Genomic DNA, 40393 nt, shown 5'->3' on the forward strand with positions numbered 1-40393 from the left:
TTGCATCGGGCAAAACGCAAATTCACTATTACGACGAGCGCCTGCGTCCTATTTTGGAAGAAACATATGGCACCATGGTCTATCAAGAGCAGATCATGCAGATTTCTATGGCGATGAGTGGCTTTTCAGCTGGAAAGGCTGACAAGTTGCGCAAGGCTATGGGCAAGAAAAAGCTCGACGTTATGAAAGAGCTTCAGGAAGACTGGAATAATGGCGCGGTAGAAAACGGTTTTCCGCTTGAAATTGCCAAGCAAATTTGGAACGATGCCGAGAAATTCGCTAAGTACGCTTTTAATAAATCGCACTCAGCGGCATATGCGATTCTTGTTATGCGCACAGCGTTTTTGAAAGCGCATTACCCTAACGATTACATGGCGGCTGTTCTTTCTAGCTACATGGGCAAAACCGATAGGCTGATACGCTATATTGCCAGCTGCAAGCATAGTGGCATAGCGGTTTTGCCGCCTGATGTAAATTCATCGAATGCTGAATTTACGCCGGTTGAGGGTGGTATTCGTTTTGGTTTGGTCGGCGTGCGCGGTGTTGGACGCAATGTAGCGGAAGAAATTATTGCCGAGCGCGAGCGCAATGGAGCATTTAGCAGTTTGCACGATTTTGTGAATCGCGTTGACTATAAGTGCTGGAATCGCAAAACGCTTGAAGCTTTAATAATGGGTGGTGCGTTCGACTCTACGGGTTATACGCGCAAACAGTTGATACATTTCGTAGACGAAACTTCGCTGCTTGATGATGTTGCGCGCCGTCAGCGCGATAACGATCGCGGACAAGTTTCCATGTTCGACATGTTTGGCGACATAGAAGACTCGGGCTTCAAAGAAGAAGTACCCGCACCCGATGGCGTGGAGTGGCCGCTGCGCTTGAAGCTAAAGAACGAGAAAGACACCATGGGCATTTACGTGTCGGGGCATCCTCTTGATCCGTATGAAGATGCTATAGCTCTCATGTCGCGCTGCAGTTTGGGCGATTTAGCCGAGACGAAGCATGATGTAAAAATATCGAACTATGTGGGGCTTATCTCCGGTGTTAATGTGCGTCTAACGAAGCGCGGTACGAAGATGGCAACATTTACGCTAGAGGATACGACTGGTTGGGTAGAGTGCATCACCTTCGATTTTGAGAAATTCCAAGATGCCGTAGTGGAAGATTCAATAGTGCGCGTGCGTGGCAAGTTTGAAGCAAACGATCGCGGCAACCAAATTTTGGCGAACGAAATAGAGGCTATACAACTAGAAGGCAAGGAAGGCAGTCGCGCCCCCGAGCATTTAGAGCTGCGTTTGCGTGCTGGTGAATTTGACGCTAATCGCTCACAAAGATTGAACCGTATTCTGCGGCAATTCCCCGGGCGCGATGGCGTGTGCATTCTTATAACGCAATCCGATGGGCATAATTTCCGCGCGGAATTGCCTATAACGGTAGATGCTCGTTCTCCAATAATGCGCAACGAGCTAAATCAACTATTCGGCAGGGCTGTTTAGGGTAAAACCGGAAAGGCTGCGCTAAGAAGCTGCGCAGCCTTCACTTCACCTTTCCGACTTTATGCGCCGAATGCATTTCTTAATCGCATAAAATGTAGTCATGGATGATATGACTACATATTCGGTGCTGGTGGCTTATAACGGGGCGGCGTTTAGCGGGTTTGCGCGCCAGCCCGGGCAGCTTACTGTGCAGGGCGAACTGGAACATGCGCTCCAGCTAATTTTTCGCCGGCAAGTTGAAACCGTGTGTGCAGGTCGTACCGATGCGGGCGTTCATGCGCTTGGGCAGGTGGTCAGTTTTCAGGCTGCGGAAAACGAAATGCAGCAGCGCGGCAGCAGAGCGTTTTTGCGATCGATGAACGCGCTTTCACACGACGATATATCGGTGCGAGATGTGCAGCTGCGCCCACGTGGGTTTTCAGCGCGCTTCGATGCGAAATATCGCGAATATCGCTATTACATATGCCAGCAGGATACGCCGCCTGTTTTTGCAGCCAATTTCAGCTGGCATGTTTCGCAGGCGCTGAACGTGCAAGCAATGCAACAGGCTGCACAATATTTAATTGGAGAGCACGATTTCAAAAGTTTCTGTATGGCTGCATCTGCTGAAGGCAAGCCTACGCATCGCAACGTGCATGAAATTTCGTTTTCGCAAGATTTTATATTGGGCGAAAACATGCTTGTGGTGAAGGTTGTAGGCAATGCTTTTCTGCATTCTATGGTGCGGGCTATTGTTGGGTCGCTTGTGCTTGTGGGGCGCGGCAAGCGTGAACCTAATTGGATGACAGATGTGCTTGCTGCGCGAAATCGCCAAGCTGCTGGTGAAAATGCCCCCGGTAAGGGTCTTTTTCTGTGGCATGTCGAATATTGAAATCATGAGCAAAACGAAGCGCAAATACATTAAATATGCCGATGTGGCTAGCGCCGTTAATGGCGATGCGGAAAAGCCCGAAAGAGTACCGCCCGCGCATGTGCCATCGCGTTTTTCTTGTCTATATGAAGGCGATGGGCGGCTGTGCTTGTTTGAAACGCATGATGGGCATCTTGTTTCCGTGGATGCTTCACGTCTTGTTTAATTTAACGTAGTAATTACCTCTACTCATACTGTATGACACATTTAATGCTTTGGATTCGGTTTCAGTTGTTCGAGCGGATATAATCGTGCGAAACAGAATCGGAGGATAGAACAATGGGTCAGACAACAAATGCGCCCGTGAAATCCAACGGTCATGATGGAGCAGCGTCTAGTGGCAGGTCATCGTGGTCTGGAAAATGGGGCTTTATTTTGGCGGCTGCAGCATCTGCAGTTGGCTTGGGAAACTTGTGGCGATTTCCGTATCTTGCTGCTAAGTATGGCGGCGGTGCGTTTCTGCTTGTATACATACTGCTAGTTATTACGTTTGGTTTCGCCCTAATGATGGCGGAGTCTGCGCTCGGCAGAAAAACCGGTCAATCAGCCATAGGTGCTTTCCGCGCATTCGGCAAGAAATACATGATAATTGGGATACTGGCTAGTGCGGTGCCGTTCATAATTACCCCGTACTATGCGCTTATCGGCGGCTGGGTTACGAAATACATGTTTTCTTACCTGTTCACGCCTTCCTCTGTTATAGCCGATGATGGATACTTTACGGGCTTCATTCTTCAAAACCCTGAAACTTACGCTTGGATGATTGCATTTATCCTAATGGTGGTTGCGGTTGCGGCATTGGGCGTGAAGCGCGGCATCGAGCGTGTGAGTAAAGTGCTTATGGTGGCGCTTATCATCATGGCGATAGCAATTTCTGCTTTCTCGCTTACATTGCCGGGCGCGCTTGATGGTCTTGCGTATTATCTAATTCCCGACTTTTCAAAATTTAGCGTGGAACTTGTGGTGGCGGCTATGGGGCAGATGTTTTTTAGTTTGTCGCTAGCTATGGGAATTATGATTACCTACGGTTCCTACTTTTCAAAAAAAGAAGACTTGGAGCATTCGGTGCGCCGTATTGAGATTTTTGATACCGGCATAGCTATTCTTGCTGGCATGATGATAATTCCGGCAGCTGTAGCGGTTCAAGGCGGCGCTGATGCGGTTGCGGCAAAAGCGGGTCCGGGGCTAATGTTTGGCGTGCTTCCGCAGGTGTTTAACGGGTTTAATTTTGCAGGCGACATAATGGGAAACATTGTAGGTTTCGCCTTTTTTGCACTTGTGTTTTTTGCGGCGCTGACCAGCTGCATCTCGCTTTTCGAAACGCTTGTTTCTATTGTGGACGATGCGACAGGTCGTGGTCGCGCATTTTCAATTGCTGTTTGCGCAGCGTTTGTTACCGTGGTAGGCGTAATTGTGAATATGGGCTACGACAATATGCTGTCGGTCGATTTGATGTATACATTATTCGGCATAGGTGAATACCAAGATTCGCAATTGCTCGATTTCTTCGATTTCCTGTCGAACACTATTATGATGCCTATTGTGGCGCTGCTTACTTGCATTTTTATCGGCTGGATAATAAAGCCGAAAGTCATAGTTGACGAAGTGAAGCAGTCGAGTAAATTTAACGGCGAGAAGTTGTTTGTGGTTATGATTAAATATATTGCGCCAATTTTCGTTGTAGTAATTTTGGTTGCTTACATATTGAATACTATGCATGTTATTACGCTTTAGTTAGGAGTTTCATGTCTCTCTCAATTGGTATAGTTGGTCTGCCAAATGTAGGGAAATCTACGTTGTTTACGGCGCTTACAAATAAAGGTGGGCTGGCTGCGAATTATCCGTTTGCAACAATAGAGCCTAATGTTGGTGTGGTGCCGGTGCCCGATGCGCGTCTTGATGCGCTGGCTAAAATTGACAACCCTGCAAAAATTGTGCCCGCTACGGTGGAGTTTGTAGACATTGCGGGTCTTGTGGCTGGTGCTAGCCAAGGGGAAGGGCTTGGCAATCAGTTTTTGGCAAATATTCGCGAAACCGATGCAATTTGTGAGGTTGTGCGCTTCTTCACCGATCCGGATGTAGTGCATGTGGCTGGGCGTGTGGATGCGCTTTCCGATGTGGAGACGATTAAAACCGAGCTGATTTTGGCTGACATAGCTACTGTGGAAAAGGCGCTTCCGCGTTTAGAGAAAGAAGCTAAGAGGGATAAGGCTGCCGTTGCGCAGTTTGAGGTAGCAAAGAAAGTGCTTGCTGGGTTAAACGATGGACACAGAGCCCGCACGCTTGACCTAACTGAAGACGAACAGGCAGCACTTTATGGGCTTCATTTACTAACCATGAAACCAATGTTATACATTGCAAATGTTGATGAAGATCAGTTAGATGCCGATCTGCCCGAGATAGATGGACTAGATCCTGTGCCTATCAGCGCGAAGGTCGAGGCTGATTTGGCAGAGCTTGATCCGGCTGAAGCTGCTGAATATTTGGAAGCTATGGGGCTTTCCGAAAGCGGTTTGGCGCGGCTTGTTCGTGAAGCGTATGCGCTGCTTGGGTTGCAATCGTTCTTTACTAGCGGCGAAACCGAGAGTAGGGCTTGGACTGTGCCGGTAGGGGCAAAGGCTCCGCAAGCTGCAGGCGTTATTCATAGCGATTTTGAACGCGGATTCATCAAAGCCGAAACAGCTAGCTTTGAAGATTATGTTGCCAATGGTGGCGAAAAAGGATGCCGCGAAGCCGGCAAGTTGCGACAAGAGGGCAAAGACTACATAGTCCAAGATGGCGATGTGATGCATTTCAAGTTTAATGTTTAGTTGCATTTTGGTTATTTTATCGATTTTACTAGGCTGAGGATTATTTCAAGTTCATTAATCGGGGTGCCAATGGCATGCTTTTAGAGTGCTTTGCGTTATTATGGTTCGAGTTGTTTTTCGACCAGTTCACGTGCTGGAAGGCGAGATTCTATGACGCAACATCTTACTGAAGCCGATGTACGCGGCATTGCTGAGTACGCGCGCATAGGCATGACGGAGGACGAAGTGGTGCAGATGACGGTAGATTTGAACTCCATCATCGACGGCTTGGCTCCAATAACTGAATACGATTTAACCGGTGTGCCGCCAACATTTCACCCCATAGGGGCGCTTGCAAATGTGATGCGTGAAGACACCGAGCGATCAAGCTTTACGCAGGAAGAATCATTGCAGAATGCGCCTAAGCAACAAGACGGATGCTTTCTTATTCCGTCGGTTCTAGGGGACGGAGGCGATCGCTAATGGCTGCAAAAACCGCTTTTGGAGCTATGGGTGTTCGCGATTTACAGGCTGGGCTTGCTGCTAAGGAATTTACAGCTGCTGAAATTGCCAGCGCAACCATAGACCGCATACAGCAATCAGACAAGCAAATGCACGCTTTCTTAGAACTTACAGCCGACATGGCAGCAAGCGCCGCTAAAAAAGTTGACAGCGCCATAGCCAGCGGAAAGTTTGATGAAGTCGGCGCGCTTGCAGGCATTCCGGTGGGCTTTAAAGACAACATGAATTTGCTGGGGACGCATACAACATGCTCTTCAAACATGTTGGCAAACTATGTATCGCCATATACAGCTACTTGTGTTGAATATACTCTAAACGCTGGTGCCCTACCTGTCGGTAAACTGAATATGGACGAGTTTGCTTTCGGCAGTTCAACCGAGACAAGCGCATTTGGTCCCACGCTAAATCCTTGGGATTTCCAGCGCGTTCCGGGTGGCAGCTCGGGCGGAAGTGCTGCTGCTGTAGCGGCGGGGCTTGTGCCTGTGGCGCTTGGATCAGACACGGGTGGTTCAATCCGCCAGCCTGCAAGTTTTTGCGGAATTGTGGGCGTAAAACCAACATATGGCGTTGTTTCGCGCTATGGCGTGGTGGCTTTTGGTAGCAGCCTAGATCAGGTTGGTCCATTTGCTCGCAGCGTGGAAGATGCCGCTTTGGCGCTGAACGCCATATCCGGTTTCGATGAACACGATTGCACCAGTCAATGTGTCGATGTAGATTTCACGGCAAATCTTGCCGAGGGTATAAAGGGCATGCGCATCGGTATAGTGCCCGAATTTATGGAAGCTGAAGGGCTTACAGATGAAGTGCGCAGCCGCATAACAGAGGCTGCACAAAAACTAGCTGGCTTAGGTGCCGAGCTGGTAGAAATAGAGCTCGAACACGCAAAAGCGGCAATGAGCGCTTACTATGTGCTGGGTCCTTGCGAAGCGTTTAGCAATCTGGCGCGTTTCGATTCGGTGCGCTACGGTTACTGCGATCCGGGTCATACTGACTTAGATACACAATACGAAACTAGTCGCTCTAAAGGCTTTGGTCCCGAGGCGCGCCGTCGCATAATGCTTGGCAGTTACCTGCTATCTTCTGGTGTGTATGACACTTATTATTATCCGGCGCAGCAAGTGCGCACCCTTATCACGCAAGACTACGAGCACGCTTTCCAAAAAGTCGATTGCATTCTTAGTCCGGTTAGCCCGCGCACGGCGTTCAAATTTGGCGAAATAGGCGATCCGGCGCAAATGTATTTATCAGATATGTTTACCATTTCTATAAACATAGCGGGCAACGGTGGAATGTCGGTGCCTGTGGGGTTGGGGTCGCAAACGAACCTACCCATAGGTGCGCAACTTATATCCCCTGCGTTCAAAGACGTGAACATGTTCCGTGTAGCTGCAGCGCTAGAGTCGATTTACGGCAAAGCGACCATTGCTCCTGCGTTCGCTGAAAAGGCGGGTGAATAAGATGCGGAAATTGGAAGACATTCTAAAAACATGGGAACCCGTTATAGGTCTTGAAATTCACGCCGAGCTTACCACGCTGAATACTAAGATGTTCTGCGGGTGCAAACTTGAATTTGGTGCGCCGCCTAATACGCATACATGTCCGGTATGCTTGGGTTTGCCGGGTGCGTTGCCTGTGCCAAACAAGGCGGCTATAGAAAGCATTGTGCTGGCGGGTCTTGCAACTAATTGCGATATAGAAAAGCATTCTATGTTCTATCGCAAAAATTACATGTACCCTGACATGGCGAAAAACTTTCAGACCACGCAAGGTCCGGTGGCGTTTTGTATGCGCGGGCATTTAGATTTAGATGTAGATGGCGTAAATGCAAACGAGCGCTATGGTATTTCAGATATGAAGCCGGGCGATGTGCGGGGCAACATAACTCGCACAGAAGATGGATATGTGGCGCATGTGGGCATAACGCGCATACATATGGAAGAAGATGCGGGCAAGATGGTTCATATCGGTGGTGGTGAAGGTCGTATAGCGGGTGCCACTCATTCACTGGTTGACTACAACCGTGCCGGCACTCCGCTAATCGAGCTAGTTACCGAGCCCGATCTTCGAACGCCTGAAGAAGCGCGCCTTTTTATGCAAAAGCTGCGCCAAATTTATCTGGCTATTGGTATATCTGACTGCAGTATGGAAGAGGGCAGTTTGCGCTGCGACGGCAATGTAAGTCTGCGTCGCCGCGGAACTAAAGAGCTAGGCACAAAAACCGAGCTTAAAAATATGAATTCCTTTAAGAATCTGCACGATGGACTTATGTATGAAATATGTCGTCAGGCTGAGGTGTTAGAGGAAGGCGGCGTAATATATCAAGAAACGCGCCATTGGGATCCTACTGCCAAGCGCACCATTGTTATGCGTGTGAAAGAATCGGCTGACGATTATCGTCTGTTCCCCGAACCCGATTTAGCACCATACGATTTATCGGATGAATTTATAGAATGCGTTCGCGCAAAACTTCCCGAACTACCCGACGATAAGGCGAAGCGCTTTGAGGAATCGTTCGGGCTTTCCGCATACGATGCTAGGCATTTGGTAGAGCACCGTTCTATATCGCAATTCTTCGAGAAATGTATGGCTGAGGTAGAGCAGGCAGGTGGCAAGAATGCTGAAAAGCTTGCGAAGCCACTAGCGAATTTGGCGATTAACGATGTGGCGGCATGGCTAAATGCCAATACGGGTGCCTCGTTGGATGCCTCTGCGCTAACGCCTAAGCGTGCTGTGCAGCTGGTGCATCTTATTGCGGATGGCACTATATCGTCTAAGCAGGGAAAGGAGGTATTTGCGGCGGTTATCGATGAAGATGCCGACCCGAAAGATATAGTCGAGGCGCGCGGTATGCAGCAAGTAAGCGATGCTGGCGCTATAGAAGCCGTAATAGATGCGGTTTTGGGTGAAAACCCCGACAAAGTAGAGCAATACAAAGGTGGCAAAACAGGTTTGATAGGTTTTTTTGTAGGTCAGTGCATGAAGCGTATGCAGGGTAAGGGAAATCCGCAAATGATAAACGAGCTTCTGACACAAAAGCTTGATGCGTAAGACTTACAGCGCAGTGTCAAAGGAGCACGGATGCATTCGGATGAAGTTTTTTTTCAGCCAGTTATTCTAGGTGCCGATAGAGGGGCTTACAGTTTGGCTAGAGCGTTTCATGAAGCGTATGGAATCAAGTCTATAGGGATTAGTCAGCAGCATAGCCGCATGTGCGACAGTTCCAGCACAATGGAAATGCGCATGATTCCCGGAATGGACTACGAAGAGGTATTTCTTAGCAAGTTAAGTGATATTGCTGATGAGCGTCCAGATAAGCAGCTTATTTTGTTCGGCTGTGGCGACTGGTATGTCGATTTAATAACTAGGAATCGTGCGGAATTAGAAAAGCACTTCATAATTCCGTATGTGTCTGAGCAGCTGCGCGATAGTCTTGTGCTTAAAGACCGCTTCTTCCATATATGCGACGAACTTGGCGTGCCGGTTCCCGAAACTGTTGTGTACGATGTGGCGCAGGGCAGTTTAGAAGAAATCGCATCGCTTCCATTTGAATTTCCAATATATGTTAAACCTGCGTCTTCTGCCGATTATCACTATGTAGATTTCCCGGGGAAACGCAAAGTATGTTTCGTGCATAGTCGTGAAGAACTGGAAGAACTTATATCTAATATGCGCGATGCGGGGTATGTGGGTAAGCTGGTGTTGCAAAAGCCTGTATTGGGTGACGATTCTCATATGCGCATACTTACTACCTACAGTGACAGGAATGGTAAAGTGCGCATGGCATCGTTTGGGCAAGTGCTGCTAGAGGATAAAAGACCGCTGGCGCTTGGAAACCCGGTGGCTATAATCAGCCGCTCAAACGACAGTGTAGTGGCAGATGCTGTTCGTTTGCTAGAACACGTCGGTTACACCGGTTTTGCCAACTTCGATATTAAAGTTGACGAACGCGACGGGCAATATAGATTCTTCGAGCTGAATTCTAGGCTGGGGCGCAGCAATTACTACGTAACCATGGGTGGTCAGAACGTGGCGAAGTGGGTTGTGGAAGACCTAATAGAAAACAAGCAATTCAGCGATGATATTCAAAAGCAGGTGGATGGCAGGCTGTATTCGGCTGTTCCGAAGAAAACAATAATGTCGTGTCTTAGCGACCCCAACCTAAAAGCCGAGGTGGAAAGCATTTATTCACAAGGAAATGTGTTTGACCCTATGGCTTACAGTGGCGAAGCAAGCTTTATGCGTCGCGTTGTGTATCCGCGTGTACACATGCGCAATTATGGGAAAGTAATGGATGAAGTTATTGCATCGGATAGGCGCAAGGCTGCCGAGGGTGCACCGGTTTCTATATCATACAGTACAGAGAGTGTTGCGAAGTGAACAAGAGCGATGTGCTTGTAGGGGTTCTTGGCGGAATGGGACCTGCGGCTACTGTTTGCTTTTCGGAGCAATTGGTTGAGCGCACGAGGGCTGCATGCGATCAGGACCATATATGTACGCTGGTGCTAAACGATGCCAGCATCCCCGATCGTACTCAGTTTTTGTTGGGAAACAGCGAAGATTCGCCGTTGCCTAAATTGATTAGCGGTGCTCGTCTTTTGCAGAGTGCAGGATGTTCGTTTATTGCCATGCCGTGCAATACGGCACATTCACTGTTTGACGAGTTGACAAGTTCTGTCGATATACCGGTGCTTAACATGGTGGCTGATACTGCGCGCGAATGTGGGCGCCGAGGGATTAAGCGTGTAGGTGTGCTGGCTACCGAAGGCACGGTCAAGGTAGACGTATACGGTAAGGCACTTCGCAATTTTGGGCTGGAATGTATATATCCAAATGCGGAAATACAGCATAAGACAAATGAAATTATTAACGATTGGGTGAAAAGCGGAGTAAGTGTGCCGCAGGGTGCGCTTGCAGATGCATGCGGTGCAATGGCAGCTATGGGATGTGATGGTGTGGTATTGGGCTGCACCGAACTTTCTGTTGCGTATGAGGCAGATTCGGCGTGTATGCCCATTGCTGTAGTAGACTCGTTGCGAGTTTTAGTTGATAGCACAATTGCTGCTGCGGGTGCGCAGCTAGAGGAATAGGCGGCAAGCATGTGTGGATTTGTTGGGTTTGTGTCAACCGATCGTAGCTACGACCGCAGATCTGTTTTGCGCAATATGGCTGATAGCATCATACATCGCGGTCCAGATTCCGATGGCTATTTCGATGATGAAGTGGTAGCGCTTGGCTTTCGTCGGCTTGCCTTGGTTGGCATTGAGGGCGGCGATCAACCCATGCAGACTGAAGATGGAAACTATGTCATATGCTTTAATGGCGAAATTTACAACCATGCGCAATTGCGTGAACAGCTGCGAGGTTTAGGTTATACGTTTCGCACAAAATGCGATACCGAAGTTTTGCTAAAAGGGTATCAAGAATGGGGCAGTTCTGTGCTGGACCGTCTGCGCGGTATGTTTGCGTTTGTTGTTTACGACCGCAAACAGCATACACTGTTTTTTGCGCGCGACCCGTTTGGCATTAAGCCGCTGTATTTCTATAAAGTTCGCGATGGTATTCTTTTTGCTTCTGAGGCTAAAGCGTTTTTACATCATCCAGAATTTGAAAAGCGCCTAAACGAAAACTTGCTGCCTTTATATATGTGTTTCGAGTACATTCCCACCGAGCAAACACTTTTTGTTGGTGTGGAAAAGCTACAAGCGGGGCATTGTGCCACTTGGGCGCACGGCAAGCTAGAGGTGCGGCGCTATTGCGAATTTCGCTACAACATTGACGATTCACTTAGTATGGACGATTGGGCTAGTCGCATAGCGGCTTGCATGGCTGAATCTAGCGAGGCGCATGCAGCAGCCGATGTGGAGGTAGGTTGCTTTTTGTCGGCTGGTGTCGATTCTAGTCTTGTGGCGGCACATGCAAAAGACTTAATGGATGTGCGCACGTTTTCTATTGGCTACGCTGAAGAAGAATTTTCCGAGTTAGGTGCTGCGCGTGAATTGGCTGAGCGCATAGGCGTGCGCAATATTGCGGGCACTATATCGGCAGCTGATTTTTTCAATTCTGCGGGTGCTGTTCAGTACCATATGGATGAACCGCTGCCAAATCCGTCGGCTGTGCCGCTTTACCATTTAGCTCGTTTAGCGGCGCGTGAAGTTAAAGGTGTTATGTCCGGTGAAGGTGCTGACGAGCTATTTGGAGGGTACCCCTACTATCAGGAATGTTTATCTTACGAGCCTTATATGCGCGTGCCTAGGGCGTTGCGTATGTTGGCGGGTAATGTGGCGGCAAAGATGCCGCAATTTCACGGTCGCCGATTCCTGATGCGGGGAAGATATTCATTGCCGCAGCGCTATATTCGCAGCAATTATGTCTTCAACTTTAGCGACTGTGGACAGTATTTGCGTGACATGCCTGACTGTCCAACGCCCGACAGCATAACTGCGCCCGTATTTGCGCAGGTTGCGCACGAAGATGAGGTAACGCAGATGCAATTTGCCGATTTGGCTTTTTGGCTACAATACGACATCTTGCAAAAAGCCGACCGCATGTCTATGGCATCATCGCTTGAATTGCGCGTGCCGTTTTTGGATAAGCATGTGCTAGATTTGGCGTTGCAAATACCTTCACGCTATCGCGTTACGCATGAACAAACAAAGCCGGCGCTACGTAAAGCTGCAGAGGCAACACTTCCAAAAAAGACTGCTGATATGCCAAAGATTGGATTTATTACGCCTTTGGCTGTGTGGTTGCGCCGTCCTGAATTTGCAGATCGTGTACGTGATGCATTTAACAGCCGAGTTGCAGCAGAGCTGTTCAACACAAAAGCACTTAATGGTTTGCTAGATGCGCATCTGGAAGGCAAGGGTTCGAATATGAAAAAGATATGGTCGATATATTCTTTCCTTGCGTGGCATGATGAGTTTTTCCAGAAGCGTTAGTTATCTGAAAAATTGAACTACACTTTATTACTCTACTGTGCTAAAGTGTTACTCTGCTTGACCCCTGAGGGTATGAACTGAAGGCGCATGCCTTGAATGGGCATATCCGACGGTGTAAAACTGCCAAAAGAAGATGAAAGGTTCAAGCAAGATGAATTTAGTAACTCCGCTTGGATTTCGAGACGTGTTAACTAGCGAAGCTGCCGAACGAGAGCATATAACGCGCAGCGTCCAAGATCTTTTTGCGACGCGCGGCTATTTGCCTATTGAAACGCCCACATTAGAGGTTATGGATGTTATGGCGCGTGCTGGGCGGCTTCCGGCTTCGTCGTTCAAATTCTTCGATTCGCAAGGCGATCTTTTGGCTATGCGTCCCGATGTAACTTTGCAAATTGCCCGTATGTGTGCAACGCGCATGCCTGATGCTAACGGAGTTTTGAAATTCCGCTATACACAGCGCGTGTTTCGCGAAATGGACGGGCAAGCTCAAGCGCTAGCTCGTGAACTAACACAAATTGGCATAGAAAACATTGGTTGCGATAGCCTTACAAATTGCGTCGAAGCCGATACTGAAGTAGTCGGCTTATGTGTGCAAGCGCTTAGCGTTGCTGGTGTATCCAATGTGGTGCTTGCTATTGCTACGGTTGCACCGCTTCGTTCGCTGCTAGAGCGCTCTGGTGCGCCAGATGCTTGGAAGAGCGCCGTTCTTAATGCTTATCATGCATCAGATTTTGTGGAAGTTGACAGGCTTACCGATCTTGCGAATTTAGATGCATCTACAGCGCCGGCTTATGCTCAGGCTATACGCAAGCTGCCACGCATTCGAGGCGGCATAAATGCGATAGACGAGGCGCGCAGCCTTGTTGCGCCGCTGGGATGTACCGATGGGCTTGACCAGTTACAATCTCTTTGCGAAAACTTGCAAAGCGCCAATTTGCAGGCAGAAATTCTCGTAGATTTTTCGGTTATTAGTTCATTTGATTATTACACGGGCATAGTGTTCGAGGCGTATTCGCCGTATTTAGGGTCGCCTTTAGGGTCTGGCGGGCGCTACGACAACATGATAGGCGTGTATGGCAATGCGCGCCCAGCTGCCGGTTTTGCATTCTTTTTAGAGCGCGCCATGGAGGCTGCTGCTGCGGAAGCCGAAATTGCGCAGACTGCTAAAGCGGCAGCGTCAACTGCCGAAACTACAAGCAATTTGCCGGCTTGCCGCCCACTTCGCATAGCTGTTCCTAAAGGGGCACTTAACGAGCAGGCGATTAACTGCCTAGAGGCGTGCGGTCTTAATGTGGATGAATTGCGCAATCCGGGTCGCCAGTTGGTAATAAAAGCTTCGGGCGTAGAATACATAATAGTGCGTCCGTCCGATGCGCCTGCTTTCGTAGCATCCGGTGCAGCTGATTGCGGAATTTGCGGACGCGATTCTATAGATGAAGCAGCGCTTTCCGTAGTAGAACTTAGCGATTTGCGCTTTGGAGGCTGCCGGTTTGTTGTGGCGCGTCCGGAAGGATCAGCTAAAGCTATAGCTGAGCGCTATCGCCGTTTAGGCTCTATCAGGGTGGCTACGAAGTATCCCCGTATAACACTAGGTCATTATGCAAAAACAGGCATGCAGGTAGAAATTGTAAAGTTGAATGGAAATATAGAGCTTGCGCCGCTTACTGGCATAGCAGAATGTATAGTTGATATAACTGCGACGGGCACCACACTTCGCCAAAATAAACTAGAAATTGTAGAAGATGTGCTAGATTCTACCGCGCGTTTTTTCGCGAATCCATGTGCATTGCGCACCGATTCCAGAATAGTAGAATTAGCCAGAAAGCTAGCGGATAGCGCAAAGACTGCCGAATATGATCCTATCGCCGGCGGAACAAAGTAAGTTGAGGGAGCAAAACATGATGCGACGCATCCAGCTTAAACCATGTGAGCCTTTTCAGGATTCACTTATAAACAGAACGGGCGCTTTTAATGTGAAAGCATTGCAGGCGGCAACCGAGATTGTGGAAGATGTGCGCCAGCGCGGCGATGAGGCGCTGTTTGATCTAACAGAGCGTTTCGACGGCGTTAAGCTGACCAGATTGCGCGTTTCAAAAGAAGAGTTGGATTCGGCGCATGAACGTGTTGACAGCCAAACGATGGAAGCCCTTCGTCATGCAGCCCGCCAGATACGCGAATTTCACGAGCGACAAATACAGCAGAGTTGGTTATTCGCACGGGAGGATGGCGCAATTGTAGGCGCAAAGGTAAGTGCGCTTAATTCTGTGGGTATATATGTGCCGGGTGGCAGAGCGCTTTATCCTTCCACTGTTTTAATGAATGCCCTTCCAGCAAGTGTGGCTGGCGTAAAACGAATAGCATGCGCAACGCCTCCCACAAAAGATGGACATGTTGATGCAGCAATATTGGCTGCAGCGAAATTGGCTGGTGTTACCGAGGTATACACAGTGGGTGGCGCACAGGCTGTAGCGGCGCTTGCTTACGGCACGCAAACTATTAGTCCTGTGTGTAAGATAACTGGACCGGGCAATGCGTATGTTGCCGCTGCTAAAAAGATTGTATCGGGCGATGTCGGAATAGACATGATAGCTGGTCCCTCTGAGGTATGCGTTGTAGCCGATGGCACAGCAGAACCTGCTTTGGTAGCTATAGATTTAATGGCGCAAGCAGAACACGATCCTTTAGCTGCGTGCTATTTAATATGTGAAGATGCGGAATATGCTGATGCGGTAGAAGCTGCAATAAAAGAGCATCTGCAGCATTCCACGCGCGCAGATATAACTCGTCAGTCGCTTGTCAGCCAGGGGCTTATAGTAATAGTGAACGATATGGATCAGGCGATACAAACTGTGAACGTTATAGCGCCCGAGCATTTGGAAATGCACGTGCGCAATGCTATGGATTATCTCGGACAAATAGAAAATGCTGGCGCTATTTTCTTAGGAGACTGGACACCTGAAGCTGTGGGCGATTATGTGGCTGGTCCAAATCATACACTTCCCACCGGGGGCACGGCGCGTTATGCTAGTCCGCTTTCTGTAGATGAATTTGTGAAAAAGAGCTCAATAATTCAGTATTCGCAAGATGCGCTTCAAAATGATGCGAAGCACATAATGCAAATTGCCATGCACGAAGGGCTTTGGGCGCATGCCCAGTCGGTGGCGCTGCGCATGGGCAAGGCAAATATTACAAGCGCATCATCTGATACGAAGGCGGGTTCGCGCTGCACTTGTGAAGACTCAACAGAGGGAAGTGCGCGATGAATCGGGTGCGTGAATCGGCGCCTCAGCTATCCGGAATCATACCTTACGATCCGAAGTATCTGTCGGCGCAAATGTACATGTCGGCTAATGAAAACCCGCGCGATGTAGACCCTGATATACGATCTCAAATAGACGAAGCTGTGCGCAAAGTGTCTTTGAATCGCTATCCCGACCCGCTAGCCAACGATTTGCGTGATGAAATAGCTCAGGCTAATGGATTAGATCGCGAATGGGTATTAGTGGGAAATGGTGGTGATGAGCTTCTATTTGACACAGCACTGGCTTGGGGAGGGGCTGGACGCACGTTCCTAAACCTGCCTCCAACATTTTCTGTTTACGAGGCAAACGCCCGTTTAACAAACACGCCTATTATGAACATAGAGCGTTTTCCGGAAGATTTTTCTATAGATGAAGACCGTGTTTTGGCGGCGCTGGCTGATCCGACAAATAATATAGCATTTACTATAATAGCCAGCCCGAACAACCCGACTGGTCTGCGCGCGCCGCAGGTGTTTCTGGAGAAGTTGCTAAATTCTACAGATGCGTTGGTTATGGTAGACGAGGCTTATTTCGAATTTTCGCGCGAAACTATGCGCCCCTATCTTGAGCGGCATGAGAATTTGGTAATTTTGCGCACCTTCAGTAAGGCATTCAGTTTAGCGGGCGTGCGCATTGGATACATTTTGGCGCATCCCGCTGTAATTCGCGAATACATGAAAGTTCGCCAGCCCTATTCGGTAGATGCTGTAAGTCAGGCTATAGCACGTGTGGTTTTCCGCAATCGCAATGCGTTTGAGCCTGCTATTCACGACATAATATCCGAGCGCGAACGAATTATATCGGAGCTAAAAGTTATACCGGGGGTTCAGTTTTTTCCTAGCGATTCTAACTGGGTGTTGTTCCGCATCTCTCATGCAGAGCAAGCGTGGCAATACCTATACGATAACGGCATTTTAGTACGCGATTTTAGCAGCACAAAGCTATTGGAAAACACGTTGCGCGTTACGGTTGGAACGCCAGAGCAAAATAGCGCATTTTTGCGAACTCTGCGCGATTTTGCGCTGCGGAAAGATTGAGGTGGCATTATGGGCACGAACAAGCGTAGTGCGAAAGTAAAACGTAAAACGCGTGAAACGGATATATCTGTTGAGATATGTTTGGATGGCACGGGTGTATCTAATATACAGACCGGGGTTGCATTTTTTGACCATATGTTAGATGCGTTTGCGCGTCATGGTCTATTCGATTTAACTGTACGCGCAAAAGGCGATTTAGAGGTAGATGCGCACCATACGGTTGAAGATACCGGCATTGTTATAGGACAAGCGATATGTGAGGCGCTGGGCGATATGCGCGGCATTAATCGGTTTGCTAGCCCTGCCGTTCCTATGGATGAAGCGCTGGTTATGGCTGCGATAGACATATCGGGGCGCGGCGCGCTGTATTGGCGTATGGATGTGCCAATAGAGGCAATATCTACTTTTGATACGCAGCTGGCAAAGGAATTTTTTGTGGCGCTGGCAACCAATGCTCGCCTTACTCTACATATGGAGCAATTCGATGGCGAAAATGCACACCACATAATTGAAGCGGCGTTTAAGGCGTGTGGGCGCGCTTTGTGTCAGGCGGTGGCAATAAATCCGCGTATAGCCACTGACTTGCCCAGCACGAAAGGTTCGCTTTGATAGTTGTAGTTGATTATCTGAAAGGAAACTTGCGCTCGGTTGCACGAGGGCTTGAAGCGGCTGGCGCGAAGGTGGCTATTTCGCAGGATGCCGATGTTATTGTTCGTGCAGATGCCATAGTGTTGCCCGGGGTTGGCGCATTTACTGATGCTATGAACACAATGCGCGATTTAGGTCAGGATCAGGCAATACTTGAAGCGCATAGGCGTGGCGCGGCGTTTTTGGGTATATGTTTGGGCGAGCATCTTATGTTTGAAGGCGGCGAAGAGCATGCAGAAAATAATGCTCCTACGCCGGGGCTAGGTCTTATTCGCGGAATAGTCAGCAGTATGCCACGCACCGATGCAGCTAATAAGGTGTACAAAGTTCCGCATGTTGGTTGGAACACAATAGATATTACGCGCAGCGATAAGAGCGCGGCATTGCTTGAGGGCATTGCTAGTGGCACGCATTTCTATTTCACTCACAGCTATGTTGTCCCAGAAAGCGCAGCTACAATTGCGCATACTACGCATTCCATAACATTTCCGAGTGTAGTACAAACAGGGAATGCTTTCGGCGTACAATTTCATCCCGAAAAAAGCTCAGACGCTGGTGCTAAAGTGCTAGCCAATTTCGTTAACTTCGTTAGGAAGGGTTAAGCTATGTATCTGCTTCCCGCTATAGACATATTAGACGGACGGGCTGTGCGGCTAGCGCGCGGTGATTATTCAAAAGTTACCGTCTATCAAGACGACCCAGCGCTTCAGGCGCAATTGTTTGAGGAAGACGGCGCGCAGTGGGTGCACGTGGTCGATCTTGATGGGGCAAAAGAAGGCAAGCCTAAAAATTTGGATGTAATTAAGCGCATTCTGCAACGTACTAACTTGAAGGTGGAAGTTGGCGGTGGCGTGCGCAGCCTTGATACATGTAGGCGTTTGGCTGATGTGGGTGCTTCGCGCATGGTGCTTGGAACAGCGTTGGTTAAGAATCCAGATATGGCTCAGGTGGCACGTGAGGAATTTGGTCCAGAGATGCTTACGTGTGGCATAGATGCCGACAAGCACGATGTAAAAGTGGAAGGTTGGGTGCAGGGCGCTGGCGTGAACGCCCTAGAACTGGCGCAGAAGATGGGAGCGCTCGGGTTTGAGCACATGGTTTATACCGACATTGCGCGCGATGGTATGCGCACTGGCATTTCGGCGGCGGCATATGTAGAAATGTCGCAAGCGTTTGGCAATCCGGTGGTGGCAAGCGGCGGAATAGCCATGTTGGCTGATATTGTGGAATTGGCGCGCGTTTCAAGTGCTATAGAGGGCGTTATAGTCGGTCGCGCAATATATGAAGGTGCGTTTAGCGTGGCTGATGGAATAGCTGCTTGTGCGGGAACTCTAGAGTTTGAACCGAATTTCGCAGAGCAACTTGAAAAGCCGCTTACGATAAAAGATTTGGAGAGCTAAGTGCTTACCAAACGTGTAATTCCTTGCATGGACGTGCGCGATGGGCGTGTTGTCAAAGGCGTGAATTTTGTGAATTTGCGCGATGCAGGCGACCCAATAGAGCTTGCGCAGCGCTATGACGATGAACGCGCCGATGAAGTTATTTTTTTAGATATAACCGCCACAAGCGACGATAGGGCAACTACGGTTGATTTAGCCAGTCGCGCTTCCGAACAACTGCGCCTACCTTATACGGTTGGTGGTGGCTTTCGCAGCGTTCAAGACATACGACGCATGATATCTGCCGGAGCCGATAAAGTATCGGTTAACTCGGCGGCTGTTGCTAATCCGCATCTAATAACTTCTGCGGCTAAGTCATTTGGAACGCAGGCCATCATAGTGGCAATAGATGCAAAACATTGTGCTGGTAGTGCTGATAAGTGGGAAGTGTATGTTGCGGGCGGGCGCAAGGCTACCGGAATAGATGCTGTTCAGTGGGCGCAAGAAGCTGCGCGACGTGGCGCGGGCGAAATATTGCTTACCAGTATGGATAGGGACGGCAGCCGTGAAGGCTTCGATTGCGCGCTAACGCGCTCAGTGGCGCGAGCAGTAAATATTCCCGTTATTGCTAGTGGTGGCGTGGGCAAGTTGGAACATTTTGCGCAGGGCATTTTAGAGGGCGAGGCAGATGCGGTCTTAGCTGCTAGCGTTTTTCATTTTGGCGAGCTTTCTATTCGGCAAGTTAAAGAAGACATGGCGCGTAACGGAATCCCTGTGCGTCTATAGCTGCCTACAGTTTTTCGCGAAGTTGAGGTGATATTGGTGCAAGTTTGCGAATTGAAATACAACGAACAAGGGCTTATTCCTTGTATTGTTCAAGATGCCGATACGCTAGAAGTGCTTATGATGGCATGGATGAATGAAGAATCGCTGCAACGCACATTAGACACAGGGCAAACATGGTTTTGGTCGCGCAGCCGCAATGAATTGTGGCACAAGGGCGCTACAAGCGGAAATACGCAAGAAGTTGTAGAAATGCGCTACGATTGCGATGCCGACACGCTGCTTGCATTGGTGCATCCAGCAGGACCAGCATGTCATACAGGTAATCGCACTTGCTTTTATCAGCAGCTTTCCTAAGTGCCAGCGGTGCCAGCGCTTTCTTTAATCACATCTGCCAGAGTGCGGCTTTCCAGATAATTGATTATTGCGCGCTGCATGCCGCCCCACACATTGTGAGATATGCAGTTCTCTTCGCGTTCGCATGCGCTTAGGCAACCCAAGCAGTCTAGTAACTCTATTCCGTCTTCGCTGGCATTTACTATATCGGCTAGGGTTATTTCTTCGGGTGGGCGCGAAAGTTGAAATCCTCCACGATTGCCGCGCGTTACATTTAATAGCCCAGCTTGCGCCAGCGGAGCCACAACCTGTTCTAGGTATTTTTTTGAAATTCCTTGGCGATCTGCCACGTCTTTCATCGATATGCAGCCGCTACCCCAATGCTCGGCGACATCTATCATAAAGCGCATTCCGTAACGTGTTTTGGTGGATATCTTCATCTAGCCTTATATCTTTTCAATTCGGGTTTGTAACTATACTGATGAATTTTACATCTTGACAATGTATATCACGACGCTATATTTAAGTCTAGTAAAAAACTAGACTTAAATTCGAATGCGTAAGACAAAGAGGTTATGCAATGAAGCAGGTATATTTAGACAATGCGTCAACAACACCTGTTCGCCAAGAGGTTCTTGATGCTATGCTGCCGTATTTTATGGATGAATTTGGGAATCCTTCTTCAATTTATCCACTTGGGCAAAGCGCTTCAGATGCGGTTGCGCAAGCACGCCAAACGATAGCCGACCTTATAGGTGTCAAGCCTACGGAAATATTTTTTACATCCGGCGGAACAGAGGCAGACAATTGGGCTATCAAAGGTTATGCGCATGCAAACAAACAGCGCGGTCGTCACATAATAACTAGTGCAATAGAACACCATGCTGTACTACATACGTGTCAGGCGCTCGAAAAGGATGGCTTTGAGGTTACTTATCTTCCGGTTAACCCAGACGGGCTTATTTCTGTGGCAGATTTCAAGGCAGCTATTCGCGAAGACACAATTTTAGCCACCATTATGTTTGCCAATAACGAAATCGGCACGATAGAGCCCATAGCTGAACTTGCCGCTGCAGCTAAAGAGCGTGGCGTTGCATTCCATACAGACGCTGTTCAGGCGTTTGCTCATTTGCCAATGAATATTGGCGAGCTGGGAATAGATATGCTTTCAGCAAGCGCGCATAAGCTAAACGGTCCAAAAGGTGTTGGGCTTTTGTATATTCGCCGCGGCACCAAGGTAGACAATTTGCTAGATGGCGGTCAACAAGAGCGGGGTCGTCGTGCTACTACTGAAAATGTACCCGGCATTATTGGCTTTGCGAAAGCGGTAGAACTTGCCATCGGCAATCTTGAAGCTGAATATAATCGCCAGCTGGAAATTCGCGATTATGCAATACGGCGCATCTTAGATGAAATTCCCCACGCCAAGCTAAATGGTAGCTGGGAAAGCCGTTTGGCAAACAATATTAATTTCAGCTTTGAATTTATTGAGGGCGAGGGCATGCTATTGCAATTAGCCGCGCGCGGCATATGCACATCTTCTGGTAGCGCATGCACATCTGGGTCGCTTGATCCTAGCCACGTGCTTTTAGCGATAGGGCTTCCGCACGAGATAGCGCACGGGTCGCTTCGTATAAGTCTTGGGCGCGATACGACCAAGGAAGATATTGATTTCGCTATTGATTCACTGAAAAACACATTGCAGAATCTTCGCAGCATGAGCCCGCTGTACGAAGATTACAAAAATGGTCATTATGCAGGCATAATGGACGGTTATAAGAATAGCGGTATGGCGAACGTTAATTAATTACCAGCAATAGAGCAGCAGGTCTTGAAAAGGTTAAACGCGCAAATAGCACTTTTGTAAAGCCTGTTTTGCCATCATATGAAAGAGAGAAAACAACAATGGCGATGAACTATTCCGAAAAGGTAATGGATCATTTCACTAATCCACGCAATGTGGGCGAAATAGAAGGATGCAGCGGATGCGGTACTGTTGGAAACGCTGTCTGTGGCGACATCATGCGCATCTATTTAGATATAGACGATCAAAACATTATACGAGATGCGAAATTTAAGACTTTTGGATGCGGTGCTGCTATTGCTACTTCTAGTATGGCTACCGAATTAATAAAAGGTAAAACTGTGCAACAGGCGCTTGAAGTTACAAATAAAGCTGTTATGGACGCGCTGGACGGATTGCCGCCGGTAAAAATTCACTGTTCGCTTTTGGCAGAAGAGGCTATTCATGCGGCACTTTGGGATTACGCCGAGAAAAACGGAATAACCATTGAGGGTTTAGAGAAGCCAGTTAGCGACATAAGCGAACACGAGCATTTAGAAGTTGTTAGTGATGAGGAAGACCTATAAAAGCCCATTCGGTTGCTCTGAATGCTTCTTACCGACAACATACTACGTTCATAACTTGTATTTATGATTGCATCAGGTGCGCTTTGGTGTACAATTTCTTATTACTTATGCCGTGCGCACAGGGCGCGCGTGCGCGAATAAAAAACGCAGCACTATAACGCAGCAGCTTGGAGGATTCTAAATGCCGAACTACACAAGCGATCATCTGGCGGTCATCAAAGTAGTAGGCGTCGGTGGCGCCGGCACTAACGCAGTTAACCGAATGGTCGAGTCTGGTGTGCGCGGGGTTGAATTTATCGCCGTAAACACCGATAGACAGGCACTGCTTATGTCAGATGCCGATAAAACTATACACATTGGCGAAGAGCTTACTCGCGGTCTTGGTGCCGGGGCGAACCCTGAGGTGGGATGTCAGGCAGCAGAGGAAAGCCGCTCTGAAATACGCGAGGCGCTAGCTGAAGCCGATATGGTTTTTGTTACAGCCGGCGAAGGTGGCGGAACTGGTACAGGCGCTGCTCCTATTGTGGCTGAAATTGCTCGCGAGGAAATTGGTGCGCTTACCGTTGGTATAGTAACTAAGCCGTTTGGCTTTGAAGGGCGCTTGCGTCGCAACCAAGCTGAGCAGGGTATCGAACTTTTGGCTGGTAAGGTAGATACGCTAATCATAATTCCAAACGATCGTTTGCTTGAAATTGTAGACAAGAAGACTTCCATGGTCGATGCGTTCCGCATCGCTGATGATACGCTGCGTCAAGGTATTCAGGGCGTAACCGACCTAATTACAATTCCGGGTCTTATCAACCTTGACTTTGCAGATATTCGCACCGTTATGAAAGATGCCGGCACCGCCATGATGGGCATCGGTCTTTCCTCTGGCGAAAATCGCGCACTCGATGCGGCACAGCAAGCCACAAATTCCAGCTTGCTTGAGGCATCTATTCAGGGAGCAAGCCGCGTGCTGTTCTCTATTGCTGGTGGTCCCGATCTAACGCTTACTGAAGTGTCGGATGCTGCACGCACTATAGAAATGTGCGCTGATGAAAACGCAAACATTATCTACGGTCAGATAATTGATCCAGAGATGAAAGATGCAGTTCGCATTACCGTTATTGCTACCGGTTTCTCAAATGTTCCAGCACAGTCTTCAATGGATTTCTCGGCGCGCCCAGCCATGCAGGATATGTTTGCATCTCCCGAGCCGGCTCCTGTCGTACAACCAGCAACTCAGACATCATTTGGTAGCAATTCTTCCGGTAGCCGCTTTACCGATAACGACTACATTCCCGATTTTCTAAGGCGTCAAAGCTAGCGTTGTCGGTTTTTACATGCAACCTAATTATCTCCAAATGCCCGAACTGCGCGAAAGCGCATCGTCGGGCATTTCGTTTCTGACTGACGATGCGCTTTTCCGTGCGTGTGGTGTGCGCATAGCGTTTACTGGGCGCGCAGGTGGAACAAGCGTGCCTCCGTTTGATACTCTTAATCTAGGCTCACATGTTGGTGATGATGTTGCCGCTGTAACTAGGAATAGGGAATTAGCGCTAGAGGCTTTAGGCGCTGGACATACGCACGCTGTAACCCTAAATCAGATTCATGGTTGCAATGTTGTTCGCATTAATTCAGAAAGTGAACTTGATAGTGTGCGGGCGAAGGCAGCTAAAGGTGCCGATGCCATAGTGGTAAGCGCTTGTAATATTGCACCGATTCTATGTTTCGCCGATTGCGTTTCGGTTATAGCTGTGGCTCCGTCGGGAAATTTTGCAGTAGCTCATGCAGGATGGCGCGGCGTTATAGCTAAAACTGCCGTAAAAGCAGTACGAATGCTTATAGATTTAGAAGCGCATACCACAATTAAACCCGACATAACTCAAATTGCTAGCAGTATTAATGTATATATAGGTCCACATATTGGCGCATGTTGCTTCCAAACAGGTCAAGATGTACGGGAGCAATTCATTCAACAATATGGCAAAAGTGTTCTATCGGGTGCCGATTGTGTCAATTTATCTTACGCCATCGAATTCGATTTAAAATCAATTGGTGTTGACGCGCGACGCATTGTCAATTGCGGTATATGTACAGTTTGTAATTCGCAAAATTACTTTTCATATCGCGCATCTGGCGGAAAATGCGGAAGACATTCGGCAATAGCCGTGCGCGTTTGTTAGGAGCAACAATGGGAATCGCACAACAATATAAGCAAGTGGCTGCGCAGGTGCGCCACGAATGCGAGCGTGTTGGACGTGCGCCTGATAGCGTTACGCTTTTAGCTGTTTCGAAAACCGTCGGACTTAGTGGGGTAGAGCAAGCAATAGAAGCTAATGCCGACCAATTTGGAGAGAATCGTCCAGATCAGCTTGTCCAAAAAGCGCAGGCATTTCCTAATGAGAAATGGCACTTCATCGGAAATATTCAGTCGCGCCAAATTGGTAAAATAGTCCAAAATGCTTATTTAATACACTCGCTTTACGAGAAGAAACATGCTGCAAAGATAAACGATGCAGCTGCCAATATTGGCAAGGTGCAAAGCGTTTTATTGGAAGTGAACGTTTCGGGAGAGCAAAGCAAAAGCGGTGTTAGTCCTGAAGAATTGGCAGACCTAGTTCGATTTTGTGCCGGTCTTCCAAATTTGCGCATAAAAGGTCTTATGACTATGGCACCACAGGGCAATTTAGATGTTGCGCGACATTGTTTTTCGGGTCTACGAGAGTTATTTGAAAACACGAAGGCTAAAATGGACACACAGCGCATACAAGATTTCTGCGAACTTTCAATGGGCATGAGCGAAGATTGGCAAGTGGCTATAGAGGAAGGTTCTACCATTGTCCGTATAGGACGTGCCATATTTAGTGATGATTTCGCGTGATGTTTATAAAAAAGTGCAATATAAGGTAATGTTGTTAGATGAATCTGTATCCGTATAAAGCGGTCGCATAACGGCTGCTAGCGGTGAAGGGGACGCTTAAAAATGGCGAATATGGGAGATATGTTCGGCGGAATAAAAGAAAAGCTCGGGTTTGGTAACAGACAAACTGATGCCGATTACGACGAATATGATGAATACGACGAATATGAAGATGACTACGAAGACGATTACGATGACTATGACGATGGTGCCTACACTCCGCCACATGGTGGGTATGGCAACCGCAATACTGTAACCACACGTGAAGTAGGCGCTTCTGTACCTCGTTTGGTTTCGTACTCTGACGTGCGCGACAGCAGCAGAGCCAGAAACTATTCACGCAGCCGTACAACCGGGTCGGTTGTTGGGCGCACAATGATGGACTCTTCGCTTCCGCGTTCTATGACTCCTGAAGGGGCTGCCGAGGTTTCAGCTGCAGCATCTAGGCGGCATGCGAATGGCTTAGATTCGCTTTTTTCGTCTACTTCGCAGAAGTCAGATTCCGGCGCTTCTTCGCGTTTGGGAGTTATAGGAGCTGCCAGCGCCAATGCAGCTTTGTCGTCTTCTACGGCATCGAATGCAGCTAATCGTGGCTTGCGCATTTTAAAGCCAACAGAATATTCGCAAGTGTCCGAAGTGGCTTCCATGCTTCGTGCGGGCGATGCTGTAGTTTTAGTGTTCAAATCTACTCCTGAAAGCCTTGAGAAGCGGCTGCTTGATTTTTCATTTGGAGTTGCAAGCGCGCTTGGCGCTAATGTGGAATGCATCGGCAGCAAAGTGTTTTCTATAACGGTAGGTCCCGGGCTTTCCGAAAGCGAACAGACTAGCTTACATACGCAGGGAATACTCTAGGAATTTGTGAACGCATGAATATCTGCATAATCGGATGCGGCAAAATGGGCGAAGCCATATTGGCTGGCTGGTTGGCGGCTGAATCTGGTGCGGCTGCTGCTCTTTCTGAGCAAAATTTTGTCGTGGTTGGGCACACGCAAGAACGTTGCGACTATTTGGCGAAGCGTTATGGCGTGCGGGTACAGCGTCATATGAATGATATTTCCGATTGCTCAATTATTATGTTGGGCGTGAAGCCGCAGATTCTAGGCGAAGTGCTGGATAACTTGTCTGCAGTACTTGCGTCATCGCAAGGGGAAGTTCCGCTTGTTTTAAGTATAGCTGCAGGCGTGACCACCTCTACGATAGAGGGCAAACTTAACTCTGGTGTGCGTGTTGTACGCGCAATGCCGAACACGCCTTTACAGGTTGGTAAAGGAGCTACTGCAGTAGCCGCTGGGCAAACAGCGTTTGCGGAAGATGTGCGCTTGGTGTGCGACTTGTTCAACTGTCTTGGTCTTGCCGTGCAGGTTGAAGAAGACCAAATAAATGCTGTTTGTGCACTTAGCGGGGCAGCGCCGGCATATTTTGCTTTAATGATAGAAGCTCTGTCTGCTGCTGGTGCAGATGCTGGTCTTTCCTACGAAACAGCTTGCGCATTGCTTGTTCAAAGCGGATTGGGTACTTTTGATATGATGTGCAAAACAAATCAGACACCTGAGCAAGTTCGCGTTTCGGTTTGCTCTCCCGGCGGTACAACGCTTGCGGCGTTGGCTGCTATGCAGGAAGGTGGCTTCTCAAGTGCTCTGAAAGACGGCGTGCGTGCCGCCATGGCGCGGGCAAAGGAGCTTGCATAATGCTCACATTTATAATTGCACAACTTATTAATGTTTATACGTTTATCATTTTTGTGTACGTGCTTATGTCGTGGATTCCTACAAAGCGTGGCGTTTTGGCAGACATTGAAAACGCGCTTGGGAAATTATGCGATCCATATCTCGACTTATTCCGGCGTTTTATCCCTCCTATTGGGGGAATGATAGATATTTCGCCTATAGTTGCGATTATTGCATTACAATTAGTTGAGGTACTTTTATATTGGCTGTTCTAGCGCATGGATAAATTTAGAGGGTGAATATTAAGTTCATCCAGCGAAGGGAAACAAAAATGGCAATCACCTCGGAAGACATTCAAAACCAAAGTTTTTCAATCGATCGAAAAGGCTACGATGTTGATGAGGTCGATGTATTCCTAGAGCACGTAGCAGATGAAATTGACATTCTGAATGATCGTATAATCGAATTAGAAGATCAGCTTGCTGAAGCTCAGGATGCTCAACATTCGGCTTCTATTAATCAGGATGTAGAAGCTGCGGAAGACAGAGATGTTAGCAGCGCTGATGCTTCTGAATACGCTAGCTTAATAGCTGAGAAAGACGACATAATTGCCGAACTAGAGCGCCAGTTGGCTGACAAGCAAGCAAACGATGCCGCCATTTCGCAGGCGCTTATTATTGCGCAGCGTTCTGCGGACGAAATAATTGTGAAGGCGAACACACAGGCTTCTGAGACTATGCAAGATGCGCGCGACGAAGCGGAGCGCATTTTGGCGCGTGCAAACGCTGATAAGCAAGAAGTTATAGATGCAATCCATAGGCTAGAAGATGATCGCGAAGATGCGCGTACTGAATACGCTGAAATGCTGCGCGATATGATAGACGATGCAACTACTAAGCTAAACAACTTAGGATATGATGACGATATTGAGGCTATTCCTTCTGCGGGTGAAATCGATGTTGTCTATGATGAAAATGTTGCAGTTAACTACACTACCCCCGAATCAGAAAATATCGCAACTCCTGCAGCTCCTGTTGCCAGCACATACGAGAAAGACCTCTCTGGCTTTGGAGATGTAGAAGACGACTTTGAAGACGTTGATTAAAACATTTGGGGTCTAATGCTAATCTGGCATTAGACCTCTCCCTACATATAACTCATTTCGAAAGACATAACACCGCTAGTTGAGTTCGATTCTTTAGCTGCTTTTTTGCCAAAATGGAACTTATGTTGTTGCGTACTGTGCCTTCGCTTAGGAACAGCTGCTCCGCTATTTCGCGGTTGTCCATCCCTTCAGCTACTAGTGTTGCAATTTGGCGTTCTCTGTCAGTTAGGTTTTCTAGCGGGTCTACTTTGTTCTCTTCGCATGTATAGTCGGCGGGAATTTTCTCTAGCTCTTTTTCCATCGTGTAATTACGCGCAGATAAGTTAATCATCTGTTCGCGCATAACGTCGCGCGAAATTCGCATACCGCGTTTAGCTGCAAAATCGTGGGATGTGCGTATGGCTAAAACAATGCTTGCCACACATAAGGCAAGCAATGGCAGAGTTTGAGTGGCGCCAAACTTAATTGCGGCAAAAGCGCAAGCAATTATTCCAGCAGCCTGTATAACAGGCGTGTGTTCAAACATGCTAAGACCTACTACGACAGGCAGAAAGGGAAGTGCTGGTGCCCATGCTGCACAAATGACACACGATAAAATTAGCACCGCGCCTCGGATATAAGTATTTTTAATTACTATGGCTGCACACAGAGTAACTAGAGATATTAGTGCTCCAACAATTGAAAATTCACCTGTTCCGCTTACTCCCATGAACGCAAAGCAAATTATCCACATAACCGAACTGTCAACTAATCTTTCCATAACAAAATTATAGCGCCTGAATTGCTTGTGACGATTGTAATGTTTAGCGCTTTGACCTGCGCAAACTTAGTTAGTGACAAATATCACTACCGCTATTTTTGTCCAATATTCAAAATATGCGGTGTTGTAGTTTGGAAGAAGGAGCGAATGTGGATGTTGTAGAGGTTAAGAACCTAGTGAAACGATACGGATCTACCTTGGCGCTAGACCATTTTAATATGGAAATAAAGCAGGGTGAGGTATTCGGATTGTTAGGACCGAATGGCAGCGGGAAAACCACAGCAATAAATTGCATCTTGCAATTGCTTACATATGACAAAGGTGAAATAAAACTGTTTGACGAGCCTATGAGCCCTACACGCTACGACTTAAAAAAGCGTATAGGAATTGTGCCTCAAAATGTGGCTGTGTTTGAAGAGTTGAATGTTCGCGAAAATATAAACTATTTTTGCGGTTTGTATGTTTCCGATGCGAAGCGGCGAAAAGAATGTGTGGACGATGCCATAGAATTCACGGGCTTGCAGGACTACACAAAATTTCGTCCGCGAAAACTGTCTGGCGGCTTGCTTCGGCGTCTAAACATAGCATGCGGAATAGCTCACAAGCCTGAATTGGCATTTTTCGATGAACCCACTGTTGCGGTAGACCCGCAAAGCCGTGCGTCAATTCTGCAGGGAATTTTGGATATGAATAAAGCCGGCACAACTGTGGTTTATACGAGCCACTATATGGAAGAAGTCGAAGAAATATGCAGTCGCATAATGATTATGGACAAGGGTCGCACGCTTGCCATAGGTACTAACACGCAGCTGAAAGTTATGACTGGCATAGGCGAGCGCATAGAGATGGATATTGTCGATCTTCCAGAGGCTGCGCGCGCCAAGGTGCAGGGTTTGGAATGCGTGCAGCGTGCCGAGTATGAAGGCAAAACGCTAAGGATTGTTTGCAATAGCGGGCAGCACAATGTAGCTGACATCTTAGAATGCTTAACCGCATTTGGCGCGCATCCCGGACGCATTTGGGCTGAGCCCCCTACATTAAACGACGTTTTCCTAGAGATTACTGGTCGCGATCTTCGCGATTAAGGTGGGTAAGCAATGGCTAATACATTCAAATATGTTTTATTGTCCCTTCTTAGAAATAAAGGGATACTGGTTTGGGGGTTAGCGTTTCCAATAGTGCTTTCATGCTGTTTTATGATGATGTTTCAGGGTTTAGATGATGTTGCAGAGGGAAGCACTATACGCACTGTAGTGGTAGAGGATGCAGCATATGAAGAGTCGGTTGCTCTGCCACAATTTATTGACGCTATATCTTCAGAAGATGCGATACTTGATGTTTACAGCGTTGAAAACGAGCAGCAGGCTAAAGATGTACTGAACGATTCTGAGAACGCTGAAGACCCCTACGTAGGCTACATTACGGCAGATTCTGCAGGATTGCCTGTGGTCCATTTACAGGGGGGAAATCGGTCGAATTCAGCCAGCATGATAGAGGTATACCAATCTATTTTGGTAACTTTGATGGATTCTTTTTGCAATAAGAACGAAATTATCACTAGCTTAATGAAAGACAATCCTGCTTTAATGTCAGATCCGGCATTTATTGAAAGTCTTATAGCTAGCGCTAATGTTACCGAGAAAATAGATGTCACCGAGAACGCGCCACGCGAATCGGTGCGTTACTATTTTGCACTTCTTGGTATGGCATCTATGTTTGGAGCGCAAGCAGGTCTTGTGGCTGTTGGGGCGCTTTTGCCGAACACAAGTGCACTAGGGGCTAGGCGTGCTTTGGGCGGCACATCGCGTGTGCGGTCGCTTTTTGGATGCATACTTGCCAGCTGGTTAATGTCGTTTTGTTGCTTGCTTGTGGCATTTTTGTTTATGCGCTATGCAGTAGGTGTCGATTTTGGCACACGCAACCTTTCTTGCATTGCGGTATTGGCGGCTTCATCGCTTATGGCAACAGCTCTGGGCTCTCTCATAGGAAGCATTCCTAAAGTTTCGATAGGTGCTAAGTCAGGCATATTGACAGGTATCGTTTGCTTCGCTTCGTTTTTTGCTGGGTTATATGGACAGCCTACTATGCAGCTTGCCGACGACATTGCTGTAGCTTTCCCGGCATCGCAGTATATCAATCCAGCTGTTCAGGTGTCACAGGCAATGTTTTCGCTTATGTATTACGACACGTTAATTCCATGTATGCAGCATTTGGCAATTCTTGCAATTATGGCAGTGGTTTTCTTTCTGGTGGCCGCTCGTTTCTTAGGGAGGCAACGCTATGCAAGTCTTTAAGTGTGCGATGAAATTAGTTATGCGCCGTCCGGTTTATTTCCTTGTTTACGGCGTTTGGCTAAGTTTAATGGCTGTTTTTATGGCAAGCAGTCTTATGAGTCCTGCTTCTACGGATGAATACGAAAAGTATCAGGTAGATTATGCTGTTATAGACCGCGATAGCAGTCAGGTATCAGAAGGGGTATGCGAATTTCTGACGACACAGGGCGACAGAATTGCTATAGAGGATAGCGACTTCGCAATACAAGATGCGGTGGCGAAGGACACATGCAGCTATCTCCTTATTATTCCCGATGGTTACGGCGAGGCATTTATGGAAGCTGCTAAAAATGCGGAACCTCTGCCGGAAATGGAATGCATATACAGCTATTATTCTGCGGAAGGTGCTTTGGTGGATGCTGCTTTAGCGGAATACCTGTCCTCGCTTAGTGCTTACGCCGCAGCTATGCCAGATAAACCAGTTAACGAATTGATAGAACTTGCTATGCAGGCATCTAGGGTATACGCCGATGTGCAAATAATACCAAGCGAAACAGATACGACCGAGACTGACAAATTCATGTTCTATCTGCAATTTGACATGTATGTTTACTTTGCGGGGATTATCGTGTGCGTAGGCATGATGCTGGTTACTTTAAACCGCGCGGAAGTTAGACGGCGCAACTTAGCTTCACCTATAAGCTATATCAGATATAGTGCGCAAACAATGTTGGCATGCCTTGTTGTTATGATGATTTTCTGGGCATTAACATATATTTTGGGTGCTGTTTGTTTCCCTCAATCGTTTGCTGCTGTTCCTCCGCTTGGCAAGGTTATGATGGCAATAGTTCCGTTCGTATTTGCGCTAATACCACTTAGTGTAGCGTTTTTGATGGGTCAGCTGCATGTGGGCGAGACACTTATGAATGCTGTCGGAAATATATTGGGCTTGGTTTTATCTTTCCTCGGTGGCTCGTGGGTGCCTATGGATATTATGACACCCGAGGTAAATATGATTGCACATTTTCTACCCGGGTATTGGTATACCGATGCGCTTAGTCGCGCGTGCCAACTAGGGTCGTCCGACTATGCAACGCTTGCGGCTATAGGCTGCGATATAGGAATTATGCTGCTGTTTGCAGCGGCGGTGTTTGGAATTGCGCTTGTAGTTGGGCGTATGCGCACCCAGACGAGTGAAGCTGGTGGCAATGCCGCGGCTGAGGTGGTGGCTATATAAGCAACAAGCATGCGCAGCGCTTGCTTACAGAAAGCATCGCAACATAAAACTTAGTATGTGCGCTGTAGCTGCATTTGCATGCTGCAGCGCACTTTTTGCCCGACGGCTCAGAAGCTAAAACAGCGCCTAAAGCGGCAGGAAAACAGCTAGCGTACCCTGTTCAACACCTATCATTATCGCTTCGCCTTTGAATTCGTTAGACAAGCCCAGCGATGTACGGTTATCTAGTGTGTAGTCGTCAAGTTCCCACTCTAGTCCGCGTTCAAATACGCCGCAACACTTGTCATTCATAGCGAAAACAGATACCGTTCCGCTTTCGCGTGCAGGAGCTTCTAAAACATCGGGACCTGCTAGAAATGTTACAAGCGAATCGTCGCCGATGGCGCTAATCGATATATCGCGTTCGGCGAATTTAGCGAACAGTTGCAAATTAGCTAGAGTGTGGTCTAGCCTGCGTCCCAGTCCTCCGAATATGTATATCGTGTCAAACCGCTGGGATTTAGCACGCATTAAAGCCAGTTCCATGTCGGATTCGTCTTTGTGGGCAGAATGGCGCACTACATGCAAACCGCGCGGCACATAACCCAGCGAATCAAAATCTCCTATAGCCATGTTGGGCTTGCGTCCTATAGATTCCAAATGTGAAAATCCGCCGTCAACTGCCATAACATAGTCGAATACGCCCGCGTCATCCATGATTTTGAATTGGTCTGCGTTGAAATCGGATGCTCCTACTAAAGCGCAAGTTTTCACTTGGCTAATTCCTCTCTACTTCAGCAGTTTGTTCATTATTTTGCTAGAATACCACGACGCGGGAAGGCTAGACGACTGCGCGCCTTGTGCGTGAGGAAAGTCCGGGCTCCTCAGGCGAGGATGCCAGCTAACGGCTGGGCGGGGCAACCCGACGGAAAGTGCCGCAGAAAAGAAGACTCCAACCGATGCCTAGGCATTAGGGGAAAAGCTGAAACGGTGTGGTAAGAGCGCACCAGCATGTCGGCAACGATATGGCTTGGCAAACCCCATCCGGAGCAAGCGCGAGTAGGAACGCTATACGGTTCGCCTGCCGTGCGTTCGGGTAGCGTGCTAGAGGTGCACGGTGACGTGCATCCAAGATAAATGGTCGTCCTAGACAGAACCCGGCTTATAGGCCTTCCCGCTTCTTAGCAGGCTTGCTGGTGCAGTGGGCTATAATTTTGTTGAAATCAAATAGTTGGGGAGCTTGATTTGGTCAGGCTGAGAGGGGCGCGTATCGCCCGACCCGCAGAACCTGTTTGGATAATGCCAGCGAAGGGAGAACCATGAACAATTCTGCTATTTCAACTGCTAATTTGCCGCATCAAAGAGCGGCGCAAGAGTGCATTACGCAAATAGATTTTGCACGCGCCGGAATTATTACTCCGCAGATGCAGGCTGTAGCCATTGCTGAAAATCTTTGCGCCGACGACATTCGCGAAGCGGTGGCATGCGGACGCATTGCCATTCCGGCAAACATTCATCACGCATCGCTAAAAGCTGGCGGCGTGGGTAGTTTGTGTAGTGGCATTCCTCTTTCCACAAAAGTAAATGTGAACTTGGGTATATCGGGAGATATGGCAGATGAAGTGCAAGAATGGAAGAAGGTAGATGTCGCCCTTTCTCTTGGTGCCGATGCAATAATGGATCTTTCCAATAGTGGCAAAACGGAAAGTTTTCGCAAACGTTTAGTAGAGCGCTCTAGCGCCATGATAGGTACTGTGCCAATGTATGACACCATAGGATATCTTGAAAAGGCTCTTATAAACATAACCGCGCAAGATTTTCTAGATGTTATAAGAAAGCATGCCGAAGACGGGGTAGATTTTGTTACGGTTCATGCCGGCATGAACCGGCGCGTTATAGATTCATTTAAGGAAACAGGTCGTCTTACAAACATTGTTAGCCGGGGTGGCTCGCTTATATTTGCTTGGATGGAAGCTACAGGCAACGAAAATCCGTTTTACGAACACTACGATGAAGTGTTAAGCATTTTGCATTCCTTTGACGTAACCATATCTATTGGAGATGCAATGCGTCCCGGCAGCACATACGATGCTAGTGATGCTGCCCAAATTGCCGAACTTATAGAAATAGGCAAACTAACCAAGCGTGCGTGGGATGCAGGCGTGCAGGTTATGGTAGAAGGGCCGGGCCATATGGCGCTAGACGAGATAGAAGCTAATATGAAGATGGAAAAGCGCCTTTGTCACAATGCACCGTTTTATGTGCTGGGTCCGCTTGTGTGCGATATAGCACCGGGCTACGATCATATAACCGCAGCTATAGGAGGGGCGGTGGCAGCGGCTAGTGGTGCAGACTTTTTGTGTTACGTAACACCCGCCGAGCATTTGCGTTTGCCTGACGAAAACGACGTTCGCGAAGGGCTTGTAGCTACAAAAATTGCGGCACATGCAGCTGATATAGCTAAGGGTGTTAAGGATGCGCGCGTGCGCGATAACAAAATGAGCGACGCTAGAAGGCGCGTGGCGTGGGATGAAATGTTTGAACTTTCGCTTGATCCTGTGCGTGCTAAGGAATACTTCGCAAGTGCACCTCCAACGAACGAAGGAACTTGCACCATGTGCGGAAAAATGTGCGCTATGAGAACAGTTAATCAACTTATGGAAAACAATGTGGTAGACCTAGGGCTGTAATGGGATAGAATCGTATCTTGCGCTCAAAGGAGGGAGACTTGTTATGCTGGACAAATCTAGCAATACTAAAGGTGCAGACTTTGAGATAGATTTGAAATCTAGCGCGCTTGTGGTTATTGATGAATTAGGTGATGTGGAAAGTGGTCAGCTAAGCGATGTGCTTCTGGCTCCAACTTTACAAACCGCTCGTCTGGTTGATGCTGCGCATAATGTGAAAATGCCAGTCATATATACAAATGATGCGCACATTCCGGGAATAGATCGCGAACTTTTATTGTGGGGCGAACATGGCATAGCGGGCAGCGCCGAGGCTCAAGTGTCGCCGCAAATTAATGTGTGCGAATCCGATTACATAATTGAAAAACGGCGCTATTCGGCTTTCTTCCAGACAAGCCTTCGTTTGCTTTTGGACGAATTAGAGGTGGGTACGCTTATACTAGTGGGCTTCGACACTAATATATGCGTGCGACACACAGCGGCTGATGCATATTTCAACAACTTTAATATTGTTGTGGTGCCCGATGCTACCGCAACTTTTTTAGTTGGTGAACAGGCTGAAGGTTTGGAATATATGCAGAAGTGCTACGCCGCTAAACTTCTTAATACCGACGACATTATTAATCTTATAGAGAAAAAGAGTACAAATCTGTGAAAGTTGTGCTTACTATAGCGGGCAGCGATTCTAGTGGTGGCGCAGGCATTCAAGCTGACATCAAGACAATAGCCGCTCATATGATGTTTGCCGAATGTGTAATAACGGCACTTACTGCACAAAACACTACGGGCGTTTTTGGTGTGGAAAATATAGATCCAGCTTTTGTGTCGAAGCAGATAGATGCTGTGTTTAGCGACATACGCCCCGATGCGGTCAAGATAGGTATGGTTTCGAGTGTAGAAATTGTATATGCTATTGCCGATTCGCTTGTTCGTAACAAAGCTGAAAACATTGTGGTAGATCCTGTTATGGTGGCTACTAGCGGGTCTGCTCTTATCGCAAGCGATGCCATAGAAGCGCTTGTTAGCAACGTGTTTCCTATGGCTGCCGTGATAACGCCAAACATTCCTGAAGCTGCGGCGCTGGCTGAGCTGTCCATACATAGCGAAGCTGATATGCACCTAGCAGCAGCTGAAATAACTAGGCGTGTGCAGGATGCGTGCAATCGTGCACCTGCGGTGTTAGTAAAAGGTGGGCACGGAACCAGTTTGCCTGACCAAGCTAACGATTTGTTGTATTTGCCGGATGATAGTGCCGTATGGTTGCGTGGCGCACGTATCGATAATCCGAATACGCACGGTACGGGTTGTTCGCTTTCGTCTGCTATAGCATGTGGTTTGGCAGACGGGCTTAGTGTTGAGCAGGCTGTACGTAGCGCAAAGGCGTATGTTGCGGGTGCTCTTGGAGCGCAACTGAATTTAGGGCGCGGCTCGGGACCACTAGACCATATGTGGGAATTTAGATAATCAGGAGATAATGTAATGTCTGAAAAGCAAATGACTATTGGTATTCCCAAAGAACCTTACGGATATCAATTACGTGTAAGTGTGGCACCGAATAACATAGAGCGTTTGTTGAAGCTAGGCTATAAAGTTCTGGTTCAGCACAATGCCGGCATAAAAGCAGATTTTTATGACGAGCAATATGAAGAACAGGGTGCGCAAATTGTAAATGAGGCTTGCGCATGGGGTGCCGATGTGGTCGTATGCATGAATACGCCGCCCGATGAACAGCTGGCGCAAATAAAGCGCGGGGGATTGCTGATAACTCGTGTTAACCCGCGTGCAAATCCGCAGTTGTTGGATAAGTTCTCTAATATGGGAATAACCGTACTTGCGCTAGATTGTGTGCCGCGCATTTCGCGTGCTCAGTCGCTAGATGTGCTTTCGTCTATGATGAATATAGCGGGCTACAAAGCTGTTATAGAGGCGGCGGATGCGTTTGGTCGTTTGTTCCCGGGTCAGGTTACTGCTGCTGGAAAAATGCCACCAGCGCGCGTGTATGTTATAGGTGCAGGCGTGGCGGGGCTTTCCGCTATAGGAACAGCCAGTTCTATGGGCGCTGTGGTGGCTGCTACCGATGTGCGTCCGGAAGTGTTCGATCAAGTAGAATCGCTCGGTGGCGAATTTATCGAGATACCGGTAAAGCAAGAATCTACCGATGGCTATGCCAAGGAAATGTCAGAGGATGAGCAGAGCATAGCTCAGCGCTTATACGCTGAGCAGGCTGCCAAAAGCGACATTATAATTACCACGGCACAAATTCCGGGGCGCCCATCACCTTTGCTTCTTACGGAAGAGGCTGTACTAGCTATGAAGCCCGGTTCCGTCATTGTAGATATGGGGGCATCAGAGCAGGGCAGCAACACGGCGCTTACCAAGGTAGACCAAGTAGTAACCACGCCGAATCGTGTCACCATAATTGGCTATACAAATTTGGCAAATCGCCTTCCTATGCAGGCATCGCAAATGTTTGGGCAGAATGTTGTTAACTTATTCAAGCTGATAACTCCCAACAAAGATGGATGCGTTCAATTAAATGAAGAAGATGAAGTTGTACGCGGCATGATGCTAACGCGTGAGGGTAAAACTATGTGGCCACCGCCTCCGGTAAGTGTATCGGCTGCATCTGGTATACAGAAAGCGCAGATGCAGACCAATGCTGCGGCTAAGGAAGAGGTAGTGCCCACTCCGCGTTGGAAGAAACTATGGTGGAAAATATTACTCGGAGTTTTGGCGGTGTTACTTATAGCGGTTGCTCCGGCTAATATGGCAAATCATTTCATAGTGTTTATGCTGGCAGTAGTGGTTGGTTTCTACGTTATAACCGCTGTTACGCATTCGCTGCATACTCCACTTATGTCGGTTACAAACGCCATAAGCGGCATTATTATAGTTGGCGCTATATTGCTTGCCGGTACAGGTAATATAGTTGTTACGGTGCTTGCATTTATTGCCATGGTCATAGCATCCATCAACATCTTTGGCGGTTTTTTGGTATCGCATCGCATGTTGAAGATGTTTCAAAGGAGCTCTGACAAATAATGGAAAACATAATGCTTATAAGCGAATCGGGCATAACATTCTTCAACATTGCTATGTGGGATGCGCTTGTGCGCTTTCAATCGTTAGCTTACATTCTTGCGGCGTTATTGTTCATACTGGCGCTGGCGGGTTTATCGAAACAAAAAACTGCGCAGCGAGGCAACACACTTGGAATAATAGGTATGGTTTTGGCGCTGGTGGCAACCATAGTGGTTGCGGTAGCGCAAAGCGAAGAAGTTGCTATCAGCACAATAGTTATTATTCTTGTAGCTATAGCTATAGGTGCTTGCATTGGTGTTTGGAAAGCGCTGCATGTGAAGATGACAGGCATGCCCGAGCTTGTGGCTATGCTGCATTCTTTTGTAGGTGCGGCGGCTGTACTTGTAGGTTTTAATTCATTTTTTATGGAACCCGGTGCTGCTGGATACGAAAACGCTTTCCATATGGGCGAAGTTGGCTTGGCGGTATTTATAGGTGCCGTTACTCTTACTGGCTCTATAGTTGCTTATTTGAAACTATCGGCAAAAATGTCAGGCAGACCGCTTACACTTCCGGGGCGTAATTTCATTAATTTGGCTATGGTCGTGGCTTCTATCGTGCTTATTGTGTGGTTTATTAATACGCGCGGTGTTGAAGATGGAATGTTGCCGCTTTGTTTGCTAACGGTTGTGTCGCTTGTGCTTGGTGCGCATCTTGTGCTCGCCATAGGCGGCGGCGATATGCCAGTGGTTGTTTCTATGCTGAACTCGTATTCTGGTTGGGCAGCGGCAATGGCTGGCTTCACTCTTGGGAATGACTTGCTAATAATTACTGGCGCATTGGTTGGGTCATCTGGTGCGTATCTGTCCTACATAATGTGTCAGGGAATGAATCGTTCTTTTGCATCTGTTATTCTTGGCGGTTTTGGTGGCGATTCTTCGGCACCTGCGTCGGGTGGTTCGAACCAGCAGATGGGCGACTATACCGAGATTACGCCTGAAGAGGTGGCTGAGCAGCTAAAGAATGCGAAAAAAGTTGTTGTGGCTCCCGGTTATGGTATGGCGGTGGCACAGGCGCAATATCCTGTGGCAGACCTTACACGCAAGCTAATAGATCGCGGAATAGATGTGAAGTTTGCTATTCATCCGGTTGCCGGACGCATGCCGGGGCACATGAATGTGCTTTTAGCCGAGGCGAAAGTTCCATACGATAATGTTTTCGAAATGGATGAAGTAAACGACGATTTCGCCGATGTGGATGTAGCTCTTGTGGTTGGCGCGAACGATACCGTGAACCCTGCGGCTGAAACAGAACCCGACTCGCCCATAGCAGGCATGCCCGTTATGCATGTTTGGGAGGCTGGCACAGTTGTTGTGTCGAAGCGAAGTATGGGCAATGCTGGTTATGCGGGAGTGCAAAATCCGCTGTTCTTTAATGAAAACACTGAAATGTTGCTAGGTGATGCAAAAGACTCAGTAGAGGCAATAATCGCTGCGTTATAGTGGATGCTGCATACGCTATAACGCTTGAAAATAAAAAGCCATGTTTGCAATTAAGCAAACATGGCTCAAAGAAGAAGAGAAGAAAGCTGAAATAACTTGGCGTAAAAATTCGCTAGTCAATCGCAACCATAACGTCGGTCGATTTAATGACAGCTAGGGCTTTTTCGCCCGCCTTAAAATCTAATTGCTTGATGGCTTCATTAGTAATAGATCCTTTAATGCATACCCCATCAGCAATTTCTAACGTTATTATTCCATTAACCGCGCCTTGTTGAATGTCTGCAATAGTTCCATGAATCTGATTTCGCGCTGAAAGATTATTGATTCGCTCGTTGCCCGCTGCAAACATTACAGAACTTGCTTTTATGACAGCATATGCTTGCTCTCCGGTTTTCAGACCCATTGATTTAATGGCGTCCATGGTTATGTCAGCTTTGATGGTTTGTCCGTTCATGTCAATCGCTACAACACCATTAACAGCACCCTCATCTATGTTTTGTATTGTTCCTTTAAGTACGTTACGCGCGGAAAGTTGCATAATGATTCCTTTCACCATAAATAAGAATAATACTTAGTTATGATTATTCTCTATAAAGTATATTCTGTCAATAATAATCTTCGGCATATAGGCAGAAAAGGGTGTAAAAATTCATGCTGTTTTCCCTGTTCAGATACCAAATAGATGCCTCTGAAGTCGATACCACTCGACTTTCATATAGGCAAAAAGTGCGTAGGATTCTGACTTGA

40 protein-coding genes, 1 other RNA gene and 1 riboswitch (1 of these 42 running past the window's edge) are annotated in these 40393 nt (G+C 47.8%); of the genes, 37 read left to right on the plus strand and 4 right to left on the minus strand.

The window, feature by feature from the left end:
- The 19 genes from dnaE to hisI all read left to right on the plus strand — a co-directional run.
- Positions 1 to 1496: the end of a DNA polymerase III subunit alpha gene (gene dnaE / locus G7Y37_RS02535; protein WP_165061315.1), read on the plus strand. The gene continues 1960 nt to the left of window position 1, outside the view; only the last 1496 of its 3456 coding nucleotides appear in the window; its start codon lies beyond the left edge, outside the window; the stop codon is at positions 1494 to 1496.
- A gap of 109 nt (positions 1497 to 1605) precedes the next feature.
- Complete coding sequence (gene truA, locus G7Y37_RS02540; RefSeq protein ID WP_165061318.1) at positions 1606 to 2367, plus strand: tRNA pseudouridine(38-40) synthase TruA; 762 nt, start codon at positions 1606 to 1608, stop codon at positions 2365 to 2367.
- A complete protein-coding gene (locus tag G7Y37_RS02545) occupies positions 2354 to 2572 on the plus strand; it encodes a hypothetical protein (RefSeq protein ID WP_165061322.1) in 219 nt (72 codons plus the stop codon). Before truA ends, G7Y37_RS02545 begins: the two co-directional genes overlap by 14 nt.
- Before the next feature lie 113 nt (positions 2573 to 2685).
- Positions 2686 to 4140, plus strand: coding sequence for a sodium-dependent transporter (locus tag G7Y37_RS02550; protein ID WP_165061325.1), 1455 nt, complete (start codon positions 2686 to 2688; stop codon positions 4138 to 4140).
- A gap of 11 nt (positions 4141 to 4151) precedes the next feature.
- Positions 4152 to 5216 (plus strand): redox-regulated ATPase YchF, encoded by a 1065-nt coding sequence (gene ychF / locus G7Y37_RS02555; protein ID WP_165061328.1) that lies wholly within the window; start codon positions 4152 to 4154, stop codon positions 5214 to 5216.
- Between the two features lie 150 nt (positions 5217 to 5366).
- Positions 5367 to 5678 (plus strand): Asp-tRNA(Asn)/Glu-tRNA(Gln) amidotransferase subunit GatC, encoded by a 312-nt coding sequence (gene gatC / locus G7Y37_RS02560; protein ID WP_165061331.1) that lies wholly within the window; start codon positions 5367 to 5369, stop codon positions 5676 to 5678.
- A complete protein-coding gene (gatA, locus tag G7Y37_RS02565) occupies positions 5678 to 7174 on the plus strand; it encodes an Asp-tRNA(Asn)/Glu-tRNA(Gln) amidotransferase subunit GatA (protein WP_165061333.1) in 1497 nt (498 codons plus the stop codon). Before gatC ends, gatA begins: the two co-directional genes overlap by 1 nt.
- A gap of 1 nt (position 7175) precedes the next feature.
- Positions 7176 to 8765 carry an Asp-tRNA(Asn)/Glu-tRNA(Gln) amidotransferase subunit GatB gene (gene gatB, locus G7Y37_RS02570; protein WP_165061335.1) on the plus strand — a complete coding sequence of 530 codons (1590 nt, stop codon included), beginning with the start codon at positions 7176 to 7178 and terminating at the stop codon, positions 8763 to 8765.
- Between the two features lie 30 nt (positions 8766 to 8795).
- The gene (locus tag G7Y37_RS02575) at positions 8796 to 10094 is read left to right on the plus strand and encodes a carboxylate--amine ligase (RefSeq protein ID WP_165061337.1); all 1299 of its coding nucleotides are present in this window, start codon (positions 8796 to 8798) and stop codon (positions 10092 to 10094) included.
- Positions 10091 to 10804, plus strand: coding sequence for an aspartate/glutamate racemase family protein (locus tag G7Y37_RS02580; RefSeq protein ID WP_165061339.1), 714 nt, complete (start codon positions 10091 to 10093; stop codon positions 10802 to 10804). The genes G7Y37_RS02575 and G7Y37_RS02580 overlap by 4 nt, the downstream gene beginning before the upstream one ends.
- A 9-nt stretch (positions 10805 to 10813) precedes the next feature.
- Positions 10814 to 12655: an asparagine synthase (glutamine-hydrolyzing) gene (asnB, locus tag G7Y37_RS02585; protein ID WP_165061341.1), complete on the plus strand. Its 1842-nt coding sequence runs from the start codon at positions 10814 to 10816 to the stop codon at positions 12653 to 12655.
- A 151-nt stretch (positions 12656 to 12806) separates the two neighbouring features.
- Positions 12807 to 14537 carry an ATP phosphoribosyltransferase gene (gene hisG / locus G7Y37_RS02590; RefSeq protein ID WP_165061343.1) on the plus strand — a complete coding sequence of 577 codons (1731 nt, stop codon included), beginning with the start codon at positions 12807 to 12809 and terminating at the stop codon, positions 14535 to 14537.
- 16 nt (positions 14538 to 14553) lie between these two features.
- A complete protein-coding gene (hisD, locus tag G7Y37_RS02595; protein WP_241155973.1) occupies positions 14554 to 15918 on the plus strand; it encodes a histidinol dehydrogenase in 1365 nt (454 codons plus the stop codon).
- A complete protein-coding gene (hisC, locus tag G7Y37_RS02600) occupies positions 15915 to 16994 on the plus strand; it encodes a histidinol-phosphate transaminase (RefSeq protein WP_165061345.1) in 1080 nt (359 codons plus the stop codon). The genes hisD and hisC overlap by 4 nt, the downstream gene beginning before the upstream one ends.
- A 9-nt stretch (positions 16995 to 17003) precedes the next feature.
- Positions 17004 to 17603, plus strand: coding sequence for an imidazoleglycerol-phosphate dehydratase HisB (hisB, locus tag G7Y37_RS02605; protein ID WP_165061347.1), 600 nt, complete (start codon positions 17004 to 17006; stop codon positions 17601 to 17603).
- Positions 17600 to 18244 carry an imidazole glycerol phosphate synthase subunit HisH gene (gene hisH, locus G7Y37_RS02610; RefSeq protein WP_165061349.1) on the plus strand — a complete coding sequence of 215 codons (645 nt, stop codon included), beginning with the start codon at positions 17600 to 17602 and terminating at the stop codon, positions 18242 to 18244. Before hisB ends, hisH begins: the two co-directional genes overlap by 4 nt.
- A 3-nt stretch (positions 18245 to 18247) precedes the next feature.
- Positions 18248 to 19042, plus strand: coding sequence for a 1-(5-phosphoribosyl)-5-[(5-phosphoribosylamino)methylideneamino]imidazole-4-carboxamide isomerase (gene hisA / locus G7Y37_RS02615; RefSeq protein WP_165061352.1), 795 nt, complete (start codon positions 18248 to 18250; stop codon positions 19040 to 19042).
- Positions 19043 to 19807: an imidazole glycerol phosphate synthase subunit HisF gene (hisF, locus tag G7Y37_RS02620; protein ID WP_165061355.1), complete on the plus strand. Its 765-nt coding sequence runs from the start codon at positions 19043 to 19045 to the stop codon at positions 19805 to 19807.
- A gap of 36 nt (positions 19808 to 19843) precedes the next feature.
- Complete coding sequence (hisI, locus tag G7Y37_RS02625) at positions 19844 to 20161, plus strand: phosphoribosyl-AMP cyclohydrolase (protein ID WP_165061358.1); 318 nt, start codon at positions 19844 to 19846, stop codon at positions 20159 to 20161.
- Here hisI and G7Y37_RS02630 read toward each other — a convergent pair.
- Positions 20158 to 20580 carry an Rrf2 family transcriptional regulator gene (locus G7Y37_RS02630; protein WP_165061361.1) on the minus strand — a complete coding sequence of 141 codons (423 nt, stop codon included), beginning with the start codon at positions 20578 to 20580 and terminating at the stop codon, positions 20158 to 20160. The genes hisI and G7Y37_RS02630 overlap by 4 nt on opposite strands.
- A 140-nt stretch (positions 20581 to 20720) precedes the next feature.
- Here G7Y37_RS02630 and nifS point away from each other — a divergent pair, with 140 nt between their 5' ends.
- The 9 genes from nifS to G7Y37_RS02675 all read left to right on the plus strand — a co-directional run bounded on the left by nifS (position 20721) and on the right by G7Y37_RS02675 (position 28187).
- Positions 20721 to 21947, plus strand: coding sequence for a cysteine desulfurase NifS (gene nifS, locus G7Y37_RS02635; RefSeq protein ID WP_165061364.1), 1227 nt, complete (start codon positions 20721 to 20723; stop codon positions 21945 to 21947).
- A gap of 104 nt (positions 21948 to 22051) precedes the next feature.
- A complete protein-coding gene (gene nifU / locus G7Y37_RS02640; protein WP_165061429.1) occupies positions 22052 to 22510 on the plus strand; it encodes a Fe-S cluster assembly scaffold protein NifU in 459 nt (152 codons plus the stop codon).
- A gap of 181 nt (positions 22511 to 22691) precedes the next feature.
- Entirely contained in the window at positions 22692 to 23819 is a 1128-nt protein-coding gene (gene ftsZ / locus G7Y37_RS02645; RefSeq protein WP_165061367.1) for a cell division protein FtsZ, read from the plus strand.
- Between the two features lie 16 nt (positions 23820 to 23835).
- Complete coding sequence (locus G7Y37_RS02650) at positions 23836 to 24678, plus strand: polyphenol oxidase family protein (protein ID WP_165061370.1); 843 nt, start codon at positions 23836 to 23838, stop codon at positions 24676 to 24678.
- Between the two features lie 8 nt (positions 24679 to 24686).
- On the plus strand, positions 24687 to 25376 hold the full coding sequence (locus G7Y37_RS02655) for a YggS family pyridoxal phosphate-dependent enzyme (protein ID WP_165061373.1): 690 nt from the start codon (positions 24687 to 24689) through the stop codon (positions 25374 to 25376).
- Between the two features lie 102 nt (positions 25377 to 25478).
- Positions 25479 to 26267, plus strand: coding sequence for a cell division protein SepF (locus G7Y37_RS02660; RefSeq protein WP_165061376.1), 789 nt, complete (start codon positions 25479 to 25481; stop codon positions 26265 to 26267).
- Positions 26268 to 26281: 14 nt separating this feature from the next.
- On the plus strand, positions 26282 to 27103 hold the full coding sequence (gene proC, locus G7Y37_RS02665) for a pyrroline-5-carboxylate reductase (RefSeq protein ID WP_165061379.1): 822 nt from the start codon (positions 26282 to 26284) through the stop codon (positions 27101 to 27103).
- A complete protein-coding gene (locus G7Y37_RS02670) occupies positions 27103 to 27357 on the plus strand; it encodes a YggT family protein (protein ID WP_165061382.1) in 255 nt (84 codons plus the stop codon). The genes proC and G7Y37_RS02670 overlap by 1 nt, the downstream gene beginning before the upstream one ends.
- 56 nt (positions 27358 to 27413) lie before the next feature.
- On the plus strand, positions 27414 to 28187 hold the full coding sequence (locus G7Y37_RS02675) for a DivIVA domain-containing protein (protein ID WP_165061385.1): 774 nt from the start codon (positions 27414 to 27416) through the stop codon (positions 28185 to 28187).
- A gap of 52 nt (positions 28188 to 28239) precedes the next feature.
- Here G7Y37_RS02675 and G7Y37_RS02680 read toward each other — a convergent pair whose 3' ends face one another.
- Positions 28240 to 28947 carry a LuxR C-terminal-related transcriptional regulator gene (locus G7Y37_RS02680; RefSeq protein ID WP_241155974.1) on the minus strand — a complete coding sequence of 236 codons (708 nt, stop codon included), beginning with the start codon at positions 28945 to 28947 and terminating at the stop codon, positions 28240 to 28242.
- A gap of 149 nt (positions 28948 to 29096) precedes the next feature.
- Here G7Y37_RS02680 and G7Y37_RS02685 point away from each other — a divergent pair, with 149 nt between their 5' ends.
- Genes G7Y37_RS02685 through G7Y37_RS02695 form a run of 3 tightly spaced genes read left to right on the plus strand, consistent with a single transcriptional unit; the run spans position 29097 to position 32457 of the window.
- Positions 29097 to 30032 carry an ABC transporter ATP-binding protein gene (locus G7Y37_RS02685; RefSeq protein ID WP_241155975.1) on the plus strand — a complete coding sequence of 312 codons (936 nt, stop codon included), beginning with the start codon at positions 29097 to 29099 and terminating at the stop codon, positions 30030 to 30032.
- 12 nt (positions 30033 to 30044) lie between these two features.
- Positions 30045 to 31241: an ABC transporter permease gene (locus G7Y37_RS02690; RefSeq protein WP_165061391.1), complete on the plus strand. Its 1197-nt coding sequence runs from the start codon at positions 30045 to 30047 to the stop codon at positions 31239 to 31241.
- On the plus strand, positions 31228 to 32457 hold the full coding sequence (locus tag G7Y37_RS02695; protein WP_165061394.1) for an ABC transporter permease: 1230 nt from the start codon (positions 31228 to 31230) through the stop codon (positions 32455 to 32457). Before G7Y37_RS02690 ends, G7Y37_RS02695 begins: the two co-directional genes overlap by 14 nt.
- A gap of 126 nt (positions 32458 to 32583) precedes the next feature.
- On the opposite strand, the gene G7Y37_RS02700 is transcribed toward G7Y37_RS02695, so the two are convergent.
- Complete coding sequence (locus tag G7Y37_RS02700) at positions 32584 to 33210, minus strand: thiamine diphosphokinase (protein ID WP_165061396.1); 627 nt, start codon at positions 33208 to 33210, stop codon at positions 32584 to 32586.
- A 59-nt stretch (positions 33211 to 33269) separates the two neighbouring features.
- Here G7Y37_RS02700 and rnpB point away from each other — a divergent pair.
- The 6 genes from rnpB to G7Y37_RS02730 all read left to right on the plus strand — a co-directional run bounded on the left by rnpB (position 33270) and on the right by G7Y37_RS02730 (position 39646).
- Positions 33270 to 33617: RNase P RNA component class A (gene rnpB, locus G7Y37_RS02705), an RNA gene on the plus strand.
- A 42-nt stretch (positions 33618 to 33659) separates the two neighbouring features.
- Positions 33660 to 33768, plus strand: a riboswitch (TPP riboswitch).
- On the plus strand, positions 33756 to 35126 hold the full coding sequence (gene thiC, locus G7Y37_RS02710; protein WP_165061399.1) for a phosphomethylpyrimidine synthase ThiC: 1371 nt from the start codon (positions 33756 to 33758) through the stop codon (positions 35124 to 35126). It overlaps the preceding riboswitch by 13 nt.
- 43 nt (positions 35127 to 35169) lie before the next feature.
- Positions 35170 to 35778 carry a cysteine hydrolase family protein gene (locus G7Y37_RS02715; RefSeq protein WP_165061402.1) on the plus strand — a complete coding sequence of 203 codons (609 nt, stop codon included), beginning with the start codon at positions 35170 to 35172 and terminating at the stop codon, positions 35776 to 35778.
- Entirely contained in the window at positions 35775 to 36587 is an 813-nt protein-coding gene (gene thiD / locus G7Y37_RS02720; protein WP_165061405.1) for a bifunctional hydroxymethylpyrimidine kinase/phosphomethylpyrimidine kinase, read from the plus strand. The genes G7Y37_RS02715 and thiD overlap by 4 nt, the downstream gene beginning before the upstream one ends.
- 15 nt (positions 36588 to 36602) lie before the next feature.
- Positions 36603 to 38165: a Re/Si-specific NAD(P)(+) transhydrogenase subunit alpha gene (locus G7Y37_RS02725; RefSeq protein ID WP_241155976.1), complete on the plus strand. Its 1563-nt coding sequence runs from the start codon at positions 36603 to 36605 to the stop codon at positions 38163 to 38165.
- Positions 38165 to 39646, plus strand: coding sequence for an NAD(P)(+) transhydrogenase (Re/Si-specific) subunit beta (locus G7Y37_RS02730; RefSeq protein WP_255463907.1), 1482 nt, complete (start codon positions 38165 to 38167; stop codon positions 39644 to 39646). Before G7Y37_RS02725 ends, G7Y37_RS02730 begins: the two co-directional genes overlap by 1 nt.
- 112 nt (positions 39647 to 39758) lie before the next feature.
- On the opposite strand, the gene G7Y37_RS02735 is transcribed toward G7Y37_RS02730, so the two are convergent.
- Positions 39759 to 40184 (minus strand): molybdopterin-binding protein, encoded by a 426-nt coding sequence (locus G7Y37_RS02735; protein ID WP_165061408.1) that lies wholly within the window; start codon positions 40182 to 40184, stop codon positions 39759 to 39761.
- Positions 40185 to 40393 lie beyond the last annotated feature (209 nt).

This window comes from Adlercreutzia sp. ZJ154, from assembly GCF_011039055.1.
Lineage (GTDB): Bacteria > Actinomycetota > Coriobacteriia > Coriobacteriales > Eggerthellaceae > Adlercreutzia_A.

Coding starts and splice junctions, on each gene's coding strand:
- truA (WP_165061318.1), top strand. CDS start 1,606: ATGACTACATATTCGGTGCTGGTGGCTTATAACGGGGCGGCGTTTAGC.
- G7Y37_RS02545 (WP_165061322.1), top strand. CDS start 2,354: ATGTCGAATATTGAAATCATGAGCAAAACGAAGCGCAAATACATTAAA.
- G7Y37_RS02550 (WP_165061325.1), top strand. CDS start 2,686: ATGGGTCAGACAACAAATGCGCCCGTGAAATCCAACGGTCATGATGGA.
- ychF (WP_165061328.1), top strand. CDS start 4,152: ATGTCTCTCTCAATTGGTATAGTTGGTCTGCCAAATGTAGGGAAATCT.
- gatC (WP_165061331.1), top strand. CDS start 5,367: ATGACGCAACATCTTACTGAAGCCGATGTACGCGGCATTGCTGAGTAC.
- gatA (WP_165061333.1), top strand. CDS start 5,678: ATGGCTGCAAAAACCGCTTTTGGAGCTATGGGTGTTCGCGATTTACAG.
- gatB (WP_165061335.1), top strand. CDS start 7,176: ATGCGGAAATTGGAAGACATTCTAAAAACATGGGAACCCGTTATAGGT.
- G7Y37_RS02575 (WP_165061337.1), top strand. CDS start 8,796: ATGCATTCGGATGAAGTTTTTTTTCAGCCAGTTATTCTAGGTGCCGAT.
- asnB (WP_165061341.1), top strand. CDS start 10,814: ATGTGTGGATTTGTTGGGTTTGTGTCAACCGATCGTAGCTACGACCGC.
- hisG (WP_165061343.1), top strand. CDS start 12,807: ATGAATTTAGTAACTCCGCTTGGATTTCGAGACGTGTTAACTAGCGAA.
- hisD (WP_241155973.1), top strand. CDS start 14,554: ATGATGCGACGCATCCAGCTTAAACCATGTGAGCCTTTTCAGGATTCA.
- hisC (WP_165061345.1), top strand. CDS start 15,915: ATGAATCGGGTGCGTGAATCGGCGCCTCAGCTATCCGGAATCATACCT.
- hisB (WP_165061347.1), top strand. CDS start 17,004: ATGGGCACGAACAAGCGTAGTGCGAAAGTAAAACGTAAAACGCGTGAA.
- hisA (WP_165061352.1), top strand. CDS start 18,248: ATGTATCTGCTTCCCGCTATAGACATATTAGACGGACGGGCTGTGCGG.
- G7Y37_RS02630 (WP_165061361.1), bottom strand. CDS start 20,580: ATGAAGATATCCACCAAAACACGTTACGGAATGCGCTTTATGATAGAT.
- nifS (WP_165061364.1), top strand. CDS start 20,721: ATGAAGCAGGTATATTTAGACAATGCGTCAACAACACCTGTTCGCCAA.
- nifU (WP_165061429.1), top strand. CDS start 22,052: ATGAACTATTCCGAAAAGGTAATGGATCATTTCACTAATCCACGCAAT.
- ftsZ (WP_165061367.1), top strand. CDS start 22,692: ATGCCGAACTACACAAGCGATCATCTGGCGGTCATCAAAGTAGTAGGC.
- G7Y37_RS02650 (WP_165061370.1), top strand. CDS start 23,836: ATGCAACCTAATTATCTCCAAATGCCCGAACTGCGCGAAAGCGCATCG.
- G7Y37_RS02655 (WP_165061373.1), top strand. CDS start 24,687: ATGGGAATCGCACAACAATATAAGCAAGTGGCTGCGCAGGTGCGCCAC.
- G7Y37_RS02660 (WP_165061376.1), top strand. CDS start 25,479: ATGGCGAATATGGGAGATATGTTCGGCGGAATAAAAGAAAAGCTCGGG.
- proC (WP_165061379.1), top strand. CDS start 26,282: ATGAATATCTGCATAATCGGATGCGGCAAAATGGGCGAAGCCATATTG.
- G7Y37_RS02670 (WP_165061382.1), top strand. CDS start 27,103: ATGCTCACATTTATAATTGCACAACTTATTAATGTTTATACGTTTATC.
- G7Y37_RS02675 (WP_165061385.1), top strand. CDS start 27,414: ATGGCAATCACCTCGGAAGACATTCAAAACCAAAGTTTTTCAATCGAT.
- G7Y37_RS02680 (WP_241155974.1), bottom strand. CDS start 28,947: ATGGAAAGATTAGTTGACAGTTCGGTTATGTGGATAATTTGCTTTGCG.
- G7Y37_RS02690 (WP_165061391.1), top strand. CDS start 30,045: ATGGCTAATACATTCAAATATGTTTTATTGTCCCTTCTTAGAAATAAA.
- G7Y37_RS02695 (WP_165061394.1), top strand. CDS start 31,228: ATGCAAGTCTTTAAGTGTGCGATGAAATTAGTTATGCGCCGTCCGGTT.
- thiC (WP_165061399.1), top strand. CDS start 33,756: ATGAACAATTCTGCTATTTCAACTGCTAATTTGCCGCATCAAAGAGCG.
- G7Y37_RS02715 (WP_165061402.1), top strand. CDS start 35,170: ATGCTGGACAAATCTAGCAATACTAAAGGTGCAGACTTTGAGATAGAT.
- G7Y37_RS02725 (WP_241155976.1), top strand. CDS start 36,603: ATGTCTGAAAAGCAAATGACTATTGGTATTCCCAAAGAACCTTACGGA.
- G7Y37_RS02730 (WP_255463907.1), top strand. CDS start 38,165: ATGGAAAACATAATGCTTATAAGCGAATCGGGCATAACATTCTTCAAC.
- G7Y37_RS02735 (WP_165061408.1), bottom strand. CDS start 40,184: ATGCAACTTTCCGCGCGTAACGTACTTAAAGGAACAATACAAAACATA.